The sequence below is a fragment of the Burkholderia sp. AU30198 genome (assembly GCF_020419825.1).
Classification (GTDB): Bacteria; Pseudomonadota; Gammaproteobacteria; order Burkholderiales; family Burkholderiaceae; genus Burkholderia.
In genome coordinates this window covers 392809-450479 of sequence record NZ_JAIZSA010000003.1, presented here as the reverse complement: position 1 = coordinate 450479, position 57671 = coordinate 392809, and the positions used below count along the sequence as shown (strand labels likewise).

The window sequence follows — 57671 nt, the reverse complement described above, 5'->3', positions numbered from 1 at the left end:
GCGCTCACGCAAGTGTTGATCGGGCTGTGCATCCCGTTCCGGATCGTGTCGATCAACGGCGTGTTTCTCGCCCGTCTCGCGCAGATCGGCCTCGCGCGTGCCGGCTGGTACCGTGCGGCGATGTCGGTCGGAACCGGCATGGTCGGGCCGTGGCTGGCGAGCTGGCTGATCGGCACGCATGGCGCGGTCGCAACGTTTTGCGCGGCGTCGGCGAGCTTCGTGGGCATGGCGCTGTTCAGCCGGACGCTGCTCGGCGACGCGGAGCCTGCGCCGCACGGTGCGCAACCGGAACCCGGCGGCCTGCGCGCATTGGCGGCGCTCGCGTGGAGCCACGACGTGCGCGAGCAGCTCGTGCTGGAAGCCGTGAACAGCGCGACGCGTTCGCTCGCCGGCGCGTATACGGTGGTGCAGGCGATCCAGTCGCTCGGGCTGTCGCAAACGAAAGCCGTCGCGCTGCTGACGCTGCAGGGCGTCGTCGCGGTGATCGCGCTGTTCGGGCTCGGGCATGTCGCGCAGCGGATGACCGCGCGCCGTTGCCAGGCGCTCAGTCTTGCCGGTGGCGTGGCCGGGTTGCTCGCGCTGGGTCTTGCGCATGACGCATGGATCGTCGGTGCGGGACTCGCCGCGCTGTGCGCCGGATCGTCGCTGCTGCATCTCGTCAACATGCAGCATCTCGGCCGTCACCCGGCCGACAAGAGCCAGGTGTCGAGCCTCTACAACCTCGCGTCGATGACGGGTGCATTCTGCGGCCCGCTGGCCGGCAGCGCGCTCGTGCCGGTTGTCGGGCTAAGGGCCGTGTTTCTGTGCTGGCTGCCCGTCGTCGTGCTGGTTGCGTTCGCGTTGCGCGTCGCACATGGGCGGCGCGATGCATTGCGGCCCTTGCCTGCGAAGCTGTCCTGATGATCGGCGGATCCGGTGTTGCGCGATCCGGCGGTGTTGCGTGACAAGCAGTTTGCTTCCCTGCACAGATGCGCATGCAGCAACACCTGCCCCGCACGCATGCCGAAAGCCCCGTGCGACGGGCTTCTCGATGCTGGCATCCGAATTGCAATAGGTAACCCGTGCGTCGCGCACGCACGTGCGTTCAACCGATCAAACAGGATGACTCATCGATGTTCAGGAAAAAACTCATCGTCACCGCGCTGGGGGGACTGCTGACGGGCGGGGCCGTATCGTTGCCCGCGTGGGCGGAAGATGGCGCGGCGACGGCGGCACCGGACGCGAAGCCGGCGCAACCGGGCGCGGCCGATGCAGCCGTGGCCACGCCGAAGGCGGCCCGCGCCACCCGCGGCACGGCCACACGCGAAACGAACCTCGGCACGGTGACGGTGACCGCGCGCCGGCGCAAGGAGAGCATCCAGGACGTGCCGGTCGCGGTGAGCGCACTGAGCGGCGACGCGATCAAGAACAACGAGCTGCGCGTGATCAACGACGTGACGAAGTACGTGCCGAACTTTACCGGGCAATCGACCGAGGGCCGCGAGCGGCCGCGCTGGTTCCTGCGCGGCGTCGGCAGCAACGACCCGTCGGACCTGTCGCTGAGCCCGGTCGGCGTGTACTTCGACGACGTCTACATCAACAGTGTGTTCGGGCAGGGCTTCCCGCTGTTCGACCTCGATCGCATCGAAGTGCTGCGCGGCCCGCAGGGCACGCTGTGGGGCAAGAATACGGTCGGCGGCGCGCTCAGCATCACGTCGCAGAAGCCGACCTTCGACGTGAGCGGCTATGGCAAGATCGGGCTCGGCCAGTACAACAGCCGGCTCGCGGAAGCCGCGATCGGCGGGCCGATCGGCAAGAACGACGTGCTGGCCGCGCGCGTGTCGGTGTATCACGAGAACGCCGACAGCTTCTACACGAACACCGTGCAGCAAGGGCGCTTCGGCGGCTTCCACGACAACGCGGTGCGCTTCCAGGTGCTGGCCCTGCCGACGTCGGATACCGACTTCCTGTTCAACATCCACGGCCGCAACTACACGGGCGGCGGCAATGCGTGGCACGCGCAGGGCGCGGGGCCGGGCGGCGCGAACCAGTTCGGCTTCGTCGGGTCGAGCGATCCGTACACGGTGTCGCTCAACGCACCGTCGAGCGATCACATCTCGACCTGGGGCACGTCGCTCACCGCGCACTGGCGCATCAACCCGGCGGTGACGCTGACCTCGATCACCGCGTTCGAAGGGCTGCACCGCTGGTACCAGGACGACGAGGACTATTCCGCGTTCGACGCCGCACGCTCGCACGATCGTTTGTCGAGCCGCCAGTTCTCGCAGGAATTCCGGCTCGAATCGCCGCAGAGCGACCGGCTGAGCTGGATCGTCGGCACGCACCTGTTTACCGAGCAACTGGCCGAGCAGGGCGCCGGCGGCGGCCTGCCGGGATCGCCGTCGCCCGCGTTCTACCACCTGACCGACCTCACGCAGCACACGCAGAGCGCGGCGATCTTCGGCAGCGTGAAGTACCGGTTCACCGACCGCTTCAACGTGACGGGCGGGCTGCGTTACACGATCGAGCGCAAGAACATCAACCTGACCGGTCTGCAAGACACCGGCAACGTGACGTTCAGCAATCCGGGCAGCTGGTGGGAACCGTCGTCGGTGTCGTCGCCGCTGGCGGTCAGCGCGCGGCAGAACCAGACGAACACGTGGCGCGCGCCGACCTGGGATCTCACGCCCGAATACGCGCTCAGCAGCAACGTGCGCGCGTATTTCCGCTATGCGCGCGGCTTCCGCTCGGGCGGCTACAACGGCAACGCGTATACGCAGAGCACGGTGTCGACCGTGTCGCCGGAGTACCTGACCGATTACGAGGTCGGGATCAAGAGCGAATGGTTCGACAAGCGGCTGATCGTCAACGCGAGCGTATTCCACTACGACTATCGCGACATCCAGGTGTTCGCGCTCGCGCCGAACCCGTTCGGCGGCCCGCCGGTGTCGACGCTGTCGAATGCGGGGCAGGGGCGCGCGGACGGCTTCGAGCTGGAGCTGAAGGCGCAGCCGGTCAACAGCCTCTACCTGTTCGCGAACCTCGGGATGCTGAACACGCGCTACACGGAGTTCCGCAACGTGCCGACCGCCGTCGGCAATTCGTTCGCGCGTTCGCCGCATACGACGATCAACGCGGGCTTCGACTATCGCGTGCCGGTGTCGTTCGGCACGCTGACGGCCGGCGGCGACGTGAATTACCGCAGCCGCGAATACTTCAGCGCGACGCGGCAGACGATGCCGCAGCTCTGGCAGGGCGGCTACACGGTGCTGAACGCGCACGTGTCCTACACGACGCCGAACCAGAAGTACATCGTGACGGGCTACGTGACGAACCTGACCAACAAGGTCTACAAGAAGCTCGAGCTGCTGCCGTCGTATGGCGCGTATCCGGTGCTGTACGGCGATCCGCGCACGGTCGGGATCACGCTGACGGCGAAGATCTGACGGGCGGCAGGCGACGCGGCGGCGAGCCGCGTCTGCCGCGCGTCAGATCAGCAGCGACAGCGTCCTGAACAGTGCGAGATCCGCCTTGCGTGCCGAGCGCGCATGGCGGCGGATCACGTACAGCAGGCAGTCGATGAAGCAGCGCGCCGCGTCGCTCAGCGTGCTGCTGCGCCGCGTGACGATCCCGAGATCGCGCGGCTCGAAGGTTTCCTTCAGCTGCAACGCGCGCATCCGTTCGCCGAACGGCGGCACGGCCGCGAGGATCGTCGGGCACCACGTACACATGTCGGCCTGTTCGAGCATCGTCTGCAGCATCGCCACCGACTGCGCGCGCACGATGCGCCGTTCGTCGATTTCGGCACCGTGGCGCGTGAACAGGTAGTCGACCAGCGCGGCTTGCCCGTCGGCCGCGAAATTCAGCACCCAGTCGTGGTCGACCAGGTCGTGGATCGACCGCGCGTGCTCGCGCGGATGGCCGGCGCGCACCATCACCGCGGTCTCGTAGCGCAGCATCGGCTCGAACGCGAATTCCTGCGTGCCGCCGGGTTGCACGTGCCCGAGCGCGAAGTCCATGCTGCCGTCGCGCAACAGCGGCTGCGCGACGGCCATCAGCGCTTCGTAGAGTTCGAGACGCACGTCGGGCATCTGCTCGCGAAAGCGCAGCACCGTTTCCGCGAGGAACGTCATCGTCAGCCACGGCGTCACGCCGACGCTCAGCCGCCCTTCGACGCGGCCGCGCATGCGTTCGAGATCGCTCTGCGCGTGCTCGAGCTGCTTCAGCACGAGCTTCGCGTGCGTGAGCAGCGTCTTGCCGTATTCGGTGAAGCCGATCCCCTCCGGCGCGCGGACCAGCAGCGGCAGCCGCTCGCTGGCCTCGAGTTCGCGCAGCGCGCGCGTGACGGCCGCCTGCGACAGCCCGAGGGTGCGCGCCGCGCCGCGGATGCTCCCGGCCTCCGCGCTCGCGACGAGCGCCTGCAGCTGATGCAGCTTGATCGTGCTCATGGTGCGATACCCGACAACGAAAGGTTGTCATCATAACGAAACCGCGGCTGTTCGCCGGGATTTTCGCTGCCTACGATGCGGGCACGATCGGTCATTCGGGCGATCGGCAACCGGAAGGCATCGAGGAGAATCGGGGTTGGACCACAAACCTATCCCGCCGGAAATGGCGGCCATCGAGACGGAGATGATTGCGCTGCGCCGCCGGCTGCACGCGCAGCCGGAGCTCGGCTTCGAGGAGCATGCGACGAGCGACCTCGTGGCAGATTGCCTGACAACATGGGGTTATCGGGTGACGCGCGGGCTCGGCGGCACGGGCGTGGTCGGCACACTGACGCGCGGCCCCGGGAAACGGCTCGGGCTGCGCGCGGACATGGATGCCCTGCCGATCCGCGAGGCGACCGGGCTGCCGCATGCGAGCCAGTGCGACGGCGTGATGCACGCGTGCGGCCACGACGGTCATACGGCGATGCTGCTCGCGGCGGCGCGCTGCGTGGCCGAGCGCGAACGCTTCACGGGCACGCTGAACCTGATCTTCCAGCCGGCCGAGGAAGGGCTCGGCGGCGCGAAGCGGATGATCGACGACGGGCTGTTCGAGCAGTTTCCGTGCGACGCGGTGTTCGCGATGCACAACGTGCCGGGCCTGCCGGCCGGCGTGCTCGGTTTCTGCGACGGCCCGGCGATGGCATCGGCCGACGAGGTGCGCGTGCGTGTGATCGGGCGCGGCGGGCATGGCGCGGTGCCGCATGCGACGATCGATCCGGTGGTCGTGTGCGCGTCGATCGTGATGGCGCTGCAGACCGTCGTGTCGCGCAATGTGAATCCGCAGGAGCTGGCGATCGTGACGGCCGGCTCGATCCACGCGGGCACCGCATCGAACGTGATCCCGCCGCACGCGGAACTCGCACTCAGCGTGCGCGCGCTGTCGCCGGACGTCCGCGCGCTGCTCGAACGGCGCGTTCGCGAGATCGTGCACGGGCAGGCGGCGAGCTACGGCGCGACGGCCGAGATCGACTATCGGCACGAGTACCCGGTGCTCGTCAATCACGCGGCGGAAACCGCGTTTGCGCGCGACGTCGCGCGCGAATGGGGCGGCGATGGCGCGCTGATCCCGCATCTGCGGCCGATCGCGGCCAGCGAGGATTTCGCGTTCATGCTGAACGCCTGCCCCGGCAGCTACCTGTCGATCGGCAACGGCGACGGTGCTGCCGGGTGCGGGCTGCACCACCCCGGCTACGACTTCAACGACGCTTGCCTCGCTACGGGCGCGAGCTACTGGATTGCGCTGGCGGAACGCTACCTCGCGTGATGGCCCGGATGATTTTGACTGACGATTCACACATGGAAGGAGACTGGCAATGAAACAGTGGAAACGGATGGCGGCGCTCGCGATGGCGCTGGCGGCAGGGGCGGCGCATGCGGGCGACTGGGCGGGCAAGGAGATCCGCCTCGCGGTCGATCCGACTTACCCGCCGCTCGAATACAAGCTGCCCGACGGCACGCTGACGGGCTTCGGAATCGACATCACGAACGCGTTGTGCGCGGAGCTGCATGCGCGCTGCGTGTGGGTCGAGTCGAGTTTCGACGGGATGATTCCGGGGCTGCTCGCGCGCAAGTTCGACGTGATTGCATCGTCGATGACGATCACGCCGAAGCGGCAGCAGCAGATCGCGTTCACGAACCGGATCTCGAATGCGCCGGCGCGCCTCGTCGCACGCAAGGGCTCGCCGCTGCTGCCGACGGCCGACGCGCTGAAGGGCAAGCGCGTGGGGGTCGAGCAGGGCTCCGCACAGGCCGACTATGCGATCGCGAACTGGCAGGCGGCCGGCGTGCAGATCGTGTCGTACCAGAATCAGGACCAGGTCTATGCCGATCTCGTGACGGGCCGGCTCGACGCGGCGTTCCAGGCCTCGATCGCGGCGAACGACGGCTTCCTGAAGAAACCGCAGGGCAAGGATTTCGCGTTCGTCGGCGCGGCGATCGACGACGTGAAGTATTTCGGGCAGGGCGACGGGCTCGGGCTGCGCAAGCAGGACAACGACCTGCGCGATGCCTTCAACCGCGCGCTCGCGACGATCCTCGCGAACGGTACGTACCAGCGGATCAACAAGAAGTACTTCGACTTCGACATCTACGGCGCGAAGTAAGCGGCGATGCCCGTCAAACGGGCAGCAACGAAATTATAAATAAGGAAAACGAATGAACTGGAGATCGTTATTCGTCGCGATTCCGGCGCTGTGTGCAGCGCCCGCGTTCGCGCAAGGCAGTGTCACGCTGTACGGCCTCGTCGACGCCGGCATCGACTACACGAACAACGTCGGCGGCCACAGCGCGTGGCAGATGGCGAGCGGCTTCGCGCAAGGCAGCCGCTGGGGGCTGAAAGGCACCGAGGATCTGGGCGGCGGTTACAGCGCGCTGTTCCAGATCGAGAACGGCTTCAACGTGAACAGCGGCACGCTTGCACAGGGCGGCCGCATGTTCGGGCGGCAGGCCTACGTCGGCCTCGGCAGCGCGCGTTTCGGCACGCTGACGCTCGGCCGGCAATACGATGCGGTGGTCGACTATCTCGCGCCGACGACCGCGAACGGCAGCTGGGGCGTCTATCCGTTCTCGCATCCGCTCGACAACGACAACACCGGCAACACGTTCCGCGTGAACAACACGGTCAAGTACGCGAGCCCGGATTTCTCCGGCTTCTCGTTCGGCGGCACGTACAGCTTCAGCAACGACACGGGCTTCGCGAACAACCGGCAGTGGAGCGTCGGCGCGCAATACGAGCAGGGCGGGCTGCTCGTCGGCGCGGCCTTCCTGAATGCGGACAACCCGGGGGCGACGTCGGGCGGCGCGATCGCGGGGGCGGGATCGGTCGGCGCCGATGCGAACTTTGCGTCGGCGCGGCTGCGGATCTTCGGTGCGGGCATCAACTACACGGCGGGGCCCGCGACGCTCGGGTTCGCGTACACGAACAGCAACGTCACGCGGCCGACCGCGAACGTCGGCTACCTGTTCGGCGACGAAACGATCCAGCCGGTGACGGGCCCGCTCGCGGGTGGCACGGTGTCGTCGATCAAGTACCAGAACTTCGAGGTGAACGGCAAATACCAGTTCACGCCCGCGTTGTTCGTCGGTGCGCAGTACGTGTACACGACGGTGCGCTATGACGCGACGACGGGCAGCGCGAAGCCGAAGATCCATTCGCTCGGGCTGATGGCCGACTACAACCTGTCGAAGCGCACGGACGTGTACCTGATGGGGGCGTACCAGCGGGTTGCGGGCGATGCGACGGGCTCGTCGCTCGACCAGGCCTATATTCCCGGCGCGGCGGACTTGTCGTCGACCTCGAAGCAGCTGATGGTTCACGCGGGTATCCGTCACAAGTTCTGACGGCGCGCTGCGGAAAGCGGTGTTGAGGCGATGGGCCGAACGGCCCATCGCCTCTTCGTGCTTACTGCGCGACGCGAATCACGACCTTGCCGAAGTGCTGCCCCGACTGCAGGTACGCATACGCCTGCGGTGCTTCGTCGAAGCCGAACACGCGATCGACCACCGGCTTGATCTGCTTTGCGTCGACGAGGCGCACGACGTCGTCGAGCATCGCGCGGCTGCCGACCATGATCCCGTGCAGCTGCCGGATCCCGCCGATCAGCGACAGCAGCCCGAGTTCCGGGCCGGCGAAGCTGCTGAGGCCGCCGATCACCGACACGATGCCGCCCATCTTCGTCGCGGCGACCGAGCGCGGCAGCGTGTCCTTGCCGCCGACTTCGACCACCAGATCCGCCCCTGCGCCGCCGGTGAGCCGCAGCACTTCATGCTGCCATTCGGGCGTCGTCCGATAGTTGATCGTTGCGTCCGCACCGAGCGCGCGGGCGCGTTCGAGCTTCGCATCGCTCGACGACGTGACGATGGTGCGCAGCCCGGCCGCATGCGCGAGCTGCAGCGCGACGATCGACACGCCGCCCGTGCCGAGCAGCACGACGGTCGCGCCGGGCCCCGCGCCGCCATCGGCGAACAGCGCGTTCCATGCGGTGATGCCCGCGCACGACAGCGTCGCCGCCTCGTCGTAGTTCAGATGCGCAGGAATCGCGACCAGCGCGGCTTCGTCGGACACGAAGTGTTCGGCCAGCACACCGTCGAATTGCGCGCCGGGCGAGGCGGAGACTTTCTGCGGCGTCGGCGGCCCGTCGAGCCAGTGCGGGAAGTACGTGTTGATCACGCGATCGCCCGGCTTGAAGCGCGTGACGTCGCGGCCGGTTTCGATGACTTCCCCGGCGCCGTCGGCAACCGGAATCAGCGCGTCCGTGCCGATGCCGAGATAGTCGCCGCGCGCGAACATCAGGTCGCGATAGTTCAGTCCGGCCGAGTGGATCTTCACGACGACGTCGGTCGGCCCGACCGCGCGGCGCGGCGCGTCGATGCGCCGAAGCCCGGCCACGCCGTCGCCCGGTTTCACTTGCCATGCGTTCATGTCGACTCCTTTTCGAGATAGAGCGGACTATCATAGTGTTGCGCACCGGGACGCATTGGCGAGAAATCGGCCAATGACTGTCGCCTGTGTGGACACAAACCTGTTACCCAATGGAGCGCAAGCGCATGGACGAGCGGCTGAGAGGCGTGGCCGAATTTGTCGACGTGGTGGAGTCGGGCAGCTTCGCGGCGGCCGCGCTGCGGCTCGGTGTCACGCGCTCGGCCGTTGCGAAGGTCGTCGCGCGGCTCGAACGCCGTCTCGGCGCGCGGCTGCTGCAGCGCACGACACGTCAGCTCGGCCTGACGGACGAAGGGCTCGTCTATTACGAGCAGTGCCGGCGGTTGCTGGCCGAACTCGGCGAGACGGAGGCCGCGCTCGACGCGGGGCAGCGCGAGCCGGCGGGGCGGCTGCGCGTCAGCGTGCCCGTGCTGTTCGGGCGGCAATGCGTGGCGCCCGTCATGCGGCGCCTCGTGGAGCGCCATCCGCGGCTCGAAATCGACGTGTCGTTCAGCGATCGCGTGGCCGACCTGGTCAACGACGGCTTCGATATCGCGGTGCGCATCGGCGAGCTGGCCGACACGAGCGCGCTCGTCGGCCGCAAGCTCGGCGTGCAGCGCATGGGCATCTGCGCGTCGCCCGCGTATCTCGAACGTCATGGCCGGCCGGCGGGGCTCGACGCACTCGCGTCGCACGTCGGGATCGCGTATTCGCGCGGCGGGCAACCGACGCCGTGGCGGGTCGTCGGCGCGGACGGCGCGGTGCACGACCATCGCCCGGCCGGCCGCCTGCGGCTCGACGACCTGCAGGCGATCGCCGATGCGGCCGCCGCCGGCGCGGGCCTCGCATGGCTGCCGTGCTGGCTGATGGCGCCTTACCTGCGCGACGGCCGCCTCGCGCTCGTGATGGACAGCAACAGCGTGTCGGGTGCCGAGGTGTCCGCGGTGCGGCCGGCCTCGCGGCAGGTGCCGTCGAAGGTGCGGGTCGTCATCGATGCGCTCGTCGACGAGATACCGCGCATGCTGGCGTCGGACGATTGACGATTGACGCGTGACGCGTGATGCGTGATGCGTGATGCGTGATGCGTGATGCGCCGCCTCGCCTCGCCTTGTCTCGCCTCGCGGCGAGCGTCACCTGTCCACGACACGACGCGTGATCGGCTGGCGCGGCGTATGATCGTCGCACGCCGAATCTACCGGGGGCATGCCGTCATGAAGCGGGAACCGCAGGTCGTCATCGTCGCGACAGTGAGCGCACCGAATCTCAACGGTCACCCGGTGCGCCGCTGATGCGCGCGCATGCACGCGGCCGCGGCGCGAGCGGGGCAGATATCCCTGCGACGACACCATGCGAGCGCGCATGACGACGATCGATACCCCGAAGGCCGCACGGCAACCGGGCTGGTTGCGCATCGCGCCCGCGCTGTTCCTGCTCCTGTGGGCAAGCGGCTTCGTGTTCCTGAAGCTCGGCTTGCGCTATGCCGATCCGCTCACGTTCCTCGCGCTGCGCTATGCCTGCGTCGTCGCGCTGCTCGCCGGCCCGTTCCTGTGGCTGCGCCCCGCGTTGCCGCGCACGAGGCGCGCCTGGCGCGATCTCGTCGTGGTCGGCCTGTTGCTGCAGGCCGGTTATTTCGCATTCACGTACCTGAGCCTGAAGCTCGGCATGTCGGCCGGTGCCGTTGCGCTCGTCACGTCGCAGCAGCCGATTCTCGTCGGATTGCTCGCGCCGATGATTGCCGGCGAGCGCGTTGGCGTGTTGCGCTGGATCGGGCTCGCGCTCGGCGCCGCGGGCGCGGTGCTGGTGATTCTCGCGCGTTCGTCGGTCGACGTCGCGTCGCCATGGGCGCTCGCGTTCGCGCTGTTCGCGCTCGCGTGCATCACCGGCGGCACGCTGTGGGAAAAGCGCTTCGGCACCGACGTCCATCCGGTCACCGCGAACCTCGTGCAGTACGCGGTCGGCCTCGCGGTCACGGCACCGCTCGCGTTCGCGCTCGAACCGATGCACGTGCAATGGACCGCCGGGCTCGCCGGTTCGCTCGCGTACCTCGTCATCTGCAACTCGCTGATCGCGATCTCGCTGCTGCTCGCGATGGTGCGCTACGGCGAGGCGTCGCGCGTGTCGGCGCTGTTCTTCCTGATTCCGCCTGCGACCGCGTTGATCGCGCTGGTGGCGCTCGGCGAGACGATCGGCGCGCTCGCATGGCCGGGCATGGCGCTCGCGGCTGCCGGGCTGTTTCTCGTGATGCGCTACTGAACTGAACTGAATCGAACGCACACGGGACGCAGCCCGCCGCACGCATCTCACATATCGAGACGACGTCCCGGTAATTGACGCGAAATTCACACGGCTCCTAGACTGGCCTCGATGACGCCGCGCTTCACGCGGCGCGCCGCCGCCGCCGCGCGGCGACCGTACCGTCCCGCGAGACGGGCGAGACGAACCAGGAGACACACCGATGACCGCTGCCACCCCGCAGTTGCACGCCGCGACGATGCGGCGCCTGAACCTGCGCCTGATTCCGTTCCTGATGCTGCTGTATCTCGTCGCGTATATCGACCGCTCGAACATCTCGGTCGCGGCGCTGCAGATGAACGCCGACCTTGGGCTGAGCGCCGGGATGTACGGGCTGGGCGCGGGGCTGTTCTACGTGACCTACATCCTGTTCGAGGTGCCGAGCAACCTGTTCCTCGCGCGCGTCGGCGCACGCCGCTGGATCGCGCGGATCATGATCACGTGGGGCATCGTCGCGGCCGCGATGAGCGCTGTCCATACGCCGGGACAACTCTATGCGATGCGCCTGCTGCTCGGCGCGGCGGAAGCGGGGTTCACGCCAGGCATCATCTACTACCTGTCCGCGTGGTATCCGCCGAGCGACCGTGCACGCGCGATGTCGTTCTTCTATATCGGCGCGACACTTGCCTCCGTGATCGGGCTGCCGCTGTCCGGCGCGCTGCTGAACCTGAACGGCGTGCTCGGCATCGAGGGCTGGCGCTGGCTGTTCCTGCTCGAAGGCGTGCCCGCGCTGCTGCTCGGATTCGTCGTGCTGCGCCGCCTGCCCGACACGCCCGCGCATGCGCGCTGGCTGCCGGCCGACGAGCGCGCGTGGCTCGAAGCGACGCTGCGCGACACCGCGCCGCGCGAGCACCTGTCGCACGGCGTCGCGCTGCGGCGTGCGTTCGGCGACGGCAAGGTGTGGGCGCTCGCCGCGTTCTGGCTGCTGCAGGCGTTCGGCACGATCGGTCTCACGCTGTTCCTGCCGCTGCTCGTGAAGAGCCTGTCGGGACAATCGAGTTTCGCGGTCGGCAGCCTGTCCGCGCTGCCGTTCCTGTTCGCGTGCGTCGCGATGTACGTGAACGGCCGGCGTTCGGATCTCGGCGGCGAACGCGCGCTGCATCTCGGCGTGCCGATGCTGCTGGCCGGCGCGTTGCTGATCGCGGCGATCTATACACCGACGCTGCCCGTCGCGTATGCGCTGCTCGTGCTCGCGGTCGGCTTCAACTGGGCCGCGACGCCGGTGTTCTGGGCCGTGACGACCGAATACGTGTCGGGTCTCACGGCCGCCGCGTCGATCGCGCTGATCAACGCGGTCGCGAATATCGCGGGGCTCGCGCTGCCGCCGGTGATGGGGCGGATCAAGGACGTCACGCATTCGTACGACCTCGCGCTGCTGCTCGTCGCGGTCGCGTTGCTGGCCGGCGGCGTGCTGGCGTTGCGGATCGCATCGCGACGCGCGATGCCGGTGGCGGCGGGGCGGGCCGGCTGATCGCCGCGCGCCGAGGCCGGGTGCGTCACGCGGCAGGCGCGTGCCCGGCGGGTGCCGTGACGCGCCCGCGCCGCGCCGATTCAATGCGACGCCCGGTGCGGATTGCAGTCCACCGAATACTCCGCGTGCTCGCCATTGACGTGCAGCACCAGCGTCGCGTTGCAGATATCGCCCGAATCGACGCTCAGCCGCAGCGTCGCGAGCGGCCGATCCTCGCCGCCGGCAAGCCGCGATTCGCCGGAGCGTGTCAGCGCCGCCGAGCCCGCGCCGCCGGTTTTCGTGATGCGCAGGCTGTACGACACGTCGACCGGTGCGGCCGCCTGCACATGCGGCACGATATTCACGCCGCCGGCACTGGCGGCGATGTCGAAATAGGCGTTGAGATCGTGAATGTCAACCATGATCGTCTCCTGTCGAATGAAAAAAAGGCCGAACGGGTACCCGTCCGGCCTTTCCGTAACACCGGCGGTGCTTAGTGCTGCTTGATCGAAGCGGTGTTGTTGAAGCCGCTCTGGTTGATGCTCGCGTAGTTGCCGTTGCCCTGCTGCAGCAGCGTGGCGTTGTTGTTGAAGCCGAGCTGCGTCACGAAGCCCTGGTTGCCCTTGCCGGACACTTGCGTCGCGTTGATGATGTTGTCGGCGCCGGACTGCGCGAGATTCAGCACGTCGTCCGCGCCGGTCTGCGACGCATTCGCGTAGTTGCCGATACTCAGAGTCTGGTTCACCTTCACCAGCGAATTCGACGCGGATTGCGTCACGTTCGCCTGGTTGTCCGCGGAACTCTGCGTGACGGATGCCGTCGAGCCGACCGAACCGTCCTGCAGGATCGTCGCCTTGTTGCTCGCGGCGGTCTGCGTGATGGCCGCGCTGTTGCCCGAGCCGAACTGCTGCGTGATCGTCGCGTCGTTCGATGCGGCCGTCTGCTTGATCGTCGCGGTGTCGCCAACCTCGAACGTCTGGTTGACCGTCGCCTTGTTGCCATCCGCCGATTGCGTGATCGAGGTCGTGTCGGAGACGGCCACGAACTGGTTCACCGTTGCGCTGTTGCTGTTTACGCCGCCCGATTGCGCGATCGTCGTCTGGTTGTTGGCGCCGAACTGCGACGTCACGCTGGCGGTCGCGGTGCCGCTCTGGGTCGTCGTGACCTTGTCGCCGCTCTCGACGAACTGCGACACGTTTGCGTTGGTCGTGCCGCCCGTTTGCGTGATCGACGTCGTGTTGCCGCCGCCCCAGGTCGTCTGCACATTCGCCGTGCCGCCGTTGCCGGTCTGCGTGATGCCGACGGTGTTGCCGACGGTGTCGGTCTGCGTGACCGTCGCGCGGTTGCCGATCGCCGACTGGCTCGGCGAGCCCTGGTTGATCGTCACGGTGTTCCAGCCGCCGCCCTGCTGCGTAATCGACGCGCTGTCGATGTAGCTGTACTGGTTGATCGTGTTGACGTCGTACCGCGCACCGCCCGTGTACGCCGACGTCGTCTGGGTGATGTTCGCCGAGAAGTCGCCGCCGCCGAACTGGTTCACGTAGTTCTTCTCGTGCGACGTGCCCGTCTGCGACACGTTCACGCTCGAATACGGCTCCGCCCAACCGGAGAATTGCTGGATCGCGGTCGTATCGCCGCTACCGCCCTGGGTCGTCACGTTGGCGACGAACCCGTATTGGGTGCTGTCGCCGAGCGCCGACTGGGTAATCGACACCGTGTCCCCGTTCGTCGCCGTCTGTTGGACGGTCGCCGAGTTGAAGCTGCCGGATTGCCCGACGGTTACGTTGTTCCCCGACGAATCGGCCTGTGCGGCAGCCGATGCGAGCATCAGCACGGCGATTGCGATTGCAGACTTGGTCACCTTCATGGATTGCTCCTGATTCGAAAGAAAATTCGCCGGAAAAGTCGGTCTTTTACCGGCACCCCCGCCAATCGAGGACGCGCTCGCGCCCCCGACCTCACACCACTTCCAGCACTGCCCCTGCATCCCGCGTAACCGTCACCGCGTCAGCACCGTGGCGCGCGCACCGTAGCCGGTCTGAATCACCTGGATGCCGGTATTCGATCCGCCCTGCACGATGTTCACCGCGTTGTTGCTGCCGTTCTGCGTGACGCGCGCCGACAGCGACGTGCCGACCTGTGTCGAATCGACCGAATTGCCGGCGCCGTTCTGTTGCACCTGCAACGTGTTGCCGGTGCCGCGTTGCGTTGCCTTCAACGTGTTGCCGACGCCGGCCTGCGCAGCCGCGATCCAGTTCTGCGCACCGGTCTGCCGCGCAACGATCGAGTTGCCGTCGCCGGCCTGCCAGACCAGCGCGCCGTTGTGGCCCGCCTGGTCCAGCGACGCGGCATTGCCGACACCGCTCTGCCGGAGCGCGACGATGTTGCCGCTGTAGTCGAAGGCCGGTTCGGGCGGGCCGAGATCGCTGAGCGGCACGGGTGCCCCCGACGCCGCCTGCATGGCCGCCACGGCCCACACGGTCGCGAGTACCCGCCGCACCACACGGGCGCGCCCGTTCCGATCACGCTGTCGATTCATCATGTTTTCTCCGCTGGCCGGCCTGATGCCGGTTAATGAGTGGACGCAACCGGGCGATCGATCTTCTGCGGGTCATACGCGGTGTTCGCGTCCTCCATGTCCTGCGCGTACTGCCGGTCTTCCTGCAGATACCGCTGCATCGTCGGGTCGTACCAGTCCTGGTCGTTCTTCAGCCCCCAGGTCTGGTTCGCGACGCCCTGGACGATCAGGTGCGTGAGTGCCGATTCGATCGCTTCGTTGACGCAGATCTGCGCGGGCTCGTTGCGCGTCAGCCCGACTTCCGCCTGCAGCAGGTCCTTGAAGCCGACGAAGCGATAGACGCCCGTGTCGACCTGGTAGGAGTAGACGGTCTTGGTCGTCGAGACGCTGTTGAGCACCTGGCCCGTGCGGATGTCGATCGCGCGCAGGTTGACGGTGACCTGGTCGATCCGGTATTGCGTCGACCCGCTGATCCCGAGATAGGCGACGCCAGCCCCGCCGGTCCGGACGTTCGTGTCGTAGCCGACGATGCCGCCTTCGAGCACGATGTTCGCCGGCATGAGCGGCGCCATCGCATCGTTCTGTGCCTTCTTCGCATCCGCGCCGTCGGTGGCGCGCATGATCTTGCGTTCGGTCAGGAGATCCTGCAGGTTCTCGCGCTCCACCGGCGTGAACCAGCCGGAGTCGCGCATCGCCTTGACGAGGAACGACGCGCCGCCCTGCGTGACCTGCGACGAAAAGGAGCTGTCCGGCGATGCCTTGTACTGCCCGGTCAGATCGCGAAAGCCGTAGACGGCGGCGGCGATCTTGCCCTTCGGCGGCGGCAGGTGCGTGAGGTCGCGCGTGGTGCGTGTCGGCGGCGTCAGCGTCGCGTTGCTCAAGGCCGGCATCGGGCGCGTGACGCAGCCGACCAGCGACAGCAGCAGCACCGCGCCCATTGCGATCCGTGTCATCCCCGTGTGGAAGCGTGCGCGTTCAGCATTTTTTTTCATGATTCGCTCAGTCGTGTGTTCGATTTACTGGCCGTTGCTGACGATGAAAGTCGAGGTCGCGCCGGTCGTCTTGTCGGTGGTCGTCACCTGCAGGTTGCCGTTGCCGGCCGCACTCACGACGATCGTGAAATTGCCCGTGCTGATCGTTCCCGGCTTGAGGTCGCCGTTGGTGCCGACGATCGAATTCGTCACCGAGCTCGCGACGCGCGACAGGATCGCCTGCTGCAGCTGCGCATTGAACTGGTCGAGCGATGACGTGGACGTCGGCGACGAAAAGCCGGACAGCGACGGATCCGTGTGCTTGTTCTGCGCATTGGCCTCGTTGAGCAGATTGGGGCCGTTTGCCGGGTTGCCGCCGAAGTTCGGGTTGTTCGGCTGATAAACCAGCGTCGACGACCACGAATAGGGCGAAACCGCGGTCATGGCGACCAGGGCGATCATGCTCAATCTGATTCGATTCATTTTCGCTAACCCCTGATTTTGATTAATCGATTAAATCTCGTCTTTCGCCAGATCCGAATCGGGAAACAGTAAATTCGAAAGATCGTCCTGAATGACGGTTTGAAAGGAAATGCCGGCGGCGTTTTCGGCCACGGCCCGGACGTTTGCCCGTGCAATCGGCAGGAAGGTCTGGAATACGCGCTTCTGCTGGAATTCGACCCAGATCAGGCTGCCGTACCGTCCGGACGGGCGTTCGTGAATGGCGACCATGTAGCGTTCGCTCAGCGGGATTTCCGACCAGGTCTGCGAGAAGTAGGTATAGAAGTCGCGGCCGGCGAGCGTCACGGCATCGGTCGTGACCGTGCCGCCGAGCTGGTCTTCGGGCAGTGCGTTGCGGGCGGCGGCCCTGGCGGCGGCCGATGCGGTGCCGGCGGCCGGCGTCGCGGCGGCCGGGCCCGCGCCAGGCACCGGCTTCGGCGCCTCGAGGACGCGTTCGGCGTTCAGCAGCGTCGACGGCGGCGCGATCGGATGTCCGCCGTTCGCCGCGGCGGCAGGCGGTGCGTCGAAGGTGTCCTGGGCCTGCGCGCGTGCCGTCGCGAATAGCGACAGGCACGTCACGGCCCCCCAGGCAAAACGCCTGCTTGCGCTCGATACCATTTCCCCGACCCCGGATTCACTTGTACGAAATATGACGCCGCCCGATTTTCGGGTGATTCGTTCTGGTTCGAACGCGGCACATGGGGGCGGGAATCAGCAAGAGGCGTGCCTGCCGCTGTTTTAAACGGAATTTATTTTAAGGTGATTATTTGTCTTATTTTTGAGGCGTGCATTTTGTTTGCGTAAAACGTTTGCGAATCCGGTATTGATTAACAAACTTTCTTTCGTATTTCGAGTATTTCAATTAAATCAGACGATATTTGGATGAAAATCGTGATTTGAAAATGACTGGTGATGCTGACGCGGCGCGAACGTAACGTGTTGCTACGGCCACACCCGTAACGACACGACGTAACGTCCCGTTACGCGCGTAGAATCGTCCGACGAAAATGCAGGTTCCGGGCTTTCGCCCCGGAAACGCGTTTCCACGCCATTCATGTGAACGGACTTCGGGAGCACTCATGTCATCTCGCACGTATCTCGTCACCGGCGCCTCGCGCGGCATCGGCTTCGCGGTCAGCGCATTGCTCGCACGGCGCGGCCATCGCGTCATCGGCCTCGCGCGTCACACGCCGGACATCGGCTTTCCCGGCGAATTGCTCGCGTGCGATCTCGCCGACGTCGAACAGACCGCGGCAACCCTCGCGCGCATCGGCGAGCAGCATGAAGTCGACGGTATCGTGAACAACGCCGGCATCGCGTTGCCGCAACCGCTCGGGAAGATCGACTTCCAGTCGCTGCAGGCGGTGTTCGATCTCAACGTGCGGGCGGCGATCCAGGTCACGCAGCACTTTGCGGATGCGATGAAGGCGCGCGGCTACGGGCGCATCGTCAACATTTGCAGCCGCGCGATCTTCGGCAGTCTCGATCGCACCGCGTATTCCGCCGCGAAGAGCGCGCTCGTCGGTTGCACGCGCACGTGGGCGCTCGAACTGGCCGACCATGGCGTGACCGTCAACGCGGTTGCGCCGGGGCCGATCGAGACGGAACTGTTCCGGCAGACGCGGCCCGTCGGCAGCGAAGCCGAACGCAAGGTGCTCGCGACGATTCCCGCGCGCCGGCTTGGCACGCCCGACGACGTGGCGGCCGCGATCGCGTTCTTCCTGTCGGACGAAGCCGGCTTCGTCACGGGGCAGGTGCTGGCCGTGGATGGCGGCGGCAGTCTCGGCGGGCGTAGCTGACGCATTGGGTGCAGTAGACGCGAGGCCCGGCCGCGGCCGGCTTCGCCACGCATTCCGGGCGCGCGCATACGCGTGCGCGGATGGCGTGCATTCGGCTCGCGCGCATATTCCAGCGCCCCGTTAGCATGTGACGAATCGGACTTTGGGTGCCGCGCGCGCGACGCTAAGATCGCCGATCCCGTAGATCGAGCGTTCACAACAATGAAAAAGTCCGCGTCGCCGTTGCATGCTTTTCGTTTCCGTGTCGTCTGCGCCGCGATTGCCGGCGCGCTGTCGCTTGCATCGTGCGGCGGCGTCGACAGCGATGCGCCGTCGTCACAGACGAACACCCCCACGCCGCCGCTGGCGGCGAAACGTCCGAACATCCTGTACATCATGGCCGACGATCTCGGCTATTCCGACATCCATGCATTCGGCGGCGAGATCAATACGCCGAACCTCGACGCGCTCGTCGCGTCGGGCCGCATCCTGTCGAACCATCACACGGGCACCGTCTGCGCGATCACGCGTGCGATGCTGGTGTCGGGCACCGACCACCATCTCGTCGGCGAAGGCACGATGGGCGTGCCGACCGACGAACGGCGCGGGCTGCCCGGCTACGAGGGCTACCTGAACGACCGTGCATTGTCGTTCGCACAACTATTGAAGGACGCCGGCTACCACACGTACATCGCGGGCAAGTGGCACATCGGCTCGGGAATCGTCGGCAGCGCGACGGGCAGCGGGCAGACGCCCGACCAGTGGGGCTTCGAGCGCAGCTACGTGCTGCTCGGCGGCGCGGCGACCAACCACTTCGCGCACGAGCCGGCCGGCTCGTCGAACTACACGGAAGACGGCCGCTACGTGCAGCCTGGCCAGCCCGGGCAGCCGGGCGGTGCGGGCGGCAGCCCGGCCGTGTTCTATTCGACCGATTTCTATACGCAGAAGCTGATCTCGTACATCGATTCGAACCAGCGCGACGGCAAGCCGTTCTTCGCATACGCGGCGTACACGTCGCCGCACTGGCCGCTGCAGGTGCCCGATCCGTGGCTGCACAAGTACGCGGGCGTGTACGACGCCGGCTACGATGCGATCCGCAACGCGCGGATCGCGCGGCAGAAGGCACTCGGCCTGATCCCCGCCGACTTCAAGCCGTTCGACGGCCTGCCGGAAACGACGGCCGCGTCGCCCGCGACCGCGAACAACGGCACGGCCGGCGCGAAGTACATCAGCGCGGTGCATTCGGCCGCGGACGGCTACAGCGACTACGGCCCCGGCAAGTTCGACAAGCAGTGGTCGAGCCTGTCGCCGGCCGAGCGGAAGGCGCAGGCGCGCTACATGGAGATCTATGCGGGCATGGTCGAGAACCTCGACTACAACATCGGCCTGCTGATCCAGCACCTGAAGGACATCGGCGAATACGACAACACGTTCATCATGTTCCAGTCGGACAACGGTGCGGAAGGCTGGCCGATCGACGGTGGCGCCGACCCGACGGCGACCGATACCGCGAACGGGCAGGCGCCGATCTATTCGACGCTCGGCACCGACAACGGCAAGCAGAACGCGCAGCGCCTGCAGTACGGGCTGCGCTGGGCCGAGGTGAGCGCGTCGCCGTTCCGGCTCACGAAGGGCTATTCGGCCGAAGGCGGCGTCTCGACGCCGACGATCGTGCACCTGCCGGGCCAGGCGCAGCAGTTGCCGACGCTGCGCGCGTTCACGCACGTGACCGACAACACGGCGACCTTCCTCGCGGTCGCGGGCGTCACGCCGCCGTCGCAGCCGGCGCCGCCGCTCGTCAACACGCTGACGGGTGTCGACCAGAACAAGGGCAAGGTGATCTACAACAACCGCTACGTGTATCCGGTGACGGGCCAGTCGCTGCTGCCGGTGCTCACGGGTTCGGCGACGGGCGAGGTGCATACGACGCCGTTCGGCGACGAAGCGTATGGCCGCGCGTACCTGCGCAGCGCCGACGGCCGCTGGAAGGCGTTGTGGACCGAGCCGCCGCTCGGGCCGCCCGACGGTCACTGGCAGCTGTACGACCTCGCGTCGGATCGCGGCGAGACCACCGACGTGTCCGCGCAGAACCCGTCGGTGATCAGCACGCTCGTCGACCAGTGGAAGACCTACATGAGCAACGTCGGCGGTGTCGAGCCGCTGCGTCCGCGCGGCTACTACTGATAGCGGGGCGATACGATGCGGTTCCGGTTCTGGACGATCGGCGCGGCGCTGGCCGCCACGCTGTTCGCCGCCGCGTTCGCGGCCGGCTATGCGAATCCCGTCGCAGCGGCGGGCGATGCGTTCGACGACGCGAATCATGGCCGCGCGCTCGCGCCGCTCGGCTCGGAGCGGCAGTGCGCGCGCTATTCGGGGCTGCCGGCCGGGTGGCGCGACGACGCGAAGGCCGGGATGGTGCACCTGCGCGGCGGCGCGTTCGTGTTCGGCAGCACGCGCGGCTACGCGGACGAGCGCCCGGTCGGAGACGGCCGCACGCGTGTCGGCGGGTTCTGGATCGACCAGACCGACGTGACGATCGCGCAGTTCGCCGCATTCGTGCAGGCGACCGGCTACGTGACCGAGGCTGAGCAGCAGGATGGGGCGGCGGTGTTCCATGTGCCGACGCGCGACGAGATGAACGCGCGCGACCTTGCGTGGTGGTCGTGGGTGAAGGGCGCGTCGTGGCGCCATCCTCGCGGGCCGGGTAGCAGCGTCGACGGGCTCGGCAACCTGCCGGTCACGCTCGTCACGCAGCGCGATGCGCTCGCGTATGCGCACTGGCTCGGCCGCGACCTGCCGACCGAGGCCGAATGGGAATACGCTGGCAAGGCCGGCCGCGACGATGCGTCGCTCGACGCGGCGCCGCGCGACGCGCAGGGCAAGCCGGCCGCGAACTACTGGCAGGGCGTGTTTCCGGTGCTCGACACGGCCGAGGACGGTCACGCGGGGCTCGCGCCCGTCGGCTGCTACGCGGCGAACGGGTTCCGGCTCTACGACATGATCGGCAACGCATGGGAATGGACGAAGGACGCGTACACGGGCCCGCACCAGCCGCATGCGAACGGCGACACGGCGGCGGTCGCGCCGCCGACGCGAAAGCACGATACGCCGATGGTCATCAAGGGCGGCTCGTTCCTGTGCTCGCGCGACTACTGCGTGCGCTATCGCGCGTCGTCGCGCGAACAGCAGGAAGCCGATCTCGGCGCGTCGCATATCGGGTTCCGCACGATTCTGAGGGATGCAACATGAAGCGCGTCATGCTTTACGTGGGTGCATGGCTGATCGTTGCGTGCGGGGGCGTTCATCCGGGGTCGACGGTGGCAGCCGAATCAGTCGCTCCGGCCGTGCGCGTCGGCGTGACGCGCGGCGTGCATGCGCAGATCCTGGACGAAGTGAAGCGGGTCGCCGCGTCGCGAGGATTGGGTGTCGACGTCGTCGAATTCGACGAAGCGTCGCGCATCGACGCGGCGCTGGCCGACGGCCGGATCGACGCAGCCAGCTTCGAGGACGCGCAGCAGCTTGCCGCGACGCGCGCGCAGAAACGCTACGCACTGACCGACGTCGCACCGACCGTCACGCTGCCGATGGCGCTCTATTCGCGCAAGCTGAAGAACCTGAACGAACTGCAGCCCGGCGCGACGGTGGCGATTCCGGCCGATCCGCGCGGGATGGCACGCGCGCTCGTGCTGCTGCAGAACGACACGCTGGTGACGCTGCGCGAGCAGGCGGGGCTGCACGCGACGCTGCGCGACGTGACCGGCAACCGGCTCGGGCTGAAGCTCGTCGCGTTGCGCCGCGATCGCCTTTACGCGGCGCTCGGGACGGCCGCGTTCGTCGCGATCGACAGCGACGATGCCGCGCGCGCCGGGCTGCAACCCGCACGCGACAGCATCAGCCTCGAGGATGCGCGCTCGCCGTATGCGAACGTGCTGACGGTGCGCGATGCCGATCGTGCGAAGCCGTGGGTGACGCAGCTCGTCGCCGCGTATCACTCGGACGACGTCGCGCGCTTCATCCTCACGCGCTACCAGGATTCGGTGCGGCGGCCGTGGTAGACACGTACCTGCTTGCGTGCAACGCATGCGGACGCTGCTGCAATAGCGCGCCGACGCTGTCGTTGCGCGAACTGTTCCGCCATCGGCATCGGTTCGTCGGCGCGCTGACGATCCGTCGGGTGCCGAAGCGGCGGATCGGCGAGCGTTGGCGTGCCGGTGGCCGCGAGCACGCGCTCGACGCGGACGACGTCGCGGCTTGCGATGCGCTGGCGGAGCGGTTGTTTCATCGTACCGGCGGTGCGGGGAACGAATGGATCGCGCTGACGCTGCAGGGCTACGACTATCCGTCGCTTGGCCGTTGCGCGGCGCTGGCCGACGATGGCCGCTGCAGCGTGCATGCGGACAAGCCGTCGATCTGCCGCGCGGTGCCGCTCGATCCGATGCTGCCGGACCGGTTGCAGTCCCGCGTGCTGGCCGCGCGACGCGACGATGCCGGATGGCTGGGCGCGAACTGCATCGTCGAAACGGCGTGCGCGCCATCTTCGGTCGAATCGTCATTCCCGATTCCGCTGGTGACAGCCGGACAGGTCGCAGACCGCGCGGCGCTCGACGCACATCGCGATGCGCTCGTGTTCGAGCGCGCGGTGTGGCGCGATGCAGTGTTCGCGTCATGGCGCGGCGGCGGGCAGGACGTGCAGCACGCAGTGTCGCGGCTGGCGCCTGGCGGCTACCTGACCGTGTCGATCGTGCCGGTGCTGCTGGCCGTCGCACCGGTATCCGAGCATTGCCGCACACGCTGCATTGAGTTCATCGACGCACAACTCGCGTTGATCGGCATGAACGTCGAAGCGGCACTCGCGCGGCGACATACCGACGACCGGCCCGCGACGCGCGAGCTGCGCGGCTTCGCGCAGGCGCTCGAACGTGCGCGGCAGGCACTGGTCGCGCTGCCGGTGCCCGCGGCCGGCATGCGTGAAGACGCGCTGCGCATCGACGCGTGGCTCGCCGACCGGCCGGACGCCGATCCACTTGCCGCATGACGATCGCGGCACGCCGCGCGTGCCTTACAATCGGCGCTCTTTCAATCGCATTCGATGGAGCGGGCATGTACGCGTCGACCTTCATTTTCCGTGCCGGGCAATACGATGACGAATTCCACCGGCTCGACCGGCAGATCGCCGACATGGCGCGCGCGACGCCCGGCTATCTCGGCGAGGAGACGTGGGAGAACGCCGAATCGGGGCTGATCCAGAACGTCTACTACTGGGAATCGGAGGCGGCGCTGCAGCAACTGATGCAGCACCCGGCGCATCTCGAGGCAAAGACGAAACAGGCGCGCTGGCTTGACGGCTATCGCGTCGTGATTGCGAAAGTGTTGCGCGAGTATGGCGACGGCAAGCTCACGCAGCCGAATGCGGGGCCATCCGCCTGAATGGCTGTCTGATTCATTTCTTTCGCATTACGGATAAATAACAAGGCGCCATACCCGGAAACCCATGCACACGCGCGGGTTTCCGCGGCATCGCGTGCAATCAATTGTTCATCAAGCATGGCTAAGGTGGCGGGGCTTCACGTCGTCAGTCTGTCCACCCACAACGTCCTCACTCGATGTCGTACGGAGCCTTGTCCATGCCGAATTTCGCCTTGTCCGCGAAGCGCCGCCGCGCGCTGCGCGATCGTACCGTTCCTGTCTTCGCACTGACGCTGATCGCCGCGAGCATCGGCGCGCAGGCTGCCCCGCATGACAACGACGGCGACAGCCGTTTCGAGCCGGGTTTCGTGCCGGGCTTCCTGGTACTCAGCCGCAGCGTGTACGACAACGTGTCGAGCAACGTCCAGCCCGGCGCGATCCTGCCGCCGAACTGCGCGAAGACCACCGGCGGTTGCGGCGCGGCTGCCGGCGCACCGAACGACGGCACCTATCCGTACGTGTGGAACAACGACCGCTACGACGGCAGCTTCGGCATCACGTCGCGCATCTTCCTCGACCAGATCACGCCGGCCGGCGGCGTCGTCAGCACGCTCGAAGTGCCGAACAGCCTGCAGAAAGGCTTCGCGCACGACCAGATGGTGACGAGCTTCAGCTCGAAGTCGGAGCTCGGCCTGCACCTGTCGCTCGACGGCAGCTATCTGACGTTCATGGGCTACGTCGCGCCGGTCAACGCGATCGACGTGTCGAACTCGAACACGCCGCTCGCGGTCGATACGACGAACCCCGACGGGCAGAACGTCTATCGCGCGATCGCGCGCGTCGACCGCCACGGGCATTTCCGCTTCACCGAGACGAACGCGTACAGCGGCAACAACGGCCGCGCGGCGATCCTGAACAATCGCGACGGCCGCGACATTTACTACACGTCGGGCAACGCCGGCAACGGCTCGAACCCGCAACCGGACAATGTGATCCTCGGCGCGGGCGCGCAGCTGATCGACGGCGCGAAGCATCACGAAGCGCAGCAGGATCCGGGCGTGCCGACGCCGCTCGCGAGCTTCTCGGTCACCGAACTCGGCGCGAAGGCCGACAAGATCGGCAAGGACGACAACTTCCGCGGCATCGCGGTGCACGACAACGTCGTGTACTACACGAAGGGCAGCGGCGGCAACGGCGTGAACACCGTGTACTTCGTCGATACGACCGGCACCGCGTGCCCGTCGGGCGTCGGCGTGCCGTCGCCGAAGGCCGTGCTGCCGACGGCGCCGCTCGCGTACAACGCGGCCACGCTGCAGACGGCGGGCCTGCCGAACAACATGTGCGTGCTGGCCGGCTTCCCGACCACGCCGAACAAGACCGCGACGACGCTCGCCTATCCGTTCGGGATCTGGTTCGCCGACGCGAACACGCTGTATGTCGCGGACGAAGGCGACGGCTACACGGGCGGCGCGGACCTGTACACGCACGCGGCTGCGCAGACGACGGCGGGCCTGCAGAAGTGGGTCTACGACGCAGGTACGAAGCAGTGGAAGCTCGCCTATACGCTGCAGAACGGGTTGAACCTCGGTCAGCCGTATTCGGTTGCCGGCTACCCGGCCGGCAACAATTCGGCGACGGGCCTGCCGTGGGCTCCGGCGACGGCCGGCCTGCGCAACCTGACGGGCCGCGTCGAACGCGACGGCACGGTGACGATCTGGGCGATTACGTCGACGGTCAGCGGCAACGGCGATGTCGGGGCCGATCCGAACCGTCTGGTTGCGGTGCGTGACGTGCTGAAGAACACGAGCGCAACGACGGCCGCGCACGAGCAGTTCGCCGTGCTGCGGACTGCGAAGTTTGCGGAAGTGCTGCGGGGTATCGAGTTCGCGCCGGGGACGGATACGGGGCGGTCGCACTGAAGAAGGTGAGCGCCCGGCTGGCTGACGCCGGGCGATACAGGCACGGCCGCGCGTCTCCGTGGCCGTGCCCTTCAACTGTGTCGTGGCGCGGATTCAGTCGGTGCGTTGCGCTTCGCCGTCTTTCGAATCCACCTGCGCCGTGCGCTGCCAGATCGGGAACATCGCATTCTTGACCGACGTCTGCGCGTCGATGACCTTGCGGTGATCGATGCCTGGCAGGTCGAGCAGCCGGTCGACGGCCGCTTTCGCGCCTTCGGCGTCCTGAGGGAACCCGCACGCGAACTGCTTGTTCGTATCGAACAGGATCCACCAGACGGACGACATGTACGGCCCCTGGTCATTGGTTTCGATCACGACCGCACCGAGGTCGGACAGTTCGATTCCGTGCGTTGCGCCGTTGTGATCGGTCGCCTCGATACGCGTACCGGTCGCGGTCACGGCCCAGTGGTCGGGCGGGATGGGCGAAACGGGCGGTGACGGTGCGGGATTGGCAAGCTCGGCGGCGTCCAAGGCATCCATCGGATCAATTGCGTCCATCGGATCGATCGCAGCGATCGCATCGACCGGTTCATCCGGCGCCATCACGGCCACCGGCGCGACCGCGTCCTTCTTCCCGCGCCCGCCGATCCACGGCAACGCGGCACCGCCGGCCATCGCCGCAAGCCACAGGTAGTACCCGATGCCGAACGCGTGGATCGGCTTGAAGTCCGGGCCGGTCGGAATCGTGTGCCATCCGAGTGCGAAGGCCACGACCACGGCGAGCAGCGCGGACACGATACGGTTCGGCTTGATCAGCGCGACGACCAGCAGCGGGTTGCCGAGCCACGCGAATTGCAGATCGAGGATCGCGAGCGGGCCGATCACGAGCGCCATGTAACCGCGCCACCAGTGCACCGCGCCGATCCCATTCGGCGGTTCGGCGGCGACCGGCAGTAGCAGTGACACGACGTACAGCGTGACGAGGACGGCGCGCGCGAGGTTCAGGCGAGCGGAAGCGGTACGAGTCTGCATGTTGCCTTCTTGTTGTGCAGGGGCGTGCGAAGCGGTCAATGCCGGACGGCCGTGCCGGCATTCACGACGCGTGGCGCGCACGCGTCGCAGGCGATTGTGGGCGATTCGCGCGGCGATGTCGAATGCGTACCGGAAACCCGGGCTCGCCTCCGCCGGCCCGCACCGCGTCAAAGCGCTTCGACCAGCAACCGCTTGCTCTTCTCGCAATACTCGTGACACGCCGCCCGCGCCGCAGTCGCCGCGCCATGCACGAACCGCGGCGCGTCGGCCCGCCGCGACATCGACACGACGATCGACGGCGGTGAAGGTTGCAGCGGCAGCTCGACGACTTCACCGCTTTCGATCAGCGCATCGACGAACAGACTCGGAATCGCCGCCACGCCAAACCCGTCGCGCACGAGCTGCACGATCACCGAGATCGACGGCGAGCCGGTGATGCGCGTGTCCGACAGCGGCACGCCGTGCGTATGCGCGAGCGTACGCACGATGTCCTCCAGCGCACGATGGGGTGCCGTACCGCGCCCGTAGGTGAGAATCGGCTGCCGCAGCACCTGCCGCGCGAGCCCCGTGCGCGCATTCGGCAGCAACCCGGCACGCGCGATCCAGCGCACCGGATAGTTCGCGAGCGCATCGCACACGACCGACGCCTCGTCGCTGCCTTCCACGCGGATGATCAGGTCGAGCTCGCCGGCCATCAGCCGGCGCTGCAGCACGACGCTGACGTCGACGGTCAGGTCGATTTCAAGCTGCGGATAATCGGCCGCGAGCCGCCGCATGTAGTGCGGCAGCCAGCTGTGCACGACGGTTTCGATCACGCCGAGCCGCAGCTTGCCGCGCAGCGCGCTCTCGCCGGACGCGGCGGCCTGCAGCTCCTGCGTCGCCTCGACCACGGCTTTCGCATAGCCGAGCAGGTATTCGCCGTTCGGCGTGAGGCGGAATTCGCGGCTGTCGCGGTCGACGAGTACCGTCTGCAGTTCGTCCTCGAGCGCCTTCAGGCGCTGCGAGATCGCGGCCGGCGTCGCGTGCAGCGCGGCGGCCGTCGTACGGAAGTTGCGCAGCTTCGCGAGCGTGACGAAGGTTTCGAGAAAACGCGTGTTCATGGCGGTCGGTCGGATGGTGGATGCGCACTGTGCCGGTGAGGAAAAGTGAACGAAGCAGGGGAAAACCCCGAGATCCGTTAAGAAATTCTATACACGAAGCGCAAAAAAACTCGTTGGCGGCAAAATTTTTTCTTTTCTATTCTTCGCCGTATCCGATGACACGCCATCGTCATCCCGACGACATACCGACCTGCGATAGAACCTCATGACGCCTTCCGAATTCCGCCAGTCCGTGCGCCACGGCGCGTTCCGCGGCCCGACCGCCGGCCACTGCGGCCCGTATGCGCAAGCGAACCTCGCAATCCTGCCCGACGCGTATGCGCACGATTTCCTGCGCTTCTGCCAGGCGAACCCGAAAGCCTGCCCGCTGCTGGGCGTCGGCGAACCGGGCGCGTTCCGGGTCGACGCGCTCGGCGAGGATCTCGACATCCGCACCGACGTGCCGAGCTACAACGTCTACCGCGACGGCCGCCTGACCGAACGCGTCGAATCGCTGGAAGCGTTGTGGCGCGACGATTTCGTCGTGTTCGCGATCGGCTGCTCGTTCTCGTTCGAGGACATGCTGGCCCGCGAAGGGATCGGCCTGCGCCACGTCGAGGAGGGTCGCAACGTGCCGATGTACCGCACGTCGATTCCGAACCGGCGCGCGGGGATTTTCGGCGGGCAGCTCGTCGTGTCGATGCGGCCGATGCGCGGCGCCGACGCGATCCGCGCGGTGCAGATCACGAGCCGGTTCCCGGGCGTGCACGGCGCGCCGATCCATCTCGGCGATCCGCGCGAACTGGGCATCGCCGATCTGAACGCCCCCGAATTCGGCGATGCGGTGACGATCCGCGACGGTGAGCTGCCGGTGTTCTGGGCGTGCGGCGTGACGCCGCAAACCGCGCTGATGGACGCGAAGCTGCCGATCGCGATCGCGCACACGCCCGGCCACATGCTGATGACCGACATCACGAACGCGTCGCTGGCCGTATTCTGATTTCGGGCGACGACCACCCGCACGACACACCGCCCGCACGATCGCCATTCGACGGCGCATAACGACAGGAGCACCACCATGGAAAGCAAGACCCTCGCGGCGAACACCGCGGAGCCCGCGAGCCCCGAGCGTAACGGCCTGTTCTCGTGGTACGGGGACGCGCAGCCGCGCGAGCGCCGCGCGTTCTGGAGCTGCAAGGTCGGCTACATGCTCGACGGGATGGACACGCAGATGCTGTCGTTCGTGATCCCGACGCTCGTCGCGACCTGGGGCATCTCGCTGGCCGACGCCGGCTTCATCGGCACGATCACGCTGCTCGCGTCGGCGCTCGGCGGCTGGATCGCCGGCATCCTGTCCGACCGGATCGGCCGCGTGCGCACGCTGCAGCTCACGGTGCTGTGGTTCGCGGTGTTCACCGCGCTGTGCGGACTCGCGCAGAACTACCACCAGCTGCTCGCGGCGCGCGCGCTGATGGGCTTCGGCTTCGGCGGCGAATGGACGGCCGGCGCGGTGCTGATCGGCGAAGTGATCCGCGCGCGCGATCGCGGCAAGGCGGTCGGCCTCGTGCAGTCGGGCTGGGCGATCGGCTGGGGGCTGTGTGCGTTGCTGTATGCGCTGCTGTTCTCGGTGCTGCCGGCCGAGCAGGCGTGGCGCGCGCTGTTCCTCGTTGGCCTCGCGCCCGCGCTGCTGGTCGTCGCGATCCGCCGCTACGTGAAGGAGCCGGACGTCTACGAGAAGGAGAAGGCCGCACAGGCGAAAGTGGCCGATGCACCGCGCTTCACCGAGATCTTCGCGCCGAAGCTGATCACGACGACGCTGCGCGCGGCGCTGCTGACGACCGGCGCGCAGGGCGGCTACTACGCGATCACGACGTGGCTGCCGACCTTCCTGAAGACCGAGCGTCACCTCACGGTGATGGGCACCGGCGGCTATCTCGCGATGATCATCTTCGGCTCGTGGGTCGGCTACCTGACGAGCGCGTACCTGACCGACCGCCTCGGCCGCAAGCCGAACTTCATCCTGTTCGCGGTCGGCTCGATGGTGATCGCGTTCGCGTACACGTCGCTGAACCTGACCAACGCGTCGATGCTGTGGCTCGGCTTCCCGCTCGGCTTCTTCGCATCGGGCATCTTCTCGGGGATGGGCGCGTTCCTCACCGAACTGTTCCCGACCCGCGTGCGCGGCTCCGGCCAGGGCTTCTGCTACAACGTGGGCCGCGCGATCGGTGCGCTGTTCCCGTTCCTGATCGGCGCACTGTCGAAGGAGTACGGGCTCGGCACGAGCATCGGCATCTTCGCGGTCGCCGCGTACGGCGTGGTGATCGTCGCCGCGCTGACGCTGCCCGAGACACGCGGCCGCGAACTCGACGCCGCGTAAGTGGCGGGCCGGCCGGCCCTTCGTATTTTCCCCTTTGATCGACCCCGTGACACGGCGCGCGCCGCGCGCCGTGCGGCGGCGCTCGTCCTTCGATTCAACGACGCATCGACCCGACATCATGACTGACCGACACCTTTCCCCCGTTCCCTCCGACGCCGCCCGCTGGCAATTCTGGATCGACCGTGGCGGCACGTTCACCGACATCGTCGCGCGCCGGCCCGACGGCACGCTCGTCACGCACAAGCTGCTGTCGGAGAACCCCGAGCAGTATCGCGACGCGGCCGTGGCCGGGATCCGCCACCTGCTCGGCCTCGCGGCCGGCGAGCCGATCACGCCCGAGCGCGTCGACATGGTGAAGATGGGCACGACGGTCGCGACCAACGCACTGCTCGAACGCAAGGGCGAACGCACTGCGCTCGCGACGACGCGGGGCTTTCGCGACGTGCTGCGCATCGCGTACCAGAACCGGCCGCGCCTGTTCGATCTCGACATCGTGCTGCCGGACGCGCTGTACGAGACCGTCGTCGAGATCGACGAGCGCATCGGTGCGCACGGCGACGTCGTCGTGCCGTTCGATGCGCAGGGCGCCGAAGCATCGCTGTGCCGCGTGTTCGACTCGGGCGTGCGCGCGCTCGCGATCGTGCTGATCCACGGCTATCGCTACACCGCGCACGAACGCGCGCTGGCGGACCTGGCGCGCCGCATCGGTTTCACGCAGGTGTCGGTGTCGCACGAGGTGTCGCCGCTGATGAAGATGGTGTCGCGCGGCGATACGACCGTGGTCGACGCGTACCTGTCGCCGATCCTGCGCCGCTACGTCGAGCAGGTCGCGCACGAGATGCCGGGCGTGAACCTGCAGTTCATGCAGAGCAGCGGCGGGCTGACGCGCGCCGACGCGTTCCAGGGCAAGGACGCGATCCTGTCGGGCCCGGCCGGCGGCATCGTCGGGATGGTGCGTGCCGCGCAGGCGGCCGGCTTCGAGCGCGTGATCGGCTTCGACATGGGCGGCACGTCGACCGACGTGTCGCACTACCACGGCGAGTTCGAGCGCGTGTTCGAGACGCAGGTGGCCGGCGTGCGGATGCGCGCGCCGATGATGAGCATCCATACGGTGGCCGCGGGCGGCGGCTCGGTGCTCGGCTTCGACGGCGCGCGGCTGCGCGTCGGGCCCGAGTCGGCGGGTGCGAACCCGGGGCCGGCCGCGTACCGGCGCGGCGGCCCGCTGACGGTGACCGACTGCAACGTGATGCTCGGCAAGATCCAGCCCGATCATTTCCCGCGCGTGTTCGGCCCGCATGCGGACGAACCGCTCGACCGCGACGGCGTGGTCGCAAAGTTCGCCGCGCTCGCCGACGAGATCCACGCGGCGACGGGGCGGCGCGAGACGCCCGAGGCGCTCGCCGAAGGCTTCCTGGAAATCGCGATCGGCAGCATGGCGAACGCGATCAAGAAGATTTCCGTGCAGCGCGGCCACGACGTGTCGCGCTACGTGCTGACGACGTTCGGCGGCGCGGGCGGCCAGCACGCGTGCGGCGTGGCCGACGCGCTCGGGATGACGCAGGTGTTCGCGCATCCGCTGGCGGGCGTGCTGTCCGCATACGGGATGGGCCTCGCCGACCAGACCGCGATGCGCGAGCGGGCGGTCGAGGCCGTGTTGTCCGACGCGTCGCTGCCGGCGCTGAACGCCGCGCTCGACCGGCTGGCCGACGAGGCGGTCGGCGCGCTGCTCGAGCAGGGGGTGCCGCCGGAGCGGATCGCAACCGAGCGCCGTGTGCACCTGCGTTACCAGGGCACCGATTCGGCGCTCGACGTGCCGGCCGGCAGCGTTGCTGCGATGCAGCAGGCGTTCGAGGCCGCGTATCGGCAGCGCTACGCGTTCCTGATGCCCGGCACGCCGCTCGTGGCCGAACTTGCATCGGTCGAGGCGATCGGCCGCTCCGATGCGCCGGTGGAGATCGCGCCGCTCGCACCGCGCAATGAAGGCAACGAGGGCAACGAGGGCAACGGCGGCGATGCCGCGCTGCGCGCCCATTCCGCGGTGCGCTTTTTTTCCGGCGGCCAATGGCACGACGCGGCGCTCTACGTGCGCGACACGCTGCTGGCCGGCGACGCGATCGACGGCCCGGCGATCGTCGCCGAGAAGAACGGCACGACCGTCGTCGAGCCCGGCTGGTGCGCGCAGATGACCGCGCAGGGCAACCTCGTGCTGACGCGCACGACGCCGCTGCCGACACGCCGTTCGCTCGGCACCGACGCCGATCCGGTGCGGCTCGAGATCTTCAACAACCTGTTCATGTCGATCGCCGAGCAGATGGGGCTGCGGCTGCAGAACACCGCGTACTCGGTGAACATCAAGGAGCGCCTCGACTTCTCGTGCGCGATCTTCGACGGCGACGGCAACCTGATCGCGAACGCGCCGCACATGCCGGTGCACCTCGGCTCGATGGGCGAGAGCATCCGCACGGTGATCGAGCGCAATCGCGGCCGCATGCGCGACGGCGACGTATTCATGTTGAACGACCCGTATCACGGCGGCACGCACCTGCCGGACGTGACCGTCATCACGCCGGTGTTCGCGGACGGCTCGGACGCGCCGCTGTTCTACGTCGGCTCGCGCGGCCACCACGCGGACATCGGCGGCACGACGCCGGGCTCGATGCCGCCCGATTCGACGCATATCGATGAAGAGGGCGTGCTGATCGACAACTGGCAGCTCGTGTCGGCCGGCACGCTGCGCGATGCGGACACCCGCGCGCTGCTCGCGTCGGGCCGCTACCCGGCGCGCAACGTCGAGCAGAACATGGCCGACCTGCGCGCGCAGGTCGCCGCGAACCAGAAGGGCGTCGACGAGCTGCGCCGGATGGTCGCGCAGTTCGGCCGTGACGTGGTGCTCGCGTTCATGGGGCACGTGCAGGACAACGCGGAAGAAGCCGTGCGGCGCGTGATCGGCGCGCTGCAGGACGGCGCGTACCGCTACCCGCTCGACAACGGCGCGGAGATTCGCGTCGCGATCCGCGTCGACCGGGCGGCGCGGCGCGCGGAAATCGATTTCACGGGCACGTCCGCGCAGCTCGACAACAACTTCAACGCGCCGAAGGCCGTGTGCATGGCCGCCGTGCTGTACGTGTTCCGCACACTGGTCGGCGACGAGATCCCGCTGAACGCCGGCTGCCTGAAGCCGCTGACGGTGATCGTGCCCGCGCGCTCGATGCTGAACCCCGAGTATCCGGCGGCGGTCGTGTCGGGCAACGTCGAGACCTCGTCGGCGATCACCAACGCGCTGTACGGCGCGCTCGGCTGTGTCGCGTCGAGCCAGGGCACGATGAATAACTTCACATTCGGCAATGATCGCTACCAATACTACGAGACGATTGCGGGCGGCAGTGGCGCCGGCGACGGTTTCGCGGGCGTCGGCGCGGTGCAGACACACATGACGAACTCGCGGCTCACGGATCCGGAGGTGCTCGAATGGCGCTACCCGGTGCGGCTCGACTCGCACCGGATCCGCGCCGGGTCGGGCGGCGGCGGGCGCTGGCACGGCGGCGACGGCGCGGTGCGGCGGATCCGCTTCCTCGAGCCGATGACCGCATCGATCCTGTCGAACAACCGGATCCACGCGCCGTTCGGCGCGGCGGGCGGCGAGGCCGGCGCGCTCGGCCGCAACACGATCGAGCGCGCGGACGGCACGGTCGAGGCGCTCGACCATATCGGCCGCGCGCAGATGGCGCCGGGCGACGTGTTCGTCGTCGAAACGCCGGGCGGCGGCGGATACGGCGCGGCGGGCTGAGCCATGCAACCGGCGCGGGCACGCCGCGCCGGCACGCGAACGGCATTGCAACGGACTGTGGAATAAAGCCGCGCATTAACGCACAAACGGAATCAAAAATGACGGAAAGTCGGGTCGCAGGCATGCGATCCGACCCTGTCGCCACGGCCCTGTCACATTGCTGCCGCCGAATCCTGGAATCAGCCGCAAACGCCCGCCTGGCGGGGCGCTCAGCCCATCTCGCCGAACCCGTTGCGCACCGCCGCAACCGCAATTGAGCGGGCTGCCAATCATGAAAAATCCGGCTTGCCAATCGAGTCCCAATTCCTTGACACTCTGCTCTAAATGTGAGTGCCAACCTTGATCGTCATTTGATAAGATGGCTCTCATCATTCGTTAGGCAGAACCTGCGCGCATCACGCGCGAACGCCGGGTCGCATTAGCTGGAAACAAGTACGGGACGAGGCCCATCATCACGGCAATTACCGCCGCCCTCCCGGGCACGCGCGACGCGCGGCCCGGAAGGGCGGCCGGCCGGCTCGCTCCGTCTACACTGTGCGTTTTTTCTGGATCGGGGCGTCTCCATGGATGACGAAAACGATAGCGCGGTGCTCGAGGCGCACGTCGGTACGCGCAGCCCCTGCTGGCGTCTCGGCAGCGACAGCAATGCCCTCGAACTGGCGGCCGTTCGCGGCCTGACCAACGTCGCCGTCGCGCTGACGGGTGAACAGGCCGCGTGCATCCGCGCGCTGACCGGCGTCACGTCGCACCTCGTGCTCGACATCGCGCTGTTCGGCGAACCGGTCAAGCTCCACCTCGTCGGCAGGAAGATCGACACGACCGACTGGGCCGGCACGGCTTGCGCCTATTCCGATGCCGAATCCGTCGCGGGCGATCTCTCGCACGGGCTCGCGTTTGCCGAGCAGGTCGTGTCCGAAGTGAATTCGCTCGTCGTGATCCTCGACCGCAACGGGAAGGTGCAGCGCTTCAACCGCCTGTGCGAGGAAGTGACGGGCAAGCGCGAGGTCGACGTGATCGGCCGCAGCGCGTTCGAGCTGTTCATGAGCCCGGAGCAGGGCGAGCAGTCGCGCAGCAACATCACGGGCTTTTTCGCGAGCAACCACTCGTTCGCGGTCGAGCGCTACATCAACACGGTCAATGGGCCGCGCCTGTTCCAGTTCCGCAACAAGTTCGTGCAGAGCGGCAGCGGCGTCGACGAGCAGTTCCTGATCTGCTCGGGCATCGACATCACCGAGGAGCGCAGCGCGCAGCAGCGGCTCATCGAGCTCGCGAACACCGACGTGCTCACCGGGCTGCCGAACCGCCATGCGATCAGCGAGCGCATCCACGCGGCGATCGCCGCGGAGACCGCCGCGTCGCGCGGGCAGGTCGGCATCCTGTTCCTCGATCTCGACAACTTCAAGCGCGTCAACGATCACTACGGGCACATCACCGGCGACCGGTTGCTGCAGGACGTGTCGAAGATCATCAGCGGCTGCCTGCCGTCCGGCGCGACGCTCGCGCGGCTCGGCGGCGACGAATTCCTCGTGCTGTTCGAGCACGGCACGCGGCCGCTGCTCGAAGCGACCGCGCAGATCATCCTCGAACGGCTGCGCACGCCGATCCATCTCGGGCTGATGGAGGTCTACACGAGCTGCTCGATCGGCATCGCGATGCATCCGCAGCACGGCGATTCGCTCGAGACGCTGATCCGCAGCGCCGATACCGCGATGTACGTCGCGAAGGAAGAGGGCAAGCATACGTATCGCGTGTTCTCGCTGGAGATGAACCAGAAGGTCGCGAAGTACATGTGGCTCGACACGAACCTGCGCAAGGCGCTCGAGGAAGAGCAGTTCGTGCTGCACTACCAGCCGGTCGTCGATATCGCGACCGGCGACGTGCACGGTGTCGAGGCGCTGATCCGCTGGCAGTCGCCCGACCGCGGGCTCGTCGCGCCGGTCGAGTTCATCCGCTTCGCGGAGGAGTCGGGCCTGATCGCGCCGCTCGGGCGCTGGGTGATGCGCAGCGCGGCCGCGCAGGCCGCCGCCTGGAAGGCGAAGGGGCTCGACATCCGGATCGCGGTGAACGTGTCCGCGCGGCAGTTGCAGGACATGAACATCGTGTACCAGCTGGCGTCGATCCTCGACGCCGCGGGGCTGAAGCCCGGCCTGCTCGACATCGAGCTGACCGAAAGCTGCTTCATCGAGGACGAGGATGCGGCCAACGGACTGATGCGCCAGTTCCGCCAGCTCGGCGCGGAGATCCATCTCGACGATTTCGGCACCGGCTATTCGTCGCTGTCGCAGCTGTCGCGCCTGCCGCTCGACGCGATCAAGCTCGACCGCAGCTTCATCACGGGCATCGACCGCAATCCGCGCTCGCAGGCGCTGGTGCGCTCGGTCGTGTCGCTCGCGAAGGCGCTGAATTTCGCGGTGGTTGCGGAAGGCGTCGAAACGCATGCGGAAGCCGAGTTCCTCAAGCAGCTCGACGTCGATCACGCGCAGGGCTACTACTACGCGCGCCCGATGCCGGCGCAGGCGTTCGAGGCGTGGCTCGCGGAGACGAGAAAGCTCAGGCTGATCGCCTGAGCTCCGTTCATGCACGGGCGCCGCCGGCAAGCGGCGGCGCCCGTCGCATTACACCGTGCGCAGCTTCGACACGCGCCGGTTCTGCAGCATCACGAGGCGTTCCATGTACGCGAGATCCTTCGGCTCGATCGTGAACGCCGCATGCACCCATGCTTCGGTGATGTCCATCAGCTCGGAGCGCGTCAGCTGGAACACCCGCTCGCGCGCGCGCAGCATCGCGCGCACGCCGTTCAGCTTCGGCTTCGTGACGTCGATGAAGGTGCGCGTCGCGAGATACGCGTCGCCCGCGTCGAACGTCTCGTCGATCAGGCCGCGATCCTCGTACCACTCGGCCGCGTGCGCTTCACCGGTCGCGATCAACTGCTCCGCGAGACCCCGATCGGCCTTGCGCGCGACGAGCGAATAGCCGCCCATGCCCGGGAACAGGTTGAACGCGATCTCGGGGAACCCGAGTTTCACGCCCTTCTGCGCGAGCACGTAGTGATGCGCGAGCGCGGCCTCGAAGCCGCCGCCGAGCGCGCTGCCCTCGACCATCGCGATCGAGATCGCCCCGGTGCCGAAGCCCGTGTAGATCTCGTACACGCCGTCGATGCACGAACGCGCATAGGCCATCAGCAGGTCGCGCTTGCCGCTGCGGATCGCGTCGACGAAAAAGCTCAGGTCGCCGCCGACGTTGAACAGCTCGGGGACGAGCGAGCCCGTCACCCAGAAGTCGAACGGCAGGCCCGAGTCGCGTGCGACGCGTGCGAGATGGATGATGTCGGTAACGAGTTGCTGGTTAAAGCACGGCCGCGGCTCCGATCGCAGCATCATCCACATGACATTACGTCCCTCTTCATAAAAGGCAGTCAGTTGCGTGAGTTCGCCGGCTTCATAAAACGGGCGGCACGCGGGATGGGATTGGAGTTGCATGGTATGTCCTCGTGAGATGTGGTTTTTGAAGACCGTCGCGCCCGGTGCCGAGCGGGAGGCGAGTGTCCCGCAGGGCGCCGGGCGCGAGGCATCGCCATTGTTGCGCGCGCACATTCGGCGTATCTGTGGAGTGGGTCACCGGAAAGCCGCACGGGCCCATGCAGGACGGCGGTCGAGGACAAACGGTGGAGGCGCGGGGCGCGCCCGGCCGGGCCGGTATCGCGGCGTTCCGGCCGCGACGACGGAATGCGGGCATGCCGCATGACGGCAAACTGGCGAACGGCGCGGCAATGCCGCGTGCGACGCAGGCAGTCGTAACCGCGCATTGGCAATGCGGGGGAGCCTGTCACGACGGCTCACCGCGCAGGGTATTCACGGGTGCCGACGGGTATATGGCAAATTTTTTTCAGCGTTAGAATCGCGCGCCCGTTCATATCTGCGCGCCCCGTTCCGCACGCAGGGACGCAGATCTCCTCCGCGGCCGGCATCCGACGGAACTTGCCAGAGTCGGTCGGCTTCAGCCAACATTCGCATCCGGCACGGCCGCGCGATCCGAGCGTGGCCGGCATGGAGGAGAACACGCATGTCAGAAAAACATCGGGTCCTGGTACTGGACGACGATCCGGAGGTGCGCGCCTGGTTGAGGGGCGTGCTGGAAGAGGCCGGGTTCGACGTATCGACGGCCGACAGCGCGGCGATGATGCAGCAGCAACTGGCCGCCGCGCCGCACGCGCTCGTCATTCTCGACCTGAAGCTGCGCGGCGAGGACGGCCTGACGGTGGCGCGCGAGCTGCGACGCCGGTCCGACGTATCGATCATCATGATCAGCGGGCTGGGCGACGAGACGGACCGCGTACTCGGCCTCGAGACCGCAGCGGACGATTTCATCACGAAGCCGGTGTCCGGGCGCGAGCTGATCGCGCGCGTGCGCGCGCAGCTGCGCCGCACGACCGAGCTGTCGATGCCGCGTCCCGCACCGAACGGCGGCGGCCCGCGCTTCTGCTTCGACGGCTGGACGCTCGATTTCGCCGCGCGGACGCTGACGCACGGCGGCAATCCGTGCGCGCTGACGCAGGGCGAATTCGAGTTGCTCGCAGCGATGGTGCAGCATCCGTCGCGCGTCTGGTCCCGCGACCAGTTGCTCGAACATACGCGCGGCTTCGGCATCGACGTGTACGACCGGACGATCGACGTACTGATCCTGCGCTTGCGCCGCAAGATCGAGCCGAACCCCGAGCAGCCGACCTATATCCGCACCCAGCGCGGCATCGGCTATGTGTTCGCGGTACCCGTCGTGCGCGTGTGACGCGATGCGGACGACGTTCAGGCTGTTGCCGCCCTTGAGTGTCCGGGCCAAGCTGATCGCGACGTTTCTGCTGCTGTTCGGCATCACGCTCGCGGTCGTGGTGGTCGGCGTGCTCGGCATGCGCGCGAACCAGAACGCGCTCGACGAGTATGAAGCGAACGTCGTGCCGGAGATTGCCCGCGCGCTCGAGTTGTCGGACAAGGTCGCGCAGCTCGCCGCGGTCGCGCCGAGCATGATGCTGACCGATTCGCCGGACTTGCTTCACAACGACACCGAGCTGCTGCGCGGCCTGCTCGGCGACATCCGGCGGCTGTCGCCCGGCTTCGGCAAACAGCCTGGCCCCGCCGCGAAGGCGGGCGAACAACTCGCGGTGATCGACGATCTCGACGCGATCGACCAGGATCTCGCCCGGCTGCTGATCGTGTCGGGCCGGCAGCGGCAGCTCAAGGAGGAGTTGAGCGACCTGCGCGTCGCGAACGACCGCATCGGCGACAGCATCGCGCGCGACAAGAGCGTGATCGCGCAGCGCGCGCCGACGCTGCTCGAGATCTGGGCGCGCACGGCCGGTGCGCTGCAGGCGGCGAACGCAGCGGAGCTCGGTAGCGCGGAAAGCGACAACGAGGCGCTGTGGCTGCGCGTGCGTGAACGCGGCGAAGACCGTCGCCAGCCGGCGCTTGCCGACGCGCTGCAGCGCCTCGATGGCGGCGCGCGCAACGCGTTCGCGGTGCGCCGCGAGTTTTTGTCGAGCGAAGCGCAGACGGGCTATCTCGTCACGCTCCTGCGCGGCCATGCGGATCACCTGAGCGGCAAGTCGGCGCGCTACGTCGAGCGATTGCGGCAGATCGCCAGCGAGCGCAGCGACAAGGTGCGAAAGGTCGCGGTGTCCAGCCAGTCGGGCCTGTTGCTGCTGGCTGTCGCGGGCGTCGCCGTGGCGCTGCTCGGCGTCGCGTATGCGAGCCGCATCCTGCACAAGCTGCAGGCGATGACGCGCGTGATGGCGCGACTCGCGAAAGGGATCACGTCCGACCAGATGCCGTCGACGCATCGGCCGGACGAAATCGGCGAGCTGGCGCGTGCGTTCGAGGTGTTTCGCACCAACCTGATCGAGAAAGAGCAACTGACCCAGGGGCTCGAATCGCAGCGCCGCCTCCAGGAGTCGGTGCTCAACTCGATGAACGACGGGGTGTCCGTCCACGACACGCACGGCAGCCTGATCGCGTGGAATCCGACCTTCGCGACGCTGCTCGGGATCGATCCGGGCGCGCTGCATGCGGGCCTGTCGCTCGCGACGCTGCGGCAGGCCATGCATCAGCCTGCGCGCTGGCGCCAGGTGTCGCGCGAGACCGCGACCCGCACGTCGGACGGCGCGCGCATCGCCGCATCGTCCGAACTGCACCTGCGCGACCACCGGACCCTCGAATTCCACTGCCAGCCGCTTCCGGACGGCGGATGGGTGGCGGTCTGCCGCGACCTGACGAGCCGGCGCGCGGTCGAGGCAGAGTTGCGCCAGGCGCAGAAGATGGACGTGCTCGGCCAGTTGACCGGCGGCGTCGCGCACGACTTCAACAACTTCCTCGTCGCGATACTCGGCAACCTGGAGCTGCTGCTGCCGCGGCTCGACGGGCAGCAGGACGCGCAGACGATGGCCGAGCGGGCGCGCCGCGCGGCCGAACGCGCGTCGAGGCTCACGCGGCGGCTTCTCGCGTTCGCGCGGCGCCAGCCGCTGCAGGCCGAACGCGTGTCGGTCAGGGGGATGCTCGCGGAGATGCTCGATCTCGTCGAATACTCGGCGGGCCAGCGCGTGGCCGTCGTGCTGGAGCCTGCCGCCGACACGATGTGGGTGAACGTCGACCGCGGCCAGCTCGAGAACGCGATCCTCAACCTGACGCTCAACAGCGCCGCCGCGATGCCGGAAGGCGGGACGCTGGCGCTGGCCGCGCGCCGCGAACCGGCGGCGGACGGTGCCGCTGCGCCGCATGCGATCGTGTTGAGTGTCACCGACACGGGCTGCGGAATCGCGCCGGTGCTGCTCGACAAGGTGATCGAGCCGTTCTTCACGACCAAGGCGGCCGGCGAGGGGAGCGGGCTCGGGCTCAGCAGCGTCTACGGCTTCGTGCGCCAGAGCGGTGGCGATCTGCGAATCCACAGCGAGGTCGGCCACGGAACGCGTGTCGAACTGTGGCTGCCCGAGTGCACGCCACCCGAACGGCGCGGCGCGCCGGCCGTCGTCGCGGCCGCGCCCGTTGCCGGACAGGCCGATGCTCGCGTGCTCGTGGTGGACGACGATCCCGAGGTGCGCGACACGGCGCTCAGCCAGTTCGCGGCGCTCGGCGCGCGGGCCGACGCGGTGGCGACCGGCGACGCGGCATTCCGCTGGCTGGCCGAGCACGGCCCCGTCACGCTCGTGCTGTCGGACATCTCGCTCGGCGCGGGCGGCAGCGGCATCGCGTTCGCCGCGCGGCTCGCCGAGCGCTGGCCGGCGCAGCGCGTCGTGCTCACCTCGGGCTTGCCGCCCGAGATCCATCAGACCCATCCCGACTGGCGCGCAGACCTGCCGTTCGTGCCGAAGCCGTTCGATCTGGCTGCGCTCGCCGCGCTGCTGGCCTGACGCGCGACGGCGATTGTTTCGATTGTTAATGGCGCGCCGCGTTTCCGAAATTTTCGATTAACCGGACTGGAGTCTCATAGACCCACGGCACCCGGCGACGCGCTCGCGACACCGCGGCGCGCGATTCGAACGATTCGAAAAAAACTGGAGACACCGAATGACGAAGCTCAAGGCAGGTTTGCTGACGATGGCGCTCGCGATGACGGCTGCCACGGCCGGCGCGACGACGCTGCGGATCGCATGTGGCGCAGCCGGCGTCGACCAGGACATTTGCCAGGTCTCGGCGAAGCGCTGGGCCGAGAAGACCGGCAACGAGGTCGAGTTCATCAGCATGCCCAATAACTCGAGCGAGACGCTGGCGCTCTATCAGCAGTTGCTTGGTAGCGGTTCGGACAAGATCGACGTGATGCAGATCGACACGGTCTGGCCGGGCATCCTCGCGAACCACCTGATCGACCTGAAGCCGTACAGCAAAGGGCTCGAAAGCCAGTCGTTCCCGAGCATCGTCGCGAACGATACGGTGAACGGCAAGCTGGTCGCGATGCCGTGGTTCATCGATACGGGGCTCCTTTACTACCGCAAGGACCTGCTCGACAAGTATCGCGTGAAAGTGCCCGCAACGTGGGATGAGCTCGACGCCACCGCGCGCAAGATCCAGTCGGGCGAGCGCAGCGCGGGCAACGAAAAGGTCTGGGGCTACGTGTGGCAGGGGCGCGCGTACGAAGGGCTGACCTGCGATGCGCTCGAATGGGTCAGCAGCTACAACGGCGGCACGGTGGTCGACGACCAGGGGCGCGTGACGATCGACAACCCGGGCGCGATCAAGGCGCTCGAGCAGTCGGCGAAATGGGTCGGCACGATCAGCCCGAAGGCCGTGCTGAACTACGGCGAAGAGGAGGCCCGCGGCGTGTTCCAGGCCGGCAATGCCGTGTTCATGCGCAATTGGCCCTACGCGTGGGCGATCGCGAATCGCACGGGCAGTCCGATCAAGGGCAAGGTCGGCATTGCGCCGCTGCCGAAGGGCGGCGCCGACGGCCGCCCGGCCGCCACGCTGGGCGGATGGCAGCTCGCCGTGTCGCGCTACTCGCCGAACCCGAAACTGGCCGCCGATCTCGTGATGTACCTGGCGAGCGCGGACGTGCAGAAGATGCGTGCGATCCAGGGGTCGTACAACCCGACGCTTCCGGCGCTCTATCGGGACAAGGACATCCTGCAGGCCAACCCGTTCATGGCCGACCTGCTGCCGACCTTCAGCGTGGCGGTCGCACGGCCGTCGACCGTGACCGGCGCGAAGTACAACCAGGTCAGCAACCAGTTCTGGAACGCTGCGCACGACGTGCTCGCCGGCAGCGACACCGCATCGGGTGCGCTCGCGCGGCTCGCAGTCGCGCTCAAGCGGCTCGCGCCGGGCGGCAACTGGCACTGAGCGCCGCGGCGCGCACTTGATCGATCGGGCCGGCCTTTGTAGCGTGCCGGCCTGAAAGGATACATCGAATGAGAACCGGAAGCATCGAAATCAGTAGTAGTCCTGCATTTGTGCAGGTGCCTGCCCGAGCGCGGGCCGGGCTCGCCCACGCGCGTCGGCGCCAGGCGTGGCTGCTGGTGACGCCTGCACTGCTCGCGCTGGCGGCCATTGCCGGCTGGCCGCTGCTGCGCACCGCGTGGTTCAGCCTGACCGACGCGCAGCTGTCCGACTTGTCGCAGCGTCATTTCGTCGGCCTCGACAACTATCTCGGCGCAGCGGGCGTGCTGCGCGATCCGGCCTGGTGGCAGGCCGTCGGCAATACCGTTCTGTTCGCCGTCGTGTCGGTGGTGCTCGAGACGGGCACGGGCCTCGGCGTCGCGCTGCTGCTCGACGTGCCGTCGCGGCTGCGTACCCTGCTGCGTGCGGCCGTGCTCGTGCCGTGGGCGATCCCGACCGTCGTCTCGGCGAAGATCTGGAGCTGGATGCTCAACGACCAGTTCGGGATCGTCAACGCGATGCTGATGTCGATCGGCGCGATCCATGAGCCGCTCGCGTTCACCGCCGATGCGCAGCTCGTATTCCCGACCATCGTGCTCGTCGACGTGTGGAAGACCACGCCGTTCATGGCGCTGCTGATGCTCGCCGCGCTGCAGACCGTGCCGCGCGATTGCTACGAGGCCGCGCGCGTCGACGGCGTGCCGCGCTGGCGCGTGTTTCGGTCGGTGACGCTGCCGCTCATCCTGCCCGGCGTGCTGGTCGCGATGATCTTCCGCTCGCTCGACGCGTTGCGCGTGTTCGACCTGATCTACGTGATGACGTCGAACAGCCGGATCACGAAAAGCATGTCGGTCTATGTGCGCGAACAGTTGATCGATTTCCAGCAGGTCGGGTACGGGTCGGCGTCGGCGATGCTGCTGTTCGCCACGATCGTGCTGTTCACCATCGGCTACATGGCGGTCAGCCGCCGCCGGATGCAGGAGGCGTGACATGAAGAAGCATCCGCTCGACATCGCGATTCACGGGCTGCTGTCGGCACTCGTGCTGGTGATCGCGCTGTTCCCGTTCATCTACATGATCGGCACGTCGATCAAGCACGGCGACGCGTTGTTCGATACATCGCTCTTCCCGGCGAGCCCGTCGCTCGACAACTATCGCCAGCTGTTTCGCGGCCAGCCGTTCGGCGCGTACCTGCTGAACTCGGCGCTCGTCGCGGGCGGGGCGGTCGCGCTGTCGCTCGCCGTGTCGGTGCTCGCCGCGTATGCGCTCGGCCGCGTGTCGTTCCGCGGTCGCGGGGTGTTGATGATGTGCATTCTCGGCGTGTCGATGTTTCCGCAGGTCGCGATCCTGTCGGGCCTGTTCGAGCTGGTCCGCGCGCTCGGCCTGTACGACCACCTCGGCGCGCTCGTGCTGTCCGATCTGATCTTCACGCTGCCATTCACGATCTGGATTCTCGTCACCTTCATGCGCGAGTTGCCGCGCGAGCTGGAGGAGGCGGCGCTCGTCGACGGCGTCGGCGTGTTCACGCTGATCTTCCGGATCTTCCTGCCGTTGCTGCGGCCGGCGCTGGCGGCGACGTCGCTGCTCGCGTTCGTGTCGGCATGGAACGAGTTCCTGTTCGCGCTGACCTTCACGATCTCGTCGGAGCAGCGCACGGTACCCGTCGCGATCACGATGATCTCGGGCGCGAGCAGCTACGAATTGCCATGGGGAACCATCATGGCGGCGTCGGTCATCGTCACGGTGCCGCTCGTGCTGCTGGTGCTGATGTTTCAGCGGCACATCGTCTCCGGCCTGACCGCCGGCGCGGTCAAGGGTTGACGCGTATCGACCCGATCAGGAACAAGAGGGAAAACATGAGTCAGATCAAGTTGAATGGCCTCCACAAGCAGTTCGGCACGGCCCCCATTCTCAGCGACGTGAATCTCACGGTCGAGCCGGGCGAGTTCTGCGTGTTCATCGGCCCGTCGGGCTGCGGCAAGTCGACACTGCTGCGTATCGTCGCCGGTCTCGAGGAACAAAGCGCGGGCGACGTGTGGATCGATGGCCGCTGTGTCAACACGTTCGCGCCCGCGCAGCGCGACATCGCGATGGTGTTCCAGAGCTATGCGCTCTATCCGCACATGTCCGTCTACGAAAACATGGCGTTCGGCCTGCGTCATCTCCGCTTGCCGAAGGACGAGATCGACCGGCGGGTGCGGCTCGCGTCCGAGTCGCTGCGCCTCGGCGAGCTGCTCGAACGCAAGCCCGGCGCACTGTCCGGCGGCCAGCGGCAGCGCGTCGCGATCGGTCGCGCGATCGTCCGGAAGCCGAAAGTGTTCCTGTTCGACGAACCGCTGTCGAACCTCGATGCGGCGCTGCGCGTGAAGACGCGCGTCGAGATCGCGAAGCTGCACCGCAGCCTCGACAGCACCAGCATGATCTACGTGACACACGACCAGGTCGAGGCGATGACGCTCGCCGACAAGATCGTGCTGCTGCGGCCGCTCGAAGGACGCAACGGGATCCCGAGCATCGCCCAGATCGGCACGCCGCTCGATCTGTATCACCGTCCGGCGAGCCAGTTCGTCGCCGGTTTCATCGGCTCGCCCGCGATGAACTTCCTGCCGGCAAGCGTTGCGGCGGCAGGCAGTACCGAGGTTCGCGCGCTGGCACGCAACTACCCGCTCGTCGCCAGCGTGTCCGGCGACAGCCTCGAGGCGGGCACCGGCGTGACGCTCGGCATCCGCCCCGAACACGTGCGGGTTGGCACCGGTGCCGTGACGGGTCAGGTCGCGCACGTCGAGCAGATGGGCGAACACACCTATCTGTATCTCGACACACCGCTTTGCGGCCAGCCGATCGTTGCGAAGACCGATGCCGGCGGCGCGCGGATGGGTGACCGCCTGCGCGTCGATCTGCCGGCCGGCGCGTTGCATCTGTTTCATCCGGACGGCCGCGCGGCGGCGCGTACGCCGCGCGAGCCTGCCGCGCCGGTGCTCGCGATCGCCTGAGCGGCACGCGGCGAATCCAGCCACAGGTTTCAGGCGGCCACGGCGCATGGCCGCTGTCGAATTGGCGCCAACTCATCGATAAAGGATAGTCATGCTAAACAAGAAGCTTTCAGTGATCGTGTGGAACGAGTTCGAGCACGAACGGGAAAACGCGGGAGTCCGCGCGATCTACCCCGACGGCCTGCATCAAGTGATCGCGATGGCACTCGCCGAGACGCCGGCGCTCGGACACGGCGCGTTGCCGCTCGAGATCGGCACCGCGACGCTCGACCAGCCCGAGCACGGACTCAGCGAAGCGCGGCTCGCCGCGTGCGATGTGCTGATCTGGTGGGGGCACAAGGCGCACGCGAAGGTCTCCGACGAGATCGTCGAGCGCGTGCAGCGACGCGTGCTCGAAGGGATGGGCCTGATCGTGCTGCATTCAGGGCACTTCTCGAAGATCTTCCGCCGCCTGCTCGGCACGAACTGTTCGCTGAAGTGGCGCGAAGCGGCCGAGAAGGAGCGGCTGTGGGTCGTCGAACCGTCGCACCCGATCGCGGCCGGCCTCGGCGAGTATTTCGAACTGCCGCACGAGGAGATGTACGGCGAGCGCTTCGACATCCCGCAACCGGACAGCACCGTGTTCATCTCGTGGTTCGAGGGCGGCGAAGTGTTCCGTTCGGGCTGTTGCTGGGAACGTGGTCACGGCCGGATCTTCTATTTCCGCCCGGGCCACGAAGCCTACCCGACCTATCACGACCGAAACGTGCAGCGCGTGATCGCGAACGCGGTGCAGTGGGCCGCACCGCGCGTCACCCTCGCCGACCGCTGCCCGAACTCGCCGCCGCTCGAGACGCTCAGCGAGAAGAGCCAGCAGTTTGCGCACGTCGGCATCCAGCAAAGCGCAGGAGACCTCGCATGAACGACGATTACAAGGTCGAGCTGCCGGAAGCGGCGGCGATCGCACGCGGCCGGCGCCTGCGCGTCGGCGTGATCGGGCTCGGGATCGGCCGCAAGCATATCGAAGGCTGGCGCGAGCATCCCGATGTCGACGTGGTCGCGATTGCCGATCCCGACGAGAAGCGGCTCGCGAAGGTCGGCGACACGTTCGGCATCGATGCACGCTACGCATCGGCCGACGCGATGCTGGCAGCCGGGAAGCTCGATATCGTCAGCGTGTGCACGCCGAACAAATTCCATCGCGAGCTGACGCTCGCCGCGTTCGACGCCGGCTGCCACGTGCTGTGCGAGAAGCCGATGGCGCTGAACGCGGACGAGGGGCGCGAGATGCTGATCGCCGCGCAGCGCGCCGGCAAGCGGCTGATGATCAATTTCTCGTACCGCTTCAGCGCTCAGTCGCGCGCGCTGAAGGCGCAGGTCGAAAGCGGTCTGTTCGGCGATTTCTATTTCGGACGGACGGTCTGGCATCGCCGGCGCGGGATGCCCGGTTTTGGTGGCTGGTTCGGCACGAAGGCGCTGGCGGGCGGCGGGCCGCTGATCGATCTCGGCGTGCATCGCCTCGATCTCGCGCTGTGGCTGATGGGCTATCCGAAACCCGTGTGGGTGATGGGCAGCACCTACGATCCGATCGCGCGCGAACTGGCCGCCCGCGCGGGCAAGACGTTCGACGTCGAGGATCTCGCGGCTGCGCTGATCCGGTTCGACAACGGCGCGACGCTCGCGCTCGAGGCGTCGTGGGCAACCAACATCCAGGAGGCGGAGCTGATGGAAACCCGCCTCCTCGGCACGCGTGCCGGGCTGCTGCAGAAGAACCTGAACGAGGGCTACACGTTCGATGCGCACGTGTTCATCGAGCAGAACGGCGCGCAATTCGACATGCGCCTGAATCCGCCCGCGGAAGGCGCGCATTCGGCGATGTACGACTACGCGGAAGCGATTCTGTGCGACGTCCCGCATCCCGCCCCCGGCGAGGAAGGGCTGATCGTGATGGAAATTCTCGACGCGATCTATGCGAGCGCGGCCGCGGGCGAGCCGATCCGCATTCACGCGCCGGGACCGGCGGCTGCCGACGTGCCGCCGGCGCTCGATCTTGACTCGCCGGCTGAAGTCGCGGGCTGAGTTCGTACGGGGCCGGCGCGCGGATCGTCCAGCGCGCCGGCCGGTCGGCAACATCGCGGACGACGCAGCACACATACCTATTCGATGACGCCGCGCATCGCACGCGGCGCACTGACAACGTTTGGAGACACGTTCATGATCGACGAAGCAGGCTGCGCCGTGCGCGGCCCCGCACGCACCCCGTTCAGGCTCACGCGGCTTGCCGCCGCGTTCTCGCTGGCCGTCGCATCGGCCGCGCTGCATGCGGCGCCGGACCCGACGACGATGGTCGCCGCGGACAGCGCGCCGGGCGGCCTCTCGCAGGCCACCGGCGTCGTGCCGGCCGACACGAGTGCCACCAACGTGGCGACGCCGACGCCGTCGTCGGCCTGGAACCAGCTGACGCCGTGGACGCAGTTCCATGGCTATCTGCGGGCCGGCGTCGGCACGAGCGACGGCCATTCGCAGGCCTGCTTCCAGTTGCCGGGCGCACAGAGCAAATACCGGCTCGGCAACGAGTGCCAGATCTACAGCGAACTGGAGATCGACCAGACGCTGTACAAGTTTTCGAACGGCATGCAGCTGTCGGCAGTCGGCATGGCGAGCCTCGTCAACGATCTCGACCGCACGCCAACCTTCGACGGCAATCACGGAAGGATTCGCCTGCCGCAGTCGTACGTGCAGCTCACGAACCTTCCGGGGCTCGACGACATGCGGATCTGGTTCGGGCGCATCTACTACCGGCGCAACGACGTTCACATGAACGACTTCTACTACTGGAACCCGAGCGGCCTTGGCGCGGGCGTCGAGAACGTGCCGATCGGCGGCGGCCTGAAACTCAGCTATGCGCTGTTCCGCGAAGACTACATCGATCAGCCCAACTACGCGACGCGCCACGACCTGCAACTGTCGGGCGTGCACCCGAACCCCGGCGGCGAACTGCAGTTCGGGCTGTCTTACATCCCGGCCCGCGCGCCGGTGCTGAATGCGGGCGGCCTGCTGCAGGACGCGCATAGTGGCTGGTCGTTCACGGTCCAGCACGTGCAGACCAACCTGCTCGGCGGCAAGAACAAGCTCGCGTTCCAGTACGGCGTCGGTCCGGGCACGGGCCTCGGCTACACGGGAACGCTGACCAACGACAACCGCTACAAGAGCGTGCGTATCCTCGACGCGTTCGACTGGCAGGCGACGCGCGACTTCGGCGGACAGGTGGTCGGCATCTACCAGCGCGATATCGCGCCGTCGGGCGGGTCGCAGACCTGGGTATCGATGGGCGTGCGACCGGTGTATGCGTTCACGCAGCACATCAAGCTGCAGGGCGACCTCGGACACGATCGCGTGACGCCGTCCGGCGGCCCGACGCGCACGCTGCTGAAGGCGAGCGTCGCGCTGACGCTCGCGATGGACCGCTCGTTCTGGTCGCGGCCCGAATTCCGCGTGTTCTACACGTATGCCCGCTGGAACAAGGCCGCGCAGGATGCGGCGGCGCCCGGGGATCCGCTGTCGACGACGGGTATTTTCGGCACGTCGCGTACGGGTTCGACGGTCGGCGCGCAGGTCGAATGGTGGTGGTGAACGCGATGACGGAACGTTGTACGACGATATCGATGGGTGCCGATGCCACGCCGTTCTCGCGCATCGTGTTCGGGATGTGGCGGATCGGCGACTGGGCGTTGTCGGTCCGCGAGCGTCGTTCGCTGATCGAGGCAGCGCTGGAGCTCGGCGTGACGAGTTTCGACCATGCGGACATCTACGGCGACTATACGGCCGAGGGCCTGTTTGGCGACGTGCTGGCTGATGCGCCACACCTGCGCGAACGGATGCGGATCATCACGAAGTGCGGGATCCGGCTCGTCTCCGCGCGCCGGCCCGCGCACGGGATCAAGCACTACGACACGCGGGCCGCGCATGTCATCGCGTCGGTCGAGCAGTCGTTGCGCGCGCTGCGCACCGACCGGCTCGACTTGCTGCTGCTGCATCGTCCCGATCCGCTGATGGATGCCGACGAAGTCGCGACGACCTTTGCCGCGCTCCGGCGTGACGGAAAGGTGAGCGAATTCGGGATATCGAACTTTACGGCGGCGCAGGCAGCGTTGCTGCAAGACCGGATGGCGGCGCACGGGATGTCGCTCGCGACGAACCAGGTCGAATGTTCGCTGCTGCATCTCGCGCCGCTCGACGACGGTACATTCGATCAGGCGCAGCGCTGGCGCTGTCCGCCGATGCTGTGGTCGCCGCTCGCGGGCGGACGCCTGTTGACCGATGCGTCGCCCGTCGCGACGCGCGTGCGCGCGACCGCGACGCGGATCGGCGACGCGCATGGCGTGTCCGCGACGACGGTGCTGTTCGCGTGGCTGCTCGCGCTGCCGTGCCGACCGCTGCCGATCGTCGGGTCGGGCCGGATCGCGGCGCTGCGCGAAGCGGTCGAGGCAACCCGTATCACGCTCGGGCGCGAGCACTGGTTCGAGCTGCTGAGCGCGGCGCGCGGCGTGGAGGTGCCATGACCGTCGCGATCGACATGCGAATGACAATTCGGGAGATACGATGAGCGAAGCGACCATGAATGGCCATCCGGTTGCGCCGGGCGGCGTGCGCGCCGGCGAACCCCGCCTGCTGGCGGACATCGGCGGCACGCACGCGCGCTTCGCGCTGGAGACCGCGCTCGGCGGGATCGGTGACGTGCGCGTCTATCGATGCGGCGCCCATGCCGGTGTGGACGACGCAGTGCGCGCGTTCCTGCGCGACGCGGGTGGCGTGCGGGTGCGCGACGCGGCGATCGCGATCGCCAATCCCGTGGACGGCGACATGGTCAGCATGACCAATCATGACTGGCGCTTCTCGATCGACGCGACGCGCCGCGCGCTCGGATTCGACACGCTGCGCGTCTTCAACGACTTCGCGGCGCTGGCGATGGCCGTGCCGCATCTGTCCGCGGGACAACGGCGGCAGGTCGGCGGTGGGCACGCGGCGCCCGCGGGTACGATCGGCGTGCTCGGCGCCGGAACGGGGCTGGGCGTCTCGGCACTCGTGCGCGCGGGCGACGCATGGGTGCCGTTGTCCGGCGAGGGCGGGCATGTGTCGTTTGCGCCTGCCGACGCACGCGAGGCCGACGTGCTGCACTACGCGCGGGCGCGCTGGCCGCACGTATCGTTCGAGCGGCTGGTCTCGGGGCCCGGCATCGCGGTGATTCACGCGGCGCTCGCGGCGCGCGACAGCTGCGACGCGCCCGAGGCCGGCGCGACCGATACGGCAGCCATCATCGATCGTGCGCTCGATGGCGACGCACGCAGCGTGGCGACCCTGGAGTGCTTCTGCGGCATGCTCGGCACGTTCGCGGGCAATCTGGCTCTGACCCTCGGCGCGACCGGCGGCATTCATATCGGTGGGGGCGTCGTACCGCGCCTCGGTGCATTGTTCGATGCATCGCCGTTTCGTGCCCGCTTCGAGGCGAAGGGTCGCTTTGCCGGTTATCTCGCGAAGATTCCGACCTTCGTGATCACCGCGCCGCATCCGGCCTTCGTCGGCGTGTCGCGCCTGCTCGCCCGCGCGTTGGGCGAGGCCGGCTGACGCGTTGTACGGGCCGCCGAGTCGTAGCGCGAAGGTAGCCTTACCGACGCGCATCGATCGGATGGCAGCTCGCGTTGCCGCGCAAGCTCGTCCTGTTGCATGCCGATCGGTCGTGCCGCCGCCGCGGGCAACACGCGCGTGCCGCGACCGCACCGTCATGTCCGGAGGGTGTGGCTGTAGCTCGATTGTCTGAAGCGTGTCGGCGTGTTGAAAGCAATCCGGCCGCGCGCGACGCCGCCTTATGGAATACGCCGACTGGAAGTTGTCCCGGAACTCATTTACTTTTAGAACAGTTGCGCCGATGCGTCGGGCGTTCCGGAGGAGTCGTGACCGCATTCCAGAAAGTGTGGCAGTTGCTCGTCGGAAAACCGCTCGACCCGCTCGATCCGCGCACGCGGCATGCGATTGCCGTGACGCCGCTGCTGGCCTGGGTCGGGCTCGGCGCCGACGGGCTGTCGTCGTCGTGTTACGGCCCGGAGGAGGCGTTTCTCGCGCTCGGCCAGCACCATGCGCTCGCGCTGTTCCTCGCACTCGCGACCGCGGCGACCGTGTTCATCATCGCGCTCGGCTACAACCAGGTGATCGAGCTGTTCCCGACCGGCGGCGGCGGCTACCGCGTCGCGACATCGCTGCTCGGATCGAAGCCGGGGCTGGTATCCGGCGCGGCGCTGCTGGTCGACTACGTGCTGACCGTCGCGACGTCGCTCGCGAGCGGGGTCGACGCGTTCTTCAGCCTGCTGCCGGTCAGCGCGCAGGCGTTCAAGCTCACGACCGAGATCGTGCTGATCCTGATGATGACGGGGCTCAACTTCCGCGGGATGCGCGAATCGATCCTGGTGCTGCTGCCGATCTTCATCGGCTTCGTGATCCTGCACTTCGGGCTGATCGTGTATGGCGTCGCCGTGCACGGCAGCAGCCTCGCGATGGTGGTGCCCGACGCCGTGCACGAAGCGCACGGCATGTCGCAGTCGCTCGGCCTGTTCGTGCTGCTCGCGCTGCTGATGCGCGCGTTCTCGCTCGGCGGCGGTACCTATACGGGCCTCGAGGCCGTGTCGAACAACGTGAACATGCTCGCCGATCCGCGCGTGCCGAACGGGAAGGTGACGATGTGGTACATGTCGACGTCGCTCGCGTTCACGGCGGGCGGCATCATCCTGCTGTACATGCTGTGGCACGCGAAGCCCGTCGACGGCGAGACGCTGAACGCGGTCGTGTTCGGCAGCGTGATCGACCATCTCGGGCTCGGCTCGGCGTTCGCGCGCCACGCATTGCTCGCGGCCGTGCTCGCGTTCGAGGCCGGGCTGCTGCTGGTCGGCGCGCAGACGGGCTTCCTCGACGGCCCGGCCGTGCTGTCGAACATGGCGTCGGATTCGTGGGTGCCGCGCCATTTCCGCGACCTGTCGGGGCGCCTCGTGCGGCAGAACGGCATCATCGTCGTCGGGCTGTCGAGCCTGCTGATCCTGTTGTGGACGCACGGCAACGTCGACGTGCTCGTCGTGCTGTACAGCATCAACGTGTTCCTCACGTTCAGCATGTCGCTGCTCGGGCTGTGCACGTACTGGTGGCATCATCGCAGCCAGCAGGGCTGGTTCAAGCACTTCTTCCTGTCGGCGCTCGGGCTGAGCGTGACGGCGACCGTGCTCGTGATCACGCTGATCGAGAAGTTCACGGCCGGCGGCTGGCTCACGGTGCTCGTGACGAGCGCGGTGATCGCGCTGTGCTTCATGATCAACCGCCACTACGCCTATACGCGTGCGCAGCTCGCCAAGGAGGACGAACTGTTCTCGGGCAAGGCGCCCGAAATCGACGAGGCCACCGCGCCGGGCAAGCCCGACCCGTCGCAGCCGACCGCCGTGCTGCTGGTCGGCAAGCATCGCGGCGCGAGCATGCACGCGCTGCTGTGGGTCAACCGGCTGTTCCCCGGCCACTTCCGCAACGTGATCTTCCTCGCGGTCGGCGAAGTGGACGCGAAGGCGTACGACGGTCACGAACATCTCGAACGGCTGCGCCACGCGATCACCGAATCGCTCGACTACTATGTCGCGCACTGCCGCCGCAACGGCATCGCGGCCGACTACCGGATCGCGTTCGGCACGAACCCTGTCGTCGAATTCATGAACCTCGCGTCGTCGACGCTCGACGAGTATCCGAACTCGGTGTGCTTCGCGAGCAAGCTGATCTTCCGGCGCGTGAATTTCCTCACGGCCTGGCTGCACAACCAGACGCCCGTCGAGCTGCAGGCGCGCCTGCACGTCGAGGGCAAGCAGATGGTGTTGTTGCCGATGAACGTCGGGTAACGGCGCACGTCGCGTGCCGCGGCGCGTGATGGCATCACCGCACGGTTATGTGCCATTCAGGGTCTGTACGCTTGAATACATCACAATGTGATATAAAATCAAATCAGGCCTCGGTGTCATCCGGCCTCCACGCCACATACGAACCCGGCCGCGCGACGCGCGCATCGTGCCGGGCGAACGTCCGGTTCAGAAGAACGGGCGGCGCTTACGCGCAGCGGGATGGCCACGGGGCCTCGCCGCGACCGGCGGCACGATGCGCCGTACGGTACGCGGCGACGACAAGGGGAAATGACGATGCTGATCACGTTTCGCTCCTCCGCCGCACCCGATATCGTGATGCTGCGCGATCTGGCGCAGTATCTGCTCGGGTTGGTCGGCAAGGGGCTGGACGTTCGCGGCGTGATTTCCACCGATGAGCTGCCGGGTGCGATCGCGCGGCTCGAACAGGCCATCAGGGACGATGCGGCGCGAGAACGCGCACACGAGCATTCGACGCAGGCGCTGCGCGATGACGTGTCGCCGCATGCGGGCGGGCTCGCGCAGCGCGCGTGGCCGCTGCTGGACATGATGCGTGCGGCCCACGAACAGGGCCGGCACGTGATGTGGGGCGTGTAGGCGCGCATCGCGCGTGCCGCCCGCAGTACCGGACCTCCGCTGAAAGGCCGGCGGCATGCGCATCGAACGACGCGCGGCCGCCGGCCGATTTTTTTGAGCGGTGCGATCACGTGATAGCGCGATTACGGATGATGATGCGTATGCGAGCGTGACGAGCGTCGCGCGGGCCGGTGCAGCAGCCTGTCGCGCGTGCGGTCGCGGCCGCGCCCGGCCGTGAAGAACAGCACCGCGAACACGAGTAGCGCGACCAGCAAGAACGCCTGGACGATACTGTTTTCCATGTCGCCTCCAGCATGACGAGGGACAAAGGGCGCCGCGGCCGGCGGTCAGCCGGCGGGCATGAACGTGCCGGCGAGCATCGTGTCGATGAAGCGCTTGGCCAGCGCGATCGAGATCCTGACCGCGTCCGCGTCGTTGCGGAATACGTGATGCTTCGGGTCGAGCAGGTGCGCTTCGTGGCAGCCGCCGGCATCGTGCCAGACCACGACGGCGAGCGGCTCGTACAGCGCGCCGAGTTCGAGCCCTTCGCCGGCCACCGGGTCGACGAGCGCGATCGCGCGAATCCCGCACTGGCGATAGGTCAGGCAGAGCGGCGAAGCCATGACGGCCTCCGTGGCAGACGCCGGTCGTTCCGACCCCGCGCGGGGCGTGATCGGACGAATGGGCGCCGCGCCGTATTCACGTCAGCATCGGTATCGCTTCGATCAGCGCGATGCCGAGCAACGCACCGATCGCGGCGCCGACCAGTCTCGGATGCCACCGTAGATGGAGTGCCGTCAGCAGTGCGCCAAACAGGACCAGGCCCAGCAGCGTGAACGCGATTACGAGGTAACCCATCTCGAAGTCGCTATTGATGATCGCCATGATGCCTCCTTCCCCATGTCGGCGTGTCGTGTCCGGCAGCGTGTCATTCCGTCGACGTCGCACGCATGGATGATCTGACTGAATTATATGTCGCGACGTGATGCAAAAAAGCTCTCTCGCCCGGGACAGCGCGCACGGGGCGGCATACCGGCGTGGCGAAGCGGGTGATGCACGCGCGGCCGGCTCGCCGCCGCGCGGCTTGACGCTCGCCGGCACGTCACCCACACTGGTTCGCACGACGGGCATGCGGCGCGCGAGCGGTCATGTGCGTGTCATGCGGATCGAACCGTCCGCGCCGGCGCGCGGCCCTGGCGCCCGGCAACGAACGCGCGGAGAGCTTCGACGTGGTGCTTTTTCCTTCCCGCTGGACCGGCCGCCTGCTCGCCTGCGCGATCGCGCTCGGCGCAGGCGCTGCCGTGGCCGATGTGCGCGACAACGGCGACCCGGGCACCGACGCGCCCGTCACGATCGTCAGCGATGTGCACGAATTCGTGATCCAGCACGACGGTTCGCTCGACGAGCATGACGACTCGACGCTGCGTGCGAATAACGCGAGCGGCATCGACGCGGTTGCGCAGCGCTACGTGTGGTTCGACAAGAATCTCGAGAAGGTGGACCTGCTGGCGGCCGAGACGATCGACCGCGACGGTGTCGCGCATCCGGTCGGCGCGGACGGCATCCGCGACGTGCAGGAGCCGCGCTCGGCCGGCGCGCCGACGTTCCAGGACGGGCTGTTGCGCACCGTCGTGTTTCCCGGCGTCGAAGCCGGGTCGAGCACGCGCGTGGCGTTCCGCAAGACCCGCACGAAGCCGGTCAACCGCGGCTACTTCGGCTACACCGTCGAGCCGTCGCGCGAGCCGGTCGACAGCCAGCGGCTGATCTTCGACGTGCCGGCCGACATGCCGCTGTACGCGGATGCACGCGGCTACGTCGCGCTGCCGCCGGTCACCGCGAACGGCCGCACGCGCTACGAATTCGACTACCGGCACGGCCCGTACGACCGCATCGAGAACGGTGCGGTCGGCTACGCGACCTACGGCGACCGGCTCGTCGTGTCGACGCTGCCCGACTACGCGGCGTTCGCCGCGCGCTACCGCGACGCGGCCGTCGATCCGGGCACGGACGATCCGGCCGTTGCGCAACTGGCGCGCACGCTCACCGCGGGTGCCGCCGGCCCGCGCGACAAGGCGCGCATCCTGTACGACTGGGTGCAGGCGAACATCCGCTACGTCGGGCTGTTTCTCGGCGAAACAGCCGCCGCGCCGCATCGCGTCACGGACATCCTGCGCAACCGCTACGGCGACTGCAAGGATCATGTCGCGCTGTTCGGCGCGCTGCTCGCGGCGGTCGGCATCCGCAGCGAACCGGTGCTGCTCAATCTCGGGTCGGTCTACACGCTGCCGTCGGTGCCCGGGTACGGCGGCGGCGCGATCAATCACGCGATCACGTGGCTGCCCGATCTCGCACTTTATGCGGATACGACGACAGCCGGCATCGCGTTCGGCTATCTGCCGCCGATCGTGATGGACCGTCCCGCGCTGCGCGTCGACACGGGTGTGCTGTCGCGCACGCCGGCCACGCAGCCGCGCGGCCGCATCGCGCGGGTCGAGATCGATGCAGCCGGGCCCGGCGCCACGCGTTTTCACGCGTACATCGAGGACGACGGCTGGACGGCCGAACTCGAACGCAACCTGTTTCGCCGCGCGACGCCCGACCTCATTGCGCAGCTCGCGAACGATCGCCTGCGGCAAAGCGGCTTGCGCGGCCGCGCGCAACTGTCGACCAGCGACCGGCGCGTGACCGACGGGCCTTTCGACGTGACGGTCTCGGGCACGCTGGATCATTTCGTGTGGCCCGACGGCACGACCGCGTTGCCCGCGCTGTCGAGCCTGACGGGCGGCATCGCGACGCAGGTCGAGCACTGGCTGGCCGAACCGGTGCGCACGCAACCGTGGGGCTGCATCGGCGGCACGTTCGACGAGACCGGCCAGATCGCGCTGCCGGCCGATGTCGCGTTGACCGACCTGCCCACCGATACGGCCGTGCACGACCGCTTCGTCGATTTCACGTCGCATTACGTATTCGACGCGGCCGCGCGCGTCGTGCAGGTCACGCGGCGGATGACCGCGGATTTCGGCCGTCAGGTGTGTACGCCGGACGAATTCACGGCGCTGCGCGCGTCGCTCGAACATATCGAACGCGACACGCAGGCGCAGATCGTCGTGCGGGCGAAAGGGCGTTGAACGGGCAGGGGACGTGCGCGCGTCGTCGCCACCGGTCGACGCGCAGGAGGGAAATCATGACGGAACGGGACTACGAGATCGCCGATCTCTCGAAGGATTTGCTGGGCCGGATCGTGCAGGGCACCGCGGCGAGCGGCGCGGTCGTGGATGCGGAGCAGTGCGCGGCGCTTGCCGTGCAGTGTGCGACGGCGCTGATCGACAAGCTGGAAGCGCGCAACGGTTGAG

General features: G+C 67.6%; 47 protein-coding genes and 1 pseudogene (1 of these 48 running past the window's edge). 34 read left to right on the top strand and 14 right to left on the bottom strand.

Going from position 1 to position 57671, the window contains the following annotated elements:
- Both LGN19_RS10945 and LGN19_RS10940 read left to right on the top strand, forming a co-directional pair.
- Positions 1-900, top strand: partial view of an MFS transporter gene (locus tag LGN19_RS10945; RefSeq protein WP_226214563.1) — the 3' portion only. 318 nt of this gene lie to the left of the window's left edge; only the last 900 of its 1218 coding nucleotides appear in the window; the start codon falls outside the window, past its left edge; the stop codon is at positions 898-900.
- Positions 901-1112: 212 nt separating this feature from the next.
- Positions 1113-3425: a TonB-dependent receptor gene (locus tag LGN19_RS10940; protein WP_122948859.1), complete on the top strand. Its 2313-nt coding sequence runs from the start codon at positions 1113-1115 to the stop codon at positions 3423-3425.
- A gap of 42 nt (positions 3426-3467) precedes the next feature.
- Here LGN19_RS10940 and LGN19_RS10935 read toward each other — a convergent pair whose 3' ends face one another.
- The gene (locus tag LGN19_RS10935) at positions 3468-4427 is read right to left on the bottom strand and encodes a LysR substrate-binding domain-containing protein (RefSeq protein ID WP_122948860.1); all 960 of its coding nucleotides are present in this window, start codon (positions 4425-4427) and stop codon (positions 3468-3470) included.
- A 184-nt stretch (positions 4428-4611) separates the two neighbouring features.
- On the opposite strand from LGN19_RS10935, the gene LGN19_RS10930 reads away from it, so the two are divergent.
- The 3 genes from LGN19_RS10930 to LGN19_RS10920 are packed head-to-tail and all read left to right on the top strand — an operon-like array spanning position 4612 to position 7808.
- Entirely contained in the window at positions 4612-5733 is a 1122-nt protein-coding gene (locus tag LGN19_RS10930) for a M20 aminoacylase family protein (RefSeq protein ID WP_413227204.1), read from the top strand.
- A 49-nt stretch (positions 5734-5782) separates the two neighbouring features.
- Positions 5783-6571 (top strand): ABC transporter substrate-binding protein, encoded by a 789-nt coding sequence (locus LGN19_RS10925; RefSeq protein WP_122948862.1) that lies wholly within the window; start codon positions 5783-5785, stop codon positions 6569-6571.
- Between the two features lie 52 nt (positions 6572-6623).
- Positions 6624-7808: a porin gene (locus tag LGN19_RS10920; RefSeq protein WP_226214558.1), complete on the top strand. Its 1185-nt coding sequence runs from the start codon at positions 6624-6626 to the stop codon at positions 7806-7808.
- 61 nt (positions 7809-7869) lie between these two features.
- On the opposite strand, the gene LGN19_RS10915 is transcribed toward LGN19_RS10920, so the two are convergent.
- The gene (locus tag LGN19_RS10915) at positions 7870-8889 is read right to left on the bottom strand and encodes a zinc-dependent alcohol dehydrogenase family protein (protein ID WP_122948864.1); all 1020 of its coding nucleotides are present in this window, start codon (positions 8887-8889) and stop codon (positions 7870-7872) included.
- Between the two features lie 125 nt (positions 8890-9014).
- On the opposite strand from LGN19_RS10915, the gene LGN19_RS10910 reads away from it, so the two are divergent.
- From LGN19_RS10910 to LGN19_RS10900, 3 genes are all read left to right on the top strand, one after another.
- Positions 9015-9926 (top strand): LysR family transcriptional regulator, encoded by a 912-nt coding sequence (locus LGN19_RS10910; protein ID WP_226214556.1) that lies wholly within the window; start codon positions 9015-9017, stop codon positions 9924-9926.
- A gap of 319 nt (positions 9927-10245) precedes the next feature.
- Positions 10246-11139 carry a DMT family transporter gene (locus tag LGN19_RS10905; protein WP_175025662.1) on the top strand — a complete coding sequence of 298 codons (894 nt, stop codon included), beginning with the start codon at positions 10246-10248 and terminating at the stop codon, positions 11137-11139.
- 202 nt (positions 11140-11341) lie between these two features.
- Positions 11342-12649, top strand: coding sequence for an MFS transporter (locus LGN19_RS10900; RefSeq protein WP_174963447.1), 1308 nt, complete (start codon positions 11342-11344; stop codon positions 12647-12649).
- 80 nt (positions 12650-12729) lie between these two features.
- Here LGN19_RS10900 and csgH read toward each other — a convergent pair whose 3' ends face one another.
- From csgH to LGN19_RS10870, 6 genes are all read right to left on the bottom strand, one after another.
- Positions 12730-13050 carry a curli-like amyloid fiber formation chaperone CsgH gene (gene csgH, locus LGN19_RS10895; RefSeq protein ID WP_226214554.1) on the bottom strand — a complete coding sequence of 107 codons (321 nt, stop codon included), beginning with the start codon at positions 13048-13050 and terminating at the stop codon, positions 12730-12732.
- Between the two features lie 71 nt (positions 13051-13121).
- Positions 13122-14495 carry a beta strand repeat-containing protein gene (locus LGN19_RS10890; protein ID WP_226214552.1) on the bottom strand — a complete coding sequence of 458 codons (1374 nt, stop codon included), beginning with the start codon at positions 14493-14495 and terminating at the stop codon, positions 13122-13124.
- A 132-nt stretch (positions 14496-14627) separates the two neighbouring features.
- Entirely contained in the window at positions 14628-15170 is a 543-nt protein-coding gene (locus LGN19_RS10885; protein WP_122948869.1) for a hypothetical protein, read from the bottom strand.
- Positions 15171-15199: 29 nt separating this feature from the next.
- The gene (locus LGN19_RS10880) at positions 15200-16138 is read right to left on the bottom strand and encodes a CsgG/HfaB family protein (RefSeq protein WP_175219305.1); all 939 of its coding nucleotides are present in this window, start codon (positions 16136-16138) and stop codon (positions 15200-15202) included.
- 24 nt (positions 16139-16162) lie between these two features.
- Complete coding sequence (locus LGN19_RS10875; protein ID WP_226214550.1) at positions 16163-16579, bottom strand: curli assembly protein CsgF; 417 nt, start codon at positions 16577-16579, stop codon at positions 16163-16165.
- A 51-nt stretch (positions 16580-16630) separates the two neighbouring features.
- Positions 16631-17236: a curli production assembly/transport protein CsgE gene (locus LGN19_RS10870; RefSeq protein ID WP_226214543.1), complete on the bottom strand. Its 606-nt coding sequence runs from the start codon at positions 17234-17236 to the stop codon at positions 16631-16633.
- 461 nt (positions 17237-17697) lie between these two features.
- Here LGN19_RS10870 and LGN19_RS10865 point away from each other — a divergent pair, with 461 nt between their 5' ends.
- The 7 genes from LGN19_RS10865 to LGN19_RS10835 all read left to right on the top strand — a co-directional run bounded on the left by LGN19_RS10865 (position 17698) and on the right by LGN19_RS10835 (position 25721).
- A complete protein-coding gene (locus LGN19_RS10865; protein WP_174960665.1) occupies positions 17698-18417 on the top strand; it encodes an SDR family oxidoreductase in 720 nt (239 codons plus the stop codon).
- Between the two features lie 201 nt (positions 18418-18618).
- Positions 18619-20580 carry an arylsulfatase gene (locus LGN19_RS10860; protein ID WP_226214541.1) on the top strand — a complete coding sequence of 654 codons (1962 nt, stop codon included), beginning with the start codon at positions 18619-18621 and terminating at the stop codon, positions 20578-20580.
- Positions 20581-20595: 15 nt separating this feature from the next.
- Complete coding sequence (locus LGN19_RS10855) at positions 20596-21645, top strand: formylglycine-generating enzyme family protein (protein ID WP_226214537.1); 1050 nt, start codon at positions 20596-20598, stop codon at positions 21643-21645.
- Positions 21642-22451 (top strand): MetQ/NlpA family lipoprotein, encoded by an 810-nt coding sequence (locus LGN19_RS10850; RefSeq protein WP_226214535.1) that lies wholly within the window; start codon positions 21642-21644, stop codon positions 22449-22451. Before LGN19_RS10855 ends, LGN19_RS10850 begins: the two co-directional genes overlap by 4 nt.
- On the top strand, positions 22445-23431 hold the full coding sequence (locus LGN19_RS10845) for a YkgJ family cysteine cluster protein (protein ID WP_226214534.1): 987 nt from the start codon (positions 22445-22447) through the stop codon (positions 23429-23431). The genes LGN19_RS10850 and LGN19_RS10845 overlap by 7 nt, the downstream gene beginning before the upstream one ends.
- Before the next feature lie 65 nt (positions 23432-23496).
- Positions 23497-23823, top strand: a complete 327-nt coding sequence (locus LGN19_RS10840) for an antibiotic biosynthesis monooxygenase family protein (RefSeq protein WP_122948878.1) — start codon at positions 23497-23499, stop codon at positions 23821-23823.
- Positions 23824-24020: 197 nt separating this feature from the next.
- Positions 24021-25721, top strand: coding sequence for a hypothetical protein (locus tag LGN19_RS10835; RefSeq protein ID WP_226214532.1), 1701 nt, complete (start codon positions 24021-24023; stop codon positions 25719-25721).
- A gap of 93 nt (positions 25722-25814) precedes the next feature.
- Here LGN19_RS10835 and LGN19_RS10830 read toward each other — a convergent pair whose 3' ends face one another.
- Positions 25815-26732 carry a hypothetical protein gene (locus tag LGN19_RS10830; RefSeq protein ID WP_226214530.1) on the bottom strand — a complete coding sequence of 306 codons (918 nt, stop codon included), beginning with the start codon at positions 26730-26732 and terminating at the stop codon, positions 25815-25817.
- Positions 26733-26899: 167 nt separating this feature from the next.
- Positions 26900-27832, bottom strand: coding sequence for a LysR family transcriptional regulator (locus LGN19_RS10825; protein WP_089453664.1), 933 nt, complete (start codon positions 27830-27832; stop codon positions 26900-26902).
- 205 nt (positions 27833-28037) lie between these two features.
- Here LGN19_RS10825 and LGN19_RS10820 point away from each other — a divergent pair, with 205 nt between their 5' ends.
- The 4 genes from LGN19_RS10820 (at position 28038) to pdeR (ending at position 36542) form a co-directional block, all read left to right on the top strand.
- Complete coding sequence (locus tag LGN19_RS10820) at positions 28038-28811, top strand: putative hydro-lyase (protein WP_122949706.1); 774 nt, start codon at positions 28038-28040, stop codon at positions 28809-28811.
- A gap of 78 nt (positions 28812-28889) precedes the next feature.
- Positions 28890-30188 (top strand): MFS transporter, encoded by a 1299-nt coding sequence (locus LGN19_RS10815; RefSeq protein WP_226214528.1) that lies wholly within the window; start codon positions 28890-28892, stop codon positions 30186-30188.
- 118 nt (positions 30189-30306) lie between these two features.
- A complete protein-coding gene (locus LGN19_RS10810; protein WP_226214527.1) occupies positions 30307-33975 on the top strand; it encodes a hydantoinase B/oxoprolinase family protein in 3669 nt (1222 codons plus the stop codon).
- A 563-nt stretch (positions 33976-34538) separates the two neighbouring features.
- On the top strand, positions 34539-36542 hold the full coding sequence (gene pdeR / locus LGN19_RS10805) for a cyclic di-GMP phosphodiesterase (RefSeq protein WP_122948882.1): 2004 nt from the start codon (positions 34539-34541) through the stop codon (positions 36540-36542).
- Positions 36543-36590: 48 nt separating this feature from the next.
- On the opposite strand, the gene LGN19_RS10800 is transcribed toward pdeR, so the two are convergent.
- On the bottom strand, positions 36591-37454 hold the full coding sequence (locus LGN19_RS10800) for a crotonase/enoyl-CoA hydratase family protein (protein WP_122948883.1): 864 nt from the start codon (positions 37452-37454) through the stop codon (positions 36591-36593).
- A gap of 583 nt (positions 37455-38037) precedes the next feature.
- On the opposite strand from LGN19_RS10800, the gene LGN19_RS10795 reads away from it, so the two are divergent.
- The 13 genes and pseudogenes from LGN19_RS10795 (at position 38038) to LGN19_RS10735 (ending at position 54339) form a co-directional block, all read left to right on the top strand.
- On the top strand, positions 38038-38760 hold the full coding sequence (locus tag LGN19_RS10795; protein WP_226214526.1) for a winged helix-turn-helix domain-containing protein: 723 nt from the start codon (positions 38038-38040) through the stop codon (positions 38758-38760).
- Positions 38761-38794: 34 nt separating this feature from the next.
- A complete protein-coding gene (locus tag LGN19_RS10790; protein ID WP_226214525.1) occupies positions 38795-41368 on the top strand; it encodes an ATP-binding protein in 2574 nt (857 codons plus the stop codon).
- Positions 41369-41525: 157 nt separating this feature from the next.
- A complete protein-coding gene (locus tag LGN19_RS10785; protein WP_122948886.1) occupies positions 41526-42794 on the top strand; it encodes an ABC transporter substrate-binding protein in 1269 nt (422 codons plus the stop codon).
- A gap of 68 nt (positions 42795-42862) precedes the next feature.
- Positions 42863-43819 (top strand): carbohydrate ABC transporter permease, encoded by a 957-nt coding sequence (locus tag LGN19_RS10780; protein ID WP_226214524.1) that lies wholly within the window; start codon positions 42863-42865, stop codon positions 43817-43819.
- Between the two features lies 1 nt (position 43820).
- Entirely contained in the window at positions 43821-44651 is an 831-nt protein-coding gene (locus tag LGN19_RS10775; protein WP_226214523.1) for a carbohydrate ABC transporter permease, read from the top strand.
- A 35-nt stretch (positions 44652-44686) separates the two neighbouring features.
- Positions 44687-45823 carry an ABC transporter ATP-binding protein gene (locus tag LGN19_RS10770; RefSeq protein WP_226214522.1) on the top strand — a complete coding sequence of 379 codons (1137 nt, stop codon included), beginning with the start codon at positions 44687-44689 and terminating at the stop codon, positions 45821-45823.
- Between the two features lie 91 nt (positions 45824-45914).
- The gene (locus LGN19_RS10765) at positions 45915-46724 is read left to right on the top strand and encodes a ThuA domain-containing protein (protein ID WP_226214521.1); all 810 of its coding nucleotides are present in this window, start codon (positions 45915-45917) and stop codon (positions 46722-46724) included.
- Positions 46721-47881, top strand: coding sequence for a Gfo/Idh/MocA family protein (locus LGN19_RS10760; protein WP_122948891.1), 1161 nt, complete (start codon positions 46721-46723; stop codon positions 47879-47881). Before LGN19_RS10765 ends, LGN19_RS10760 begins: the two co-directional genes overlap by 4 nt.
- 135 nt (positions 47882-48016) lie before the next feature.
- Positions 48017-49435: a maltoporin gene (locus tag LGN19_RS10755; protein ID WP_226214520.1), complete on the top strand. Its 1419-nt coding sequence runs from the start codon at positions 48017-48019 to the stop codon at positions 49433-49435.
- A gap of 5 nt (positions 49436-49440) precedes the next feature.
- Positions 49441-50364 carry an aldo/keto reductase gene (locus LGN19_RS10750; RefSeq protein WP_226214518.1) on the top strand — a complete coding sequence of 308 codons (924 nt, stop codon included), beginning with the start codon at positions 49441-49443 and terminating at the stop codon, positions 50362-50364.
- A 55-nt stretch (positions 50365-50419) separates the two neighbouring features.
- Positions 50420-51412, top strand: a pseudogene (locus LGN19_RS10745) (glucokinase); the annotation flags it as partial.
- A gap of 341 nt (positions 51413-51753) precedes the next feature.
- Positions 51754-53724, top strand: coding sequence for an APC family permease (locus tag LGN19_RS10740; protein WP_122948894.1), 1971 nt, complete (start codon positions 51754-51756; stop codon positions 53722-53724).
- A 294-nt stretch (positions 53725-54018) separates the two neighbouring features.
- The gene (locus LGN19_RS10735) at positions 54019-54339 is read left to right on the top strand and encodes a DUF1840 domain-containing protein (RefSeq protein WP_043179198.1); all 321 of its coding nucleotides are present in this window, start codon (positions 54019-54021) and stop codon (positions 54337-54339) included.
- A gap of 122 nt (positions 54340-54461) precedes the next feature.
- Here the strand turns inward: LGN19_RS10735 and LGN19_RS10730 are convergent, their stop codons facing one another.
- The 3 genes from LGN19_RS10730 to LGN19_RS10720 form a co-directional block, all read right to left on the bottom strand.
- On the bottom strand, positions 54462-54620 hold the full coding sequence (locus LGN19_RS10730) for a hypothetical protein (RefSeq protein WP_164462800.1): 159 nt from the start codon (positions 54618-54620) through the stop codon (positions 54462-54464).
- A gap of 45 nt (positions 54621-54665) precedes the next feature.
- On the bottom strand, positions 54666-54941 hold the full coding sequence (locus LGN19_RS10725; RefSeq protein ID WP_226214517.1) for a hypothetical protein: 276 nt from the start codon (positions 54939-54941) through the stop codon (positions 54666-54668).
- Between the two features lie 76 nt (positions 54942-55017).
- Positions 55018-55203: a hypothetical protein gene (locus LGN19_RS10720; protein ID WP_122948896.1), complete on the bottom strand. Its 186-nt coding sequence runs from the start codon at positions 55201-55203 to the stop codon at positions 55018-55020.
- 344 nt (positions 55204-55547) lie between these two features.
- On the opposite strand from LGN19_RS10720, the gene LGN19_RS10715 reads away from it, so the two are divergent.
- Positions 55548-57446, top strand: a complete 1899-nt coding sequence (locus LGN19_RS10715) for a DUF3857 domain-containing protein (RefSeq protein ID WP_226214515.1) — start codon at positions 55548-55550, stop codon at positions 57444-57446.
- A 56-nt stretch (positions 57447-57502) separates the two neighbouring features.
- Positions 57503-57670, top strand: coding sequence for a hypothetical protein (locus tag LGN19_RS10710; RefSeq protein ID WP_164462801.1), 168 nt, complete (start codon positions 57503-57505; stop codon positions 57668-57670).
- Position 57671: the final 1 nt, after the last annotated feature.

Coding starts and splice junctions, on each gene's coding strand:
- LGN19_RS10940 (WP_122948859.1), top strand. CDS start 1,113: ATGTTCAGGAAAAAACTCATCGTCACCGCGCTGGGGGGACTGCTGACG.
- LGN19_RS10935 (WP_122948860.1), bottom strand. CDS start 4,427: ATGAGCACGATCAAGCTGCATCAGCTGCAGGCGCTCGTCGCGAGCGCG.
- LGN19_RS10930 (WP_413227204.1), top strand. CDS start 4,612: ATGATTGCGCTGCGCCGCCGGCTGCACGCGCAGCCGGAGCTCGGCTTC.
- LGN19_RS10925 (WP_122948862.1), top strand. CDS start 5,783: ATGAAACAGTGGAAACGGATGGCGGCGCTCGCGATGGCGCTGGCGGCA.
- LGN19_RS10920 (WP_226214558.1), top strand. CDS start 6,624: ATGAACTGGAGATCGTTATTCGTCGCGATTCCGGCGCTGTGTGCAGCG.
- LGN19_RS10915 (WP_122948864.1), bottom strand. CDS start 8,889: ATGAACGCATGGCAAGTGAAACCGGGCGACGGCGTGGCCGGGCTTCGG.
- LGN19_RS10910 (WP_226214556.1), top strand. CDS start 9,015: ATGGACGAGCGGCTGAGAGGCGTGGCCGAATTTGTCGACGTGGTGGAG.
- LGN19_RS10905 (WP_175025662.1), top strand. CDS start 10,246: ATGACGACGATCGATACCCCGAAGGCCGCACGGCAACCGGGCTGGTTG.
- LGN19_RS10900 (WP_174963447.1), top strand. CDS start 11,342: ATGACCGCTGCCACCCCGCAGTTGCACGCCGCGACGATGCGGCGCCTG.
- csgH (WP_226214554.1), bottom strand. CDS start 13,050: ATGGTTGACATTCACGATCTCAACGCCTATTTCGACATCGCCGCCAGT.
- LGN19_RS10890 (WP_226214552.1), bottom strand. CDS start 14,495: ATGAAGGTGACCAAGTCTGCAATCGCAATCGCCGTGCTGATGCTCGCA.
- LGN19_RS10885 (WP_122948869.1), bottom strand. CDS start 15,170: ATGATGAATCGACAGCGTGATCGGAACGGGCGCGCCCGTGTGGTGCGG.
- LGN19_RS10880 (WP_175219305.1), bottom strand. CDS start 16,138: ATGAAAAAAAATGCTGAACGCGCACGCTTCCACACGGGGATGACACGG.
- LGN19_RS10875 (WP_226214550.1), bottom strand. CDS start 16,579: ATGATCGCCCTGGTCGCCATGACCGCGGTTTCGCCCTATTCGTGGTCG.
- LGN19_RS10870 (WP_226214543.1), bottom strand. CDS start 17,236: ATGGTATCGAGCGCAAGCAGGCGTTTTGCCTGGGGGGCCGTGACGTGC.
- LGN19_RS10865 (WP_174960665.1), top strand. CDS start 17,698: ATGTCATCTCGCACGTATCTCGTCACCGGCGCCTCGCGCGGCATCGGC.
- LGN19_RS10860 (WP_226214541.1), top strand. CDS start 18,619: ATGAAAAAGTCCGCGTCGCCGTTGCATGCTTTTCGTTTCCGTGTCGTC.
- LGN19_RS10855 (WP_226214537.1), top strand. CDS start 20,596: ATGCGGTTCCGGTTCTGGACGATCGGCGCGGCGCTGGCCGCCACGCTG.
- LGN19_RS10850 (WP_226214535.1), top strand. CDS start 21,642: ATGAAGCGCGTCATGCTTTACGTGGGTGCATGGCTGATCGTTGCGTGC.
- LGN19_RS10840 (WP_122948878.1), top strand. CDS start 23,497: ATGTACGCGTCGACCTTCATTTTCCGTGCCGGGCAATACGATGACGAA.
- LGN19_RS10835 (WP_226214532.1), top strand. CDS start 24,021: ATGCCGAATTTCGCCTTGTCCGCGAAGCGCCGCCGCGCGCTGCGCGAT.
- LGN19_RS10830 (WP_226214530.1), bottom strand. CDS start 26,732: ATGCAGACTCGTACCGCTTCCGCTCGCCTGAACCTCGCGCGCGCCGTC.
- LGN19_RS10825 (WP_089453664.1), bottom strand. CDS start 27,832: ATGAACACGCGTTTTCTCGAAACCTTCGTCACGCTCGCGAAGCTGCGC.
- LGN19_RS10820 (WP_122949706.1), top strand. CDS start 28,038: ATGACGCCTTCCGAATTCCGCCAGTCCGTGCGCCACGGCGCGTTCCGC.
- LGN19_RS10815 (WP_226214528.1), top strand. CDS start 28,890: ATGGAAAGCAAGACCCTCGCGGCGAACACCGCGGAGCCCGCGAGCCCC.
- LGN19_RS10810 (WP_226214527.1), top strand. CDS start 30,307: ATGACTGACCGACACCTTTCCCCCGTTCCCTCCGACGCCGCCCGCTGG.
- pdeR (WP_122948882.1), top strand. CDS start 34,539: ATGGATGACGAAAACGATAGCGCGGTGCTCGAGGCGCACGTCGGTACG.
- LGN19_RS10800 (WP_122948883.1), bottom strand. CDS start 37,454: ATGCAACTCCAATCCCATCCCGCGTGCCGCCCGTTTTATGAAGCCGGC.
- LGN19_RS10795 (WP_226214526.1), top strand. CDS start 38,038: ATGTCAGAAAAACATCGGGTCCTGGTACTGGACGACGATCCGGAGGTG.
- LGN19_RS10785 (WP_122948886.1), top strand. CDS start 41,526: ATGACGAAGCTCAAGGCAGGTTTGCTGACGATGGCGCTCGCGATGACG.
- LGN19_RS10780 (WP_226214524.1), top strand. CDS start 42,863: ATGAGAACCGGAAGCATCGAAATCAGTAGTAGTCCTGCATTTGTGCAG.
- LGN19_RS10775 (WP_226214523.1), top strand. CDS start 43,821: ATGAAGAAGCATCCGCTCGACATCGCGATTCACGGGCTGCTGTCGGCA.
- LGN19_RS10770 (WP_226214522.1), top strand. CDS start 44,687: ATGAGTCAGATCAAGTTGAATGGCCTCCACAAGCAGTTCGGCACGGCC.
- LGN19_RS10765 (WP_226214521.1), top strand. CDS start 45,915: ATGCTAAACAAGAAGCTTTCAGTGATCGTGTGGAACGAGTTCGAGCAC.
- LGN19_RS10760 (WP_122948891.1), top strand. CDS start 46,721: ATGAACGACGATTACAAGGTCGAGCTGCCGGAAGCGGCGGCGATCGCA.
- LGN19_RS10755 (WP_226214520.1), top strand. CDS start 48,017: ATGATCGACGAAGCAGGCTGCGCCGTGCGCGGCCCCGCACGCACCCCG.
- LGN19_RS10750 (WP_226214518.1), top strand. CDS start 49,441: ATGACGGAACGTTGTACGACGATATCGATGGGTGCCGATGCCACGCCG.
- LGN19_RS10735 (WP_043179198.1), top strand. CDS start 54,019: ATGCTGATCACGTTTCGCTCCTCCGCCGCACCCGATATCGTGATGCTG.
- LGN19_RS10730 (WP_164462800.1), bottom strand. CDS start 54,620: ATGGAAAACAGTATCGTCCAGGCGTTCTTGCTGGTCGCGCTACTCGTG.
- LGN19_RS10725 (WP_226214517.1), bottom strand. CDS start 54,941: ATGGCTTCGCCGCTCTGCCTGACCTATCGCCAGTGCGGGATTCGCGCG.
- LGN19_RS10720 (WP_122948896.1), bottom strand. CDS start 55,203: ATGGCGATCATCAATAGCGACTTCGAGATGGGTTACCTCGTAATCGCG.
- LGN19_RS10710 (WP_164462801.1), top strand. CDS start 57,503: ATGACGGAACGGGACTACGAGATCGCCGATCTCTCGAAGGATTTGCTG.